The following is a 57671-nucleotide window of genomic DNA, read 5'->3' as shown; positions in this document are numbered from 1 at the left end:
CCGGTCGCCCTGGCAGGGGCCGGTGAAGGTGTACACGGACTCGTCGACCCGGTCGGCCTGGGGCTGCATGGCGCGCGGGACGAGGGCGAGACAGCGGTCCGGGCGGCCCATGAAGGTGTCGGGGTCGATGTCCATGCCGTTCTCGGCGATCCAGGCGGCGAACCTCTCGTAGTAGGCGATGCCGCGCGGCGTCTGCTTGACCGGGTCCATGACCGCCGCCCCGACCTCGTGCTCATACCCCTGCCAGGCGACGAAGCACGGCGAGAGCTGGACGACCGGCACCTGCCAGCGATGCCCGAGGACCCGCGCGGGGTAGGCGGTGATGTCGTACAGGACCAGATCCGGCTCGTCGCCCTCGTACGCCGCGATGAGCTGCGGCAACGCCTGGACGGCATCGGCGAGGAACGGCTCCATGTGGTCCATCACCTCGGTGCCCCAGGCGTCGGGGTCGCCGTCGGCCGGGAGGGTCGAGGTGTAGATCTTCGGCTCGGCGCCGGTGGCGGCGACGCGCTCCGCGAAGGACTCGGGGATGGCGTAGGTGACGCGGTGGCCACGGGCCACGAGTTCACGGATGACGTCCAGGCTGGGGTTCACGTGTCCGTGGGCCGCGATGCTGAACATGGCGATGTGGGCGGGGCGGGGAGTGGTCATGCCCGGGAGCCTAAACGAGACGATACGTCTCGTGCAAATGATTAATCGTCACCTCTCTGCCGTCCGGTCTGCTCCTCCGGCCCGCCCGGCTGCCCACCCGGTGCGCCCCGGCCCCGGCCGAAGGGGACAATCTCCGTGATCGGCCGGGCGGCGCCGACACGGCAGGTACGGAAGGTACGAGTGGTGGATCCCATGGCCTCGACGCATCCGGCGAACGTGCCCTTCACGGAACAACGCGCGCGCGAGCTCCTCCCGGCGGCCGTTCCGGCGGCCGACGCGAAACTCCTCGCGCTCGGGGAGAACGCGGTCTTCGCCGCCGGGGACCTCGTCGCCAAGGTGGGCCGCGACGCCTCGCTGGCGGACCGGGCCCGTCATGAACTGCGCGTCGCCGCCTGGCTCGCGGAGTGCGGCATCCCGGCCGTCCGGGCGGCCGCACCCGAGGTGCTGTCGGCCGACGGGCATCCGGTGACGCTCTGGCACCGGCTCCCCGCGGCGCCGCGCCCGGCCGGCCCCGCCGACCTCGCCGAACTGCTGCGGCTGATCCACGCACTGCCGGAACCGGGTTTCGCGCTGCCGCGTCGCGAGCTGCTCGGCGGCGTCGAGCGCTGGCTCCGGCTGGCCGGGGACGCGATCGACCCGGCCGACGCCGCGTATCTGCGGGAGCGGCGGGACGGTTTCGCGGCGGCGGCCGCCGCGCTGACCCCGCAGCTGCCGCCGGGGCCGATCCACGGCGACGCCTCGCCGCGCAACGTCCACATCGGACCGGACGGGCCGGTCCTGGTGGACCTGGAGACCTTCGCCGGGGACCTGCGGGAGCACGACCTGGTGGTGATGGCGCTCAGCCGGGACCGGTACGGGATGGACCCCGACGCCTACGACACCTTCGTGCGGACCTACGGCTGGGACGTACGGGAGTGGGCGGGCTGCGCGGTGCTGCGCGGGGCCCGGGAGACCGCGAGCTGCGCATGGGTGGCCCAGCACGCGCCCGGCAACCCGGCGGCGCGCGCCGAGTTCGGCCGCCGGGTCGCGTCCTTGCGGGACGGAGACCCGGCGGTGCGCTGGTACCCCTTCTGAGCGAGGCCACGGCAGCGAGGCCCCGGCCGGGGCCCGCCAGGCCGGGTTCCACAGGATCCAGACGGTGCCGGTGCCGGGGCGGTACGGGGTCGGATGGTCCTGCACGCCCGAGCCGCCGTAGTCGAAGGCGAAGGCCCGGTCGGCCGGCGACCGCAGGTCGTAGCCCCCGATGCCCCGGCCCGGATCGCCCTGCGCGTACACCGGCGTGAATTGGCCACCCCGATTCCGCGGAATCCAGAACGTACCCGTCCCCGGACGGCACAACGCCAGATGATCCGGCTTGCCCGAACTCTCGTCATCGAAGGCGAATGCCTGGTCCGCCGGAGACTTCAGGTCATATCCCCCGATACCCTTTCCCGGGTCCCCCTCGGAATGGACCGGGTCGAAGTGGCCGCCTCGATTACGCAGAATCCAGAAGGTGCCGGTGCCGGGCCGAAAGAGCGCGAGATGGTCGAGCCTGCCAGAACTCGGGTAATCGAAGGCGAAAACGCGATCCGCCGCCGACTTCAGGTCATATCCCCCGATGCCCATTCCGGGGTCGCCCTCGGAAAACACGGGGCGACCGTCCCGCCCCGGTTCCGCGGAATCCAGAGCGCGCCCGGGCGGTAGAGGACGAGAGGGGCACGCTGCGCCTCCTCGGATCGCCGTGGAACGCGGCCGTGGGGGGAGATGGCGGGCCCGGTACGGATTACGGTGGCCCCGCACCTCCGGGAGGGTGATGGGCATCACGCAAACCGTGACAAGTGCCATGAGTCATTCCGGATCCGGGTAAACCGGGTGATTTCAGAGGCGCGTGAGGCACCGGGCGGGCCCTCGGGAACGCCTTCTGAAGCCCCCCGACCTCCGGGACGTCAGCGCAGCGGCCAGCGCGGGTCGACGACCGCCTCCGGATCTCCCTGCCGGCGCAGCCACTTCTGATAGCCCGCCGCCCATTCGCCGTACCACCCGGCCTGCTCGCGGTGGAGTGCCCAGAGATCCGCCTCCGCCACCCGCGGATACCGCTCGGCGACCGCGCAGGCGACCCGGACCGCCGCGAGTGCGTCCGCCCCGGCCTCGTGCGCGCTGTCCAGCACCACGCCGTACTCGCCGCAGACCGCTTCGAGATTGCGCTTGCCCTTGCGGTAGCGGTCGACGGCCCGGTCGATGGTGAGCGGGTCGACGACCGGCCCCACTCCCCCGTCACCGTCGTCGCCCAGCCGCTCGCCGAGCGAGGGCAGGCCGTACCGCCGCAGCTCCGCGGCCAGCATGCTGAGGTCGAAGCAGGCGTTGTACGCGACGACGGGCACGCCCACCGACCAGTGGCCGACCAGCGCGTCCGCTATCTCGTCGACCACCTCGCGGGCGGGTCTGCCCAGCGCCGCCGCGCGCTCGCTCGTGATGCCGTGTATGGCCGCGGCCTCGGCCGGGATGGGAACTCCCGGATCCGCCAGCCACTCCCGGCGCCCCGTCGGCTCGCCGCCCTTGGCCTCGACGACGGCCGCCGTGACGATCCGCGACTCCCCCGGGTCGGTGCCCGTGGTCTCCAGGTCGAACCCGATCAACAGCTCCCGGTGCCACCCCATCGCGGCCCCCCTTCGTGGTGCTTCCCCCGACTGGTCCCCAGCGTCGCACGCACCACTGACAATCGGCCCGGGCACGATCCGGTACCCGGGGATCCGCATCGGGCCGCGGGCCCGTGGAGGTCACCGCGAACAGGTCACGAGGTCACGAGTCAGGCCGTCACAAGGTCACGAGGTCAGGACGTCACGAGGTCACGACACCGGGCGCGAGTCCGCCCACACGCCTTCGAACTCCTCGCGGTACGTCTCGAAGAGCCCGTGCTCCTGCTCCCGCCCGTCGCGCACCACGTTCCGGCCGCCACCGCGCAGCACCAGCACCGGCGCCTCCATGCCGCGCGCCTTGCGCAGATAGGACTGCACCACCGCGAGGCCGTCCGAGCCGTCGCCGTTGACGAGATAGGCCGTGAAGCGCGGCGTCTCGTCGAAGACCCGGATCTCGAAGGCGGCGGTGTCGCGCAGCCGGTCGCGCACCCGCCGCATGTGCATGATGTTCATCTCTACGGACCGGCTCATCTCGCCCTTTTTGATGCCCAGTTCACGCTCGCGCCGGCGGACCGCGCTGCTCGCCGGGTTGAGGAAGAGCAGCCGGGCCCGGCAGCCGGCCTCGGCCAGCCGGATGAGGCGGCGCCCCGAGTAGTTCTGGACGAGCAGGTTCAGCCCTATGCCCACCGCGTCGAGGCGGCGGGCGCTGCCGAAGAGGTCCTCCACGGGCAGCTGCCGCTGCAGCCGCACCCGGTCGGGGTGGACGCCGATGACGTCGGCGTAGCGGTCCCCCACCAGGTCTTCCACCGCGTCGATGGGCAGCCGGTCGGCGGACGGGGCCCCGCCGCTGCCGAGGATGTTCAGCAGCCGCGCGGAGGCCCGCTCGGCCTGCGCGAGAACCGTCTCGGACAGGGCCCGGTTGCGGGAGACGACGTTGCGCGCGACCTCCAGCTCGTCCAGTGCGAGTTCGAGGTCGCGCCGGTCGTCGAGATACGGCTCGAAGCACGGCCAGTGCTGTACGAGCAGCTCCCTCAGCTGCGGCAGGGTGAGGAAGCTGAGGACGTTGTCGTCGGCCGGGTCCAGCAGATAGCCCTTGCGGCGGCTCACCTCCCGGACCGCCGCGGCCCGCTGCACCCACTCCTGCCCGGCGGGCCCGGCGGCGGCGACGACCCACTCGTCCTCGCCGTGCACGGGTTCGTAGACAGGCCGCAGTACGGCGGCCACGACGGCGCGCAGCCGCTGCTCCACCAGATTCAGCCAGATGTAGGCCCGCCCCGCCCGACGTGCGCGGGTGCGCACCTCGCTCCAGGCGTCGGCGTTCCAGTCCAGCTCCGCCCCGATCTCCATCGGGCGGGCCAGGGAAACCGCGCCGGGTGGCGCGTCGGTCGAACCGTCTCCCCCGGGAACGCCGTCGCCAGGGGGCAGCTCCAGTCCGCCCGAGCTCACCAGTGCACCGCCTTCCGCCCCCGTCCAACGATCAAGGCAGACTACTGTGCGGGCGGGAGGCGGTGCACCCGCTCGTAGCCAGTCGTCGGTCAACTGTCCCACCGCATGAGGCGGTTGTTTCCGGCCGTGGTGGCCGAAGTGAGCGGATTCATAGCGCGACCCCCGGTCATCACCCGGTTGGACGAGCCGAACGGGGCGCAAGAAGGAGGTGCCGGTCTCCTTTTGGGGAAGATCTGCGGAAAGGCCCGCTCGGCCGCGTCGGTTGGGAAAGGATGCCGGGTCGGCCTCGTACAGGAGTCCTCATGGCGCCCCGGGGCGCCCGGGGACTCGTCTCGGAAGACCCTACGCAGGACCCCCGGAAGTACCCCGGAAGGCCCCCGGAAGAAGTGGAAGAGTCGACTCATGCAGGTGTGGCCGGGACAGGCGTACCCCCTCGGTGCCACGTACGACGGCGCCGGCACCAACTTCGCGGTCTTCTCGGAGGCCGCCGAGCGGATCGAGTTGTGCCTGCTGCACGACGACGGTTCGGAGACGGCGGTGGAGCTGCGCGAGAGCGACGCGTTCGTCCGGCACGCCTATCTGCCGGGCATCATGCCGGGGCAGCGGTACGGCTTCCGCGCGCACGGCCCGTACGAGCCCGAGCGCGGGCACCGCTGCAATTCCGCCAAGCTCCTGCTGGACCCGTACGCCCGCGCGGTGAGCGGTGCCGTCGACTGGGGGGAGGCGGTGTACGGCTACCGCTTCGGGCGGCCCGAGAAGCGCAACGACATGGACTCGGCGCCGCACATGATGACCTCGGTGGTCGTCAACCCGTACTTCGACTGGGGTGACGACCGGCCGCCGCGCACCGACTATCACCGTACGGTCATCTATGAGGCCCATGTGAAGGGCCTGACGATGCGCCACCCGGCGCTGCCGGAGGAGGTGCGCGGGACCTACGCGGCGCTGGCGCACCCGGCGGTCATCGAGCATCTGACGGAGCTGGGGGTGACCGCGATCGAGCTGATGCCGGTCCATCAGTTCGTGAACGACCACCGGCTGGTGGACGCGGGGCTGGCCAACTACTGGGGTTACAACACCATCGGTTTCTTCGCCCCGCACAACGCCTACGCCTCGTGGGGGGACCGGGGCCAGCAGGTGCTGGAGTTCAAGTCGGCGGTGCGGGCCCTGCACGCCGCGGGCATCGAGGTCATCCTGGACGTGGTCTACAACCACACCGCCGAGGGCAATCACCTCGGTCCCACCCTCTCCTTCCGGGGCCTGGACAACGCCTCGTACTACCGGCTGACGGACGACCCGCGCTACTACATGGACACCACGGGCACCGGCAATTCGCTGCTGATGCGCAGCCCGCACGTGCTCCAGCTCATCATGGACTCGCTGCGCTACTGGGTGACCGAGATGCGGGTGGACGGTTTCCGGTTCGATCTGGCGGCGACGCTGGCCCGGCAGTTCCACGAGGTGGACCGGCTCTCCTCGTTCTTCGACCTGGTGCAGCAGGATCCGGTGGTCAGCCGGGTGAAGCTGATCGCCGAGCCGTGGGACGTCGGGGAGGGCGGCTATCAGGTCGGGAATTTCCCTCCGCTGTGGGCCGAGTGGAACGGCAAGTTCCGCGACACCTCGCGGGACATGTGGCGCGGTGAGCCCGCCACGCTGGCGGAGTTCGGCTCCCGGCTGACCGGCTCCTCCGACCTCTATCAGGGGGACGGCAGGCGGCCGCTGGCCTCCGTCAACTTCGTCACCTGTCACGACGGCTTCACCCTGCACGACCTGGTCTCCTACAACCACAAGCACAACGAGGCCAACGGCGAGGACAACCGGGACGGCGAGAGCCACAACCGCTCGTGGAACTGCGGGGCCGAGGGCGAGAGCGACGACCCGGGGGTGCTGGCGCTGCGCGAGCGCCAGATGCGCAATTTCATCGCCACCCTGATGGTGTCGCAGGGGGTGCCGATGCTGAGCCACGGCGACGAGTTCGCGCGCACCCAGGAGGGCAACAACAACGCCTACTGCCAGGACTCCGAGCTGTCGTGGGTGCGCTGGCCGCACCCGGCGGACGAGGCCTCCGCCCGGGCCCGGCGGATGCTGGCCTTCACGCGCGCGATGATCTGGCTCCGCCGCGACCACCCGGTCTTCCGGCGCCGTCGCTTCTTCCACGGCCGCCCGGTGCAGGGCACGCACGACGAGCTGTCGGACATCGCCTGGTTCACCCACGAGGGTGAGGAGATGCGGGACGAGGACTGGCAGGCCGCCCACGCGAAGTCGCTGACCGTCTTCCTCAACGGGGGCGCGATCTCCGAGCCGGGGCCGCGCGGCGAGCCGATCGTCGACGACTCCTTCCTGCTGATGTTCAACGCCCACGGGGAGCCGCTGGACTTCGTCGTGCCCGTGGACCACGGCAAGCAGTGGCAGGTCGTGGTCGACACCGCCCGCGACCAGGGCGTCGAGCCCAACGGGCCGAAGGTCCAGGCCGGTGACCACCTGACGCTCACGGACCGCAGCCTGACCATCCTGCAACGTCCGGCGTAGGCCGCCTGCGCTCGACGGCCCGGCCCACCACCGCACGCGGCCTAGTCCCCTTGCGGCATCACCGCCCGTTGCGGGTACGTACGTTCCCATGACGCCCGACAGCACCGTGCCGCCACCGACCGCCACGTACCGGCTCCAGCTCCAGCCGGACTTCCCCTTCGCGGCGGCCCGAAGGGCCGTTCCCTACCTCGCCTCGCTCGGGGTCTCGCATCTGCACCTGTCGCCGGTGCTGGAGGCGGTGCCCGGCTCCGAGCACGGCTACGACGTGGTCGACCACGCGGCGGTCCGGGCGGAGCTGGGCGGCGAGGAGGGGCTGCGCGCCCTGGCCCGTACCGCCCGGGAGCACGGGCTCGGGCTGGTCCTCGACATCGTGCCGAACCATATGGCGGTGCCGGTGCCCGCACGGCTGAACGGGCCGCTGTGGGAGGTCCTGCGGGACGGCCCGGCGTCGCCGTACGCGCGCTGGTTCGACATCGACTGGGCCGAGCACGGCGGGAAGGTGCTGCTGCCGGTGCTGGGCGGCCGGCTGGGCGACGAGCTGGCCCATCTGCGCGTGGTGGACGGTGAGCTGCGCTGGCACGACCACGCCTTCCCGCTGCGGCCCGGCACCGAGCGGCTGCCGCTGCCGGAGCTGCTGGACGCCCAGTGGTACCGGCCCGCCTGGTGGCGGCTGGCCCGCACCGAGGTGAACTACCGGCGGTTCTTCACCATTTCCACGCTGATCGCGGTCCGTGTGGAGGACCCCGAGGTCTTCGCCGCCACCCACGCCACGGTCCTCCGGCTGCTGCGCGAGGGGGTGATCGAGGGCCTGCGGATCGACCACCCGGACGGGCTCGCGGACCCGGCCGGCTATCTCCGGCGGCTGGGGAAGGCGACGGGCGGCTGCTGGACGGTCGTGGAGAAGATCCTCAGCGGCGACGAACGGCTGCCCGCCGACTGGCCCGTGGCCGGGACGACCGGCTACGACGCCCTGCGCCACCTCGACGGCCTCTTCGTGGACCCGGAGGGCGCCACGGCGCTGACGGCCGCGTACCGCGCCTTCACCGGCGGGCCGCCCGACCGGGGCGGCGACTGGCCGGCGACGGTGCGGCGCGCGGCCTACAAGGTCGTCACCCATGAGCTGGCCGCGGAGGTCGAGCGGCTGGTCCGCACCCTCGACCGGGCCCGGGACACCTCGCCCCTGCTGCGCGACCACGCCCCTTGGGCCCTGCGCACCGCCCTGCGCGAGATCCTCGTCCGGCTGCCCGTCTACCGCCCGTACGCGGTGCCCGGGGAGCCGGTGGCCCCGGTGGACGCCGCGCTGCTGGACGAGGCGGCCCAGGGCGCCCGTACGGCCTTCTCCGTGCCCGAGGAGGCCGCGGCGGTGGAGGTGGTGCGGGACGCGGCCCTCGGCCGGCTCGGGGACGGGCCGGACCACCGGGACTTCTGCGCGCGGTTCGCGCAGACCGCGTCCGCGCTGCGGGCCAAGTCGGTGGAGGACACGGCCTTCTACCGCTACGCGCCCCTGCTGTCCGCCAACGAGGTCGGCGGCACCCCGCAGCGGCCCGCGGTCTCCCCGGGCGAGTTCCACGCCTACTGCGCCCGGCTGCAACGCGACTGGCCCGCCACCGGGACGGTGCTGTCCACCCACGACACCAAACGCAGTGCGGACGCGCGGGCGAGGATCGCGGCGCTCACGCAGTACCCAGGGCGGTGGGCCGATCTGATGGACCGGACGGCGGCCCTGACGGCGGCGCCCGACCCGCATGTGGCGTGGGTGGCCTGGCAGAGCGCGCTGGGGCTCGGCGCGGCGGACGGCTCCGGCGCCGCCGAGGCGGGGCGCCTCGTCCCCGCGGTCCTCAAGAGCGTGCGCGAGGCCGCGCTGCGCACGACGTGGACCGAGCCGGACGCGGCGTACGAACGGGCGGTGGAGGCGTTCGTCACGAACGGCCCGTGCGGGCCGCCCGGGGACGCGCTCGCGTCCCTGCTCCGCGAGATGGGCCCGGCGGTGCGGGCCCATGTCCTCGGTGCCGCGTTGCTGCACCTCACCATGCCGGGCGTGCCGGATCTCTACATGGGCACCGAGGGGGACCGCACCGCGCTCGTCGACCCGGACAACCGCCGGGTGCCCCGCTTCCCCGACGGTCCGCTCGCCGGTCCGGTCCCGATGGACGGCGGACTCTCGGCGGAGAAGCTGTGGCTCACCCGTACCGCGCTGCTGCTGCGGCGCGCCCACCCCGCCTGGTTCGGCGCCGAGGCCTCGTACGAGCCGCTGACCGCGCTCGGCCCGGCCGCCGGGCACTGCGTGGCGTTCACCCGTTCGGGGGAGGTCGTCACCGCCGTGACCCGGCTGCCCCGCCGGCTCGCGGACGCCGGCGGCTGGCGGGACACGACGCTGGACCTGCCCGGCGGCGGCCGGTGGCGCGAGCTGCTGACCGATCGGGGGTACGAGGGCGGGGCGGCGCTGGCGGAGCTGCTGGACCACTACCCCGTGGCGCTGCTGGTGCGGGACTGAACGGTGTCCGGGAAGGCCTGCTCCTGGCTGAGGCGCACGAAGGTGGCGGCGATCCCGGTGAGCTCCACCCGGGAGTAGGCGGTCTGTTCCCGGCTCCAGGGCGGGTCGACGGCGACGACCGCCGCGCCGGTGACGCCCCGGGCCAGGTGCAGGGGCGCGGCGACGAGGCCCACGCCGGCCGCCGCCATCCGGACGGCCGTGGAGGAGTGCTCGGTCCACACGCCCGTACGGGGTGCGAAGCCGCTCCGCTCGCAGACCCAGTCCAGCCAGCGCTGTCCCTGCACCACCGGTTCGAGGGCGCAGCGCACCCATACGCGGTCGGCCAGTTCCGTCAGCCGCACCGGCTGCGCGCGGGCCGCGAGCGGGTCGTCGGCGGAGGTGATCAGCATGATCTCCTCGTGGCCGAGCGGGACGACGGGGCCGTGCCAGTCGTCCGGCCGCGGGCCGATGGCGACGTCGGCGACGCCGCGCTCCATGTGATCGCGCAGTTCCTCCGTGGTGGCGTACTCGTGGAGGTTGAGCAGGACCTCGGGGTAGGCGCGCCGCCAGCGGGCGAAGACGGACGGCAGCACGCCGACGGCGAGCGCGTGCAACGTCGCGATGTGCAGCTCGCCGCCCGCCGCCCCGGCCGCGGCCTTCGCCGCGCGGCGCGCCTGCTCGGCGCTGCGGACCGCCAGTTCGGCGTGCGGCAGGAAGGCGCGGCCCATGGGCGTGAGCCCGATGCCGCGCGGGCGCCGCTCCAGCAGCGGGCCGCCGACTTCCCGCTCCAGTGCCTTGATCTGGTGCGAGAGCGCGGACTGGGTGACGTTGAGCGCCTCGGCGGCCCGGGTGAAGGACCCCTCCGCCACCACCGCGACCAGGTACTCCATCTGTCGCAGACTCAACCGGCTCCCCCTATGAACAGCTGTCATCGAATCGATCGAAACATTGCGTTGGACTCATGATCGCTCGCGGCGCAGGGTGAAGTCATGCAGGAAACAGATGTCTTCGTCATCGGTGGCGGCACCGGCGGTTACAGCACCGCGTTGCGCGCCGCCGCCCTCGGGCTCGATGTCGTCCTCGCGGAACGCGATCTGGTGGGCGGCACCTGTCTGCACCGCGGCTGCGTCCCGAGCAAGGCGATGCTGCACGCCGCGGAGCTGGTGGACGGGATCGCCGAGGCACGGGAGCGGTGGGGGGTGAAGGCGACGCTCGACTCCGTGGACTGGTCCGCGCTGACCGCCACCCGGGACGACATCGTCTCGCGCAACCACAAGGGCGTGGAGGGGCATCTGTCCCACGCGCGGGTGCGCGTGGTGCGCGGTTCGGCCTCGCTGACGGGCCCACGCGGGGTCCGGGTCGACTCGGGTGCCGAGGCGGGGTCCGAGTGGGCCGTGCGGCGTGGCATCGTGCTCGCCACGGGTTCGCGGCCGCGCACGCTGCCGGGGTTGGAGCCGGACGGCGAGCGGGTCGTCACCAGTGACGACGCGTTGTTCGCCCCGGGGCTGCCCGCCTCGGTACTGGTGCTGGGCGGCGGTGCGATCGGCGTCGAGTACGCCTCCCTGCACCGGTCGATGGGTGCCGAGGTGACGCTGGTGGAGGCGGCCGACCGGCTGCTGCCGTCGGAGGACGCCGACGTGAGCCGGCATCTGACCCGGGGCCTGAAGAAGCGCGGCATCGACGTCCAGGTGGGCGCGCGGCTGGAGGACGCGCGGACGTACGAGGGCGGGGTGCGGGCCACTGTCCGCACCGCGCGCGGGGAGTTCCGCGTCGTGGAGGCCGAGCGGCTGCTGGTGGCCGTGGGCCGGGTACCGGTCACCGACGGCCTGGGACTGGCGGCCGCCGGACTGGCCACGGACGCGCGGGGGTTCGTCGCACCGGCCGACTGGGCGCGCCTGGAGACCTCCGTGCCGGGCATCCACGTGGTCGGCGATCTGCTGCCGCCGCCGTCACCGGGGCTGGCGCACGCGTCCTTCGCCGAGGGGCTGGTGGTCGCGGAGGCCCTCGCGGGCGGTACGCCGCGGCCGGTCGACTACGCCGCCGTGCCACGGGTCACCTACTCCAGCCCGCAGACGGCGTCGGTGGGCCTGTCCGAGGACGGGGCGCGGGAGCGGGGCCACGAGGTGAAGGCCAACTCCATGCCGTTGACGGCGGTCGCCAAGGGCATGGTGCACGGGCAGGGCGGAGTGGTGAAGGTCGTCACGGAGGCGGAGGTGGGGGCGAAGGGCGGGGGCGGGGGCCGGGTGCTGGGCGTGCACCTCGTGGGCCCGCACGTCTCGGAAATGATCGCGGAGAGCCAGTTGATCGTCGGCTGGGACGCCGAGGCCGCCGACGTGGCCCAGCACATCCACCCGCACCCGACGCTCTCGGAGGCGGTCGGCGAGGTGTTCCTGTCCCTGGCGGGCCGGGGACTGCACCAGCGGTAAGTACGGCGCGCGGGAAAAGCGTTGGACGCCGGGGTGGGCGTCTCCTAGCGTTCCGGAGCCGTCCATTGGAAGAAGGACCTTCATGACCGAGCTGGTCATCCGCGCGCTCACCGAGAACGACACCGCTCTGTTCACGTCCCTGCCCGACCCCGGTCTCGTCGGCCGGGCCGCCTTCGGCCACCGCTACGCGCCCGTCCACGAGGGCGGCGAGTACCGGCCCGACTGGACCTGGGTCGCGCTGCGCGACGACAAGGTCGTGGCACGCGCCGCCTGGTGGGGCGGGCCCGGTGACGAGACGCCGAAGGCCCTCGACTGGTTCGACTTCGCCGAGGGCGAGGACGAGGCCGCGGTCCGGCTGCTGCGCACGGCGCCGCTGCGCACCGAGTACTCCCTGCTGGCCCCGCCCGGGTGGCGGGAGCGGCCGGAGACCCGGGCGGCCGGCGAGGCCCGGATCGCCGCGGCCGGGGCAGCCGGTCTGCGCCACCTCGTCGACCGCTTCCGCTACGAGTGGACGACCGCCTGCGGGCTGCCGGAGCGGCCCGGACGGCTCACGTTCCGGGCGGAGCCCGACGACGCGGTGATACGGGATGTGGTGCGCCGTACTCATCAGGGCACCCTCGACGCCCATGACCGGCGGAACATCGCCGAGCTCGGGCCGGACGCGGCCGTCGACGAGTTCATGGGCTTCCTCGACTGGCTGCCCTCGCCGCGCGCCTGGTGGAAGCTCGCCTACGCCCCCGGCGGCGAGCCGGTCGGCATCCAGGTGCCCGCCCACAACCCGGCCGGACCGTGCGTGGGGTACATCGGGGTCGTGCCCGAGCAGCGCGGCCACGGCTACGCGTACGACCTGCTCGTGGAGTGCACCCACGACCTGGTCGCCGAGGGTGCGACATGGATCGCGGCGGCGACCGACCAGGGCAACCACCCGATGGCGGCCACCTTCGCGAAGGCGGGCTACCCGGTCACCCAGGAACGCGTCGACCTCGTTCCCCCGCAGTCCGGCTGACCAGAGCTCAGCTGACTGGCCAACACCTTGCGCTTGCCCGGCCCGCATTCGGACGGCCCCTGCCGGGCACCATGAACAGCACCGTCGTCGAGAGGAGCCGGCTGTGCTGTTCGAGGTGTGGGCGCCGAACGCCGGACGGGTGGTGCTGCACGCGGCGGACCGCGAGCACCCCATGGCGCGCCATCCGGCCCGCGCGGGCTGGTGGCGGTGCACAGTCCCCGCGGCCCCCGGGGACCGCTACGGTTTCGCCCTGGACGGCGGGCCCGTGCTGCCCGACCCGCGCTCCCGGCGCCAGCCGGACGGCCCCGACGGGCTCAGCGCGGTCGTCGAACCGGCCGCCTTGAGCCGACGGCAGCCGTGGCCGGGCCGCCCGCTGCCCGGCGCGGTCCTCTACGAGCTGCACATCGGCACCTTCACCCCCGAGGGCACCTTCGACGCGGCCGCCGAACGGCTGCCCCACCTGGCCGACTTGGGCATCACCCACGTGGAACTCATGCCGGTGTGCCCGTTCCCGGGCACGCACGGCTGGGGGTACGAGGGGGTCTGTCTCTGGGCCGTCCACGAGCCCTACGGCGGCCCGGCGGGCCTGCGGCGCTTCGTGGACGCGGCACACGCGCTCGGCCTCGGCGTCGTGCTCGACGTCGTGCACAACCACCTGGGTCCGTCCGGCAACCACCTGCCCGCCTTCGGGCCGTACTTCACCGACACCCACCACACACCGTGGGGCGCGGCCGTCAACCTCGACGCCCCCGGCTCCGCCGAGGTCCGGGCGTTCCTGATCGGCAGCGCCCTGGCCTGGCTGCGCGACTACGGGCTCGACGGGCTGCGGCTGGACGCGGTGCACGCGCTGATCGACACCGGGCCGAAGCACTTCCTCGCCGAGCTGTCGGCCGCGGTCGACGCCCTGGCCGGGCGATTGGGGCGGCCGCTCTTCCTCATCGCCGAGTCCGACCTCAACGACCCGGCCACGACCACCGCTCGCGAAGCGGGCGGCATGGGGATCCACGCCCAGTGGAACGACGACTTCCACCACGCGCTGCACACGGCCCTGACGGGCGAGTCCCAGGGGTACTACGCGGACTTCGCCGCCGACCCCGCGCACGCCCTCGTCAAGACGCTGCGCGGCGGCTTCTTCCACGACGGCACGTACTCCGCCTTCCGCTCCCGCCCCCACGGCCGCCCCCTCGATCCGCGCACCACACCCGCGTACCGGCTCCTGGGCTACGCCCAGACGCACGACCAGGTGGGCAACCGGGCCCTGGGCGACCGGCTTTCGGCCCGGCTGTCCCCCGGGCTGCTGGCCTGCGCGGCCGCGCTCGTGCTGTGCGCGCCCTTCACCCCGATGCTGTTCATGGGCGAGGAGTGGGGGGCCCGTACGCCCTGGCAGTTCTTCACCGACCACACGGACCCGGCACTGGCCGAGGCCGTCCGCACAGGAAGGCGGCGGGAGTTCGCCGCCCACGGCTGGGCGGCGAAGGACATCCCCGACCCCCAGGACCCCGCCACCCGGGACCGCTCCTGTCTCGACTGGAGCGAGCCGGCCCGCGCGCCGCACACGGCGCTGCTCGACTGGTACCGCCGCCTGATCACCCTGCGCCGGACCGAGCCGGCCCTCGCTGACCCCCGGTGGGAGTACGACGCCCTCCGCGCCGAGGACCGCACGGTCCACTTCCGGCGCGGCCCCCTGCACCTCGCGGTCAATCTCGCCGACCGGCCCGTGGCGCTGGACCTGGGCCCCGACGCGGCGGGTGCCGAGGCCGTCCTGGCCTGGCGTCCCGTCGGGCCGCCGGACGCGGACGGCGTGCTGCGGCTGCCGCCCGAGACGGCCGTCGTGCTGCGCCCGGGGCGCGCTGTTGCGCGGCCCGGCGAGCGGGCAGACGCTGGAAGTGGCGCGACCGCGCCTTCGTGAGCGCTGCCGGAACGCCATGCGCGGGTGCGCCGCCGAAGGAGTGAAGGACCATGCGCACGCTACTGGAGGCCCGGCTGGACACCCGCGCGGGGAACGAGGCGATCAAGAACGGCAAGCTGCCGAAGGTACTGCAGGAGGTCATGGAGAAGATCCACCCCGAGGCCGCCTACTTCGCCCCGATGGACGGCGGGCGCTCCTGCTTGATGGTCTTCGACATGGAGGACTCCTCGCAGATGCCCCCGATCCTCGAGAACTTCTTCACGGAGCTGGAGGCGGAGGTCCACATCCAGCCGGTGATGAACTACGAGGATCTCCAGAAGGGCCTGAGCGCCATCGGCAGGAGCTGACCGCCGGGCAAGGCCCTCAGCCCTCGGCCGGCTCCAGCCGCAGTGAGATCGAGTTGATGCAGTACCGCTGGTCGGTCGGGGTGGGGTAGCCCTCGCCCTCGAAGACGTGGCCGAGGTGCGAGCCGCAGCGCGCGCAGCGCACCTCGGTGCGGGTCATGCCGTGCGAGCGGTCCTCGATCAGCTCGACGGCGGAGGAGTCCTTCGGGTCGTAGAAGCTCGGCCAGCCGCAGTGGCTCTCGAACTTCTCCGTGGAGCGGAACAGCTCCGCGCCACACGCCCGGCAGGAGTAGACCCCCGCCGTCTTCGTATCGGTGTACTCACCGCGGAAGGCGGGCTCGGTGCCGGCCTGGCGGAGCACCTGGTACTCCGCGGGGGTCAGCTCCGCGCGCCACTGCTCGTCCGGCTTCTCGACCTCGTACGACATCTCGCGCGCCTTTCGGTGAGGACGGGTCTTACGCGTCTTCGGGTCAGCTCTCCAGTCGGGCCAGGATCTTCGGACCGAGGTCCGTCACATCACCGGCGCCCATGGTCAGAACGAGATCACCGGGCTCGGCCATTCCCGCGATCACATCGGCGACGGCCGCCATGTCGTGCTCGGCGCGCACGTCCGCGCCCGCGGCCCGTGCGGCGTCGATGATCACGGCGCTGGTGACGCCGGGGATCGGCTCCTCGCGCGCCGGGTAGATGTCGAGGACCACGGACGCGTCCGCGAGGGCCAGCGCCTGGCCCATCTCGGTGCCCAGCTCCTGGGTGCGGCTGAAGAGGTGCGGCTGGAAGACCACGAGCAGGCGCGCGTCGGTGGCGGCGCCGCGGATGGCCTCCAGGTCCGCCGTCATCTCGGTCGGGTGGTGGGCGTAGGAGTCGATGACCTGCACGCCCTTCGCCTCGCCCTTGAGCTGGAGGCGGCGCTTGACGCCGGTGTACTTGCCGAGCGCGGAGGCGAGGTTGTGCAGCGGCAGACCGAGCGCGACGCCCGCGGCGAGGGCCGCGACGGCGTTGTGCGCGTAGTGGCGGCCGGGGACGGAGACGGTGAAGGTGAGCACCTTGCCGCCCATGACGACGGTGACCTCGCTGGTCAGGCCGCGCGGGTTGACCTTGAGGACCCGTACGTCCGCGTCCTCGGCCTCGCCGTAGGTGACGACCTGGATGTCCTCGCGGGCCGAGTTCCGGGCGAGCCGCTCGGTGAGCTCACGGGCACCCGCCTGGTCGGCGGCGATGACGAGGGTGCCGCCGGGGCGCAGCCGGCCGACGAAGGTCTCGAACGACTCGTAGATCTCGTCCATCGACGCGTAGTTCGCGTGGTGGTCCAGCTCCACGTTGAGGATGATGGCGACCTCGGGCGCGTACTTGTGGAAGCTGCGGTCGCTCTCGTCCGCCTCGGCGACGAAAATCTCGCCGGCGCCGTGCCGGGCGTTGGAGCCCGGGGCGTCGAGGTCGCCGCCGATGGCGTACGAGGGGTCGAGGCCGAGGGCGTCGAGGGAGACCGCGAGCATCGAGGTCGTGGTCGTCTTGCCGTGCGTACCGGCGACGGCGATCGGGCGCAGGCCCTCCATGAGCCCGGCGAGGGCGTCCGAGCGGTGCACGACGGGGATGCCGCGCTCGGCGGCGGCCGCCAGCTCGGGGTTGTCGGCGCGGATGGCGCTGGAGACGACGACGCAGGTGGCGTCCTCGGCCAGGTGCCCGGCGGCGTGCCCGATGTGCACGGTGGCCCCCAGGTCGCGGAGCGCCTCGGCGGTGGCGGAGTCCTTGGCGTCGCTGCCCGCGACGCGCGCGCCGCGCTGCGTGAGGATCTTCGCGATGCCCGACATGCCGGCGCCGCCGATGCCGATGAAGTGCGGTCGGTCCATCGTCGTGGGGACGGCCGGTGCCATGTGCGGTGCTCCCTGAGGGTCGGTTCCGGGTGTAGCTACGCCCGATTGTTGCACCCGGTGCCGACAGCCCCGCCCACGGCCACCCCCGCCGGTCGTACCGGGCGGATCACGCCTCCGGCCGGGCCCGCGGCGATCACGGCGGGGCGGGGTGGCTGCGGGGCGGGGGCAGCGTGGGGAGGTCGACGAGGAGCATCCGGAGGGCGCCGCCCCTGCGCTCACCCGCCGGGGTGACGCGCGCACCGCACGGCGACGGTCCCGGTCCCGCCCGGGACGGCCCCGGCCGTCAGCCCGTGCCCTCGTCCCGGCTCTCGTCCTTGCGCTCCGTCTCGTCCTCGTCGTTGTGGGCGTAGAGCTTGAGGACGGGGACACCCACCTTGTGGCGGGCGCGCGAGGCCCAGTCCCGGTGGAAGAACTCCTCGACCAGGTGGGGAGCGGTCAGCACGATCACCTCGTCGGCGTGCGTCTGCTCGACGACGGACCGCAGCAGGTCCAGCGGGTGGCCGTCGACGATCTGCCCCACGGCCTCGCTGCCCGCGTCGCGGAGCAGCCGGAGCGAGTGTTCGAGGGCGAGGGCGGCGGGCCGCACGGCCTGCTCGCCCTCGGGCTCGTCGGCCTCGTGGACGGCCTGTTCCAGCTCGCCGAGCGCCACGTCGTCGATGGCCCGCAGCAGCCGGTCCTCGGCGCCTCTGGGCTGCATCAGGACCACGAAGGACATCGCGTCGTCGTGGAGGGTGGTGACGAAGTCGACGTCGGTGACGGACAGCGGTTGCTCGATCATCAATACGCTCGTGAACACGGTGGGAGCCCTTCTGCTACGTGGGCCACCGGGCCCAACAGAAACCATCCTGCGCGTGCCCTCCATGGGCCCGCCTGTTGTGATCTCGTGCCCCTCGAGGACGCGTCTGACTCAATTCTGCCCACCCGAAGCGAACCGGAGCAGCAAATTCCGCCGATTGTCAGACTCGTCGGTAGCTATTGAACAGAAAACCGCCCTCCTCGATGACGGAAGCGAGAGCGAATCGTTCCGGCACGGCGAGCGGCGGACCGTTCATGATGCGCGGCGCGGTGCCGGAGGCCACCAGGGGAGCCAGCGACAGGCACATCTCGTCCAGCACCCGCGCCCCGGCGAACTGGCCCAGCAGCTGTGGCCCGCCCTCCGTGAGCAGCCGTGTCAGCCCCCGCCCGGCCAGCACCGCCGGCACCAGCGCGGGGTCCACCCGGCGCCCCCGGCCGGCCGTGACGACCTCCGCGCCCGCCGCACGGGCCGCGGCGACCCGCTCCGCCGGGGCGTCCTCACCGGTCAGCACGATCGTCGGCACCAGGGGCGAGGTGAACAGCGGGAGCGAGAAGTCCAGGTCGAGCGCGGCGCTGACGACCGCGATCACCGGCGCCACTGGCTGGCCGAGCGCCGCCCGCCGCGCCGCGAACGCCTCCCGGGCGCGCGCGGGGCGGTAGCCCTCCTGCCGTACGGTCTCGGCCCCGACCACGATCGCGTCGGCGAGGCCGCGCAGGGTGCCGAAGATCCGCATGTCGGCCTCGGAGGACAGCGGCTGCGAGCGCCCCTCGTGGTGGGCGGCGCCGTCGAGCGAGGAGACCATGTTGGCGCGCAGCCAGGGACGTCCGCCGCCGTCCGCCGCCTGGGGGTAGGCGTAGGCGTCCGCCAGTTCGTCCAGCCCCCATTCGCGGTCTTCGAGGTCGGACGGGGCCAGCGGTGAGGGGAACAGGCGTCGCATAGGCGGCAGTGTGGCATGCCCCGGCCGGCTCGTACCCCCGCCTCGAGCGAGGGTGTCGTACGCAGCGACTACCCTGGACGGTTGTGTCGTCCTCCACCGCTTCCCCCGCCTCCCCCGGCCCCGCCGACCCCGCCTCCGACGGGCCGCTCGCGCTGACCTCGCGCGCACCGCAGGTGCCCGCCGACCGCCTGGTCGCCGAGATGGTGCCGCCGCCGCGCTTCGACTCGGTGCGGTTCGACAACTACATCCCCGACGCGAACCAGCCCAGCCAGGCCGAGGCCGTGCGGGTGCTCGCCGGCTTCGCGGCCGGGCTCGGGGGCGGCGCGAGCGCGAGCGGCGCGGGGCGCAAGCGCTGGTTCCGGCGCGAGGCGAAGCCCACCGTGCCCGCCGGGCCGCGCGGTGTCTACCTCGACGGCGGCTACGGCGTCGGCAAGACGCACCTGCTGGCCTCCCTCTGGCACGCCACCCCGGCCGCCCCGGAGCACAAGGCCTTCGGCACCTTCGTGGAGCTGACCAACCTCGTCGGCGCGCTGGGCTTCCAGCAGACCGTGCGGACGCTGAGCGGCCACCGGCTGCTGTGCATCGACGAATTCGAGCTGGACGACCCGGGCGACACCGTGCTCGTCTCGACCCTGCTGGGCAAGCTGGTCGAGGCGGGGGTGGCGCTGGCCGCGACGTCCAACACGCTGCCGGGCAAGCTCGGCGAGGGCCGCTTCGCCTCCGCCGACTTCCTGCGCGAGATCCAGGGGCTGTCCGCGCACTTCCGTCCCTTGCGCATCGACGGCGAGGACTACCGGCACCGCGGCCTGCCCGAGGCCCCGGCGCCGTTCGACGACGACACCGTCAAGCGGGTGGCGCACGCGACGGAGGGCGCCTCGCTGGATGACTTCCCCGCCCTGCTCGACCACCTGTCCAAGGTGCACCCGAGCCGCTACGGCGCCATGTGCGACTCCCTGCGGGCCGTGTGCCTGACCGGCGTGGAGCCGGTCCCCGACCAGTCGACCGCGCTGCGGCTCGTGGTGCTCGCCGACCGGCTCTACGACCGCGAGATCCCGGTGCTGGCGTCGGGCCGGCCGTTCGACGAGCTGTTCAGCCCGGAGATGCTGAACGGCGGGTACAAGAAGAAGTACTTCCGGGCGATCTCCCGGCTCACGGCCCTCGCCCGCGACGCGAAGTCGCTGGTCAAGGAGTAGCGGTCGGCCCTGGGGCGCCACCTGGGGCACACATCTTCGGATGATGTGTCCGATACGGTTCCCCGGTGTCCCCCATGATCCATTCCCCGCGCGCCCGGCGGGTCCTCGCCCCGGCCGCCGCCGCGCTGCTGTGCGGCGCGCTGGCGGCCTGCGGCGCGGACGACTCGCCCGCCGCCGGGCCCGGCAAGCCCTCCGCCGCGTCGGCCCCCGCGCTGAAGCCCACCGCGCCCACCGCACCCGCGACGCCCGCCGCCGGGTCGCCCGCACCGACCCTCCCGCCCGGGCCCGGCGGGGCCGCCCCCGTCTTCTCGCACGGCAAGCGCGACGGCGGCAAGCGGGTCGCCCTCACCTTCGACGCCGACATGACGGCGGACCAGGACAAACGGGCGGCGCGCGGCGAGCGGTTCGACAATCCCCAGCTCATCGCGACCCTGCGGCGGCTGAAGGTGCCCGCCACGGTCTTCATGACCGGCAAATGGGCGGAGCAGTACCCGGCCCAGGCGCGGTCCATCGGCGGTGACCCGCTCTTCGAGGTCGCCAACCACTCGTACGCGCACCACGCGTTCTCCACCCCCTGCTACAAGCTGCCGACCGTCCCGCTCAAGGGCGCCCGCGCCGATGTGGAGCGCGCCTTCGACGCCTTCCGCCGCGCCGGGGTCAAGAACACGGTCCCGTACTTCCGCTTCCCCGGCGGCTGTCACAACGACGCCGTGCTGCGCGCCATCGGCCCGACGGAGGCGACCGCCGTGCAGTGGGACGTGGTCAGCGGCGACGCCTTCGCCAAGCAGGCCGGCCCGGTGGCCGAAACGGTGCTGTCGCAGGTGAAGCCCGGCTCGGTGGTCGTGATGCACTGCACGCGCAGCGCGGCACCGGTCACGGAGGAGGCGATCCGGCGGATCGTGCCGGGGCTGCGCGCCAGGGGTTACGAGTTCGTACGGGTCTCCGACCTGATCGCCGGTCGCTGACCGGCCCCGGGCGGCCGGGGCGGGGCGGCCGGCCGGGTGTCCGCCACCGGTGCGTACGAGCGCCTCACGGCCCGCCGCCCGGCTGCCGCGCACTGAGCGCGCAGGCCGCGGCCATGGCCACCGCCGCGAGCGCGGCGGCCACGGCGAGCGGCACCAGCGGCACCGTCACGGTCGCGGTCCGGGAGCCGCTGACCAGCCCGTTCACGGCGGCTCTCGCGGGCGAGCCGCCGACGAAGAGCACCGCGAACGCCCCGAGCACCGTCGTCGGCACCGCCCACGCGGTGCTGCGCAGCACCGGCCGGTTGCAGAGCGCCCCGACGGCCGCACCGAGCAGCACGCACGTCACGGCGGTCACCAGCCCCGCCCCGGCCGCGGACCAGATCGGCAGTTCCTCGTGGCGGGTGCCGCGCGGGTCGCTGACCGCCGTGACGACGGCGGTGCCCACGACGGCGAGACCCGTCGCGGCGAGCAGCGCGGTGAGCAGCGCCGCGAGATGGACGCGGGCCGGGCCGGCCGCGGCGGCGGCGCAGTCCCGGGCGGCGCCCGGCTCATTGGTCACGCACACCCGCACCAGCCACGCGGTCACCGGCAGCAGCACGGCCGCGGCGAAGCCGAGCGAGTCCAGGACCGGCTGGCCGGTCTGCACCCCGATGGCCATGAAGGCCAGATAGAGCAGCAGCGGGGGCAGCCACCGGTGCGAGCGGGCCAGCAGGGCGGCCTGGTAGCGGAGCAGTGCGGTCATCGGCCGGTCTCTCCTTCGACGGGGGCGGGCCGCGTCGTCGTCACGGCGCGGATGTGCCACGCGGGGCGGGCCGCCAGGAGGGCCCGGAGCAGGGCGTCCGAGTGCGCGGCGGCGACGGTCAGACGGTGCACGGCGGGGGTGCCGGGTGCCACGGGGCCGAGGATCTCGGACACGGGATCGCCGGGCAGGCCGTCGGGCAGCCGGGCACCGGACGGCCCTTCCGCCTCGACGCTCACCCGCGGACCGGCGGGGCGGCGCGCGGGCCGCTCCCCCGCGTCCGCGGGGCCTGCCGTGTTCGCCGCGGCCACCGCGGCCAGCCGTCCCGCCTCCACGCGGTAGACCGCGTCGGGCACGCCCGCCAGACGGCCCGGGTCGTGGTCGACGTAGACGACCGTGCCGCCGGCCGCCACGCGGTCCGTCACGGCGCGGTCGAGGACGGCCCGGGAGGCCTGGTCGAGGCCGGTCCAGGCCTCGTCGAGGACGAGCAGACGGGGGTCGGCGAGCAGGCCCTGGGCGACGGCGACCTTCTGGCTGCTGCCCTTGGAGAGTTCGGACAGACGGGTGCGGGCGTGCTCGGCGGCGTCGAAGCGCTCCAGCCACCGGTTGGCGGCGCTCACGGCGGCGGGCCGGCTCAGACCGTGGACGCGGCCGAGCATCGTCAGATAGCCGAGGGCGGTGAAGGGCAGCGCGGCGGGAAAACGCTCGGGGACGAACGCCGTGCGCGGCCGTCCGGTGATCCGTCCGGTGGTGGGGGCATCGATGCCGGCGAGCAGCCGCAGCAGCGTGGACTTGCCGCTGCCGTTGGCGCCCTCGACCCGCACCAGCGACCCCGGCCGGACCTCCAGGTCGACCCCCCGCAGTACCCACGGGCCGCCGATACCGTAGCGACGCCCGACCCCCGTCAGTCTCATGGACCACACCGTATCGGGCGGCCGCAGGCGTTCGAGCGGCTGGCAGACTGGGGGCGTGACCAGCTCTGACACCGCTTCCGAGACCGTTTCCGAGGCCGCTCCCCAGACCACTGCCCAGGCCGCCGCCCGGGCCGGGGGCGCCGACCCGCGCGACGAGTCCCCGCAGTTCGTCCTGCCGCTCGTGGTGCGGATCGAGAAGGCGGAGCCGCCGGCCCGTACGGACGCCCTTCAGACGGCGGCGCGCGCGGTGCTCGCCATGCTGTCCGACGAGCGGTCCCAGGGCGAGGGCGACGACGAGGGCGAGTGGGCGCGTGCCGTCCGGGACTGGCAGGACGCCCGGATCCGCAAGGTGGTGCGCCGGGCGCGCGGTGCGGAGTGGCGGCGGGCGGCGCAGCTGCCGGGGATCACCGTGACGGGCGCGGCGGCCGAGGTGCGGGTCTTCCCGCCCGTGCCGCTGGACGGCTGGCCCAAGGAGCTGGTCAAGCTCCAGGTGTCGGGCACGGACCTCGCCGACCCCGAGCCGCCGGCCGCACCGGACCCCGCACAGCCGGTGCTGTGGCTGAACCCGGACCTGGAGATGTCGGCGGGCAAGGCGATGGCACAGGCCGGACACGGCGCGCATCTGGCCTGGTGGGGGCTGGACGACGCGGCACGCGCGGCCTGGCGGGATGCCGGTTTCGCGCTGTCCGTGCGGACCGCCGACCCGGCGCGCTGGGCGGAGCTGACGACGAGCGGCCTGCCGGTCGTACGGGACGCGGGCTTCACCGAGATCGCGCCGGGGTCGTGCACGGTGGTCGCGGACCACCCGACACTTCGGGGTTGTCCGACCATCGGGTGATACTGGGCCGGAACATCTGTACTGGCGCCAGGGAGTACGAAGTTGACGAGGGTGAACGGGACGAAAGCGTCCAACCGGTCAAAGTGGTCCTCGTACGCCGGGCAGACCCTGGGCGCCTCGGCCCTCGTGCTCGCGATCGTCGCCGGGCTGGCGTTCGACGACGCCCCTGAGAAGGACGACCGGAAGGACACCGCGGCCTCCCCGACGGCGGACACCTCGGCGCGGAGCGGGTCCGACGGCACCCAGAAGAAGAAGCCGGAGGACAAGGAAGAGAAGTGGGACGGCAAGGTCAGGGTGCTCGGCGACGGGTCGACGTCCTACACCGGACCGCAGCCCAAGCAGCCGAAGGCCGAGAAGCTGAAGCCGGGCGAGAAGCCGCCGCAGTTCGTGGTCTTCTCCTGGGACGGCGCGCTGTCCGGCGACGACGAGCTGTTCGCGCACTTCCGTAAGGTCGCCAAGCAGAACGACGCGCAGATGACGTTCTTCCTCAGCTCGATGTATCTGCTGCCGAAGTCGAAGGCGTCGCTGTACAAGCCGCCGCAGCACAAGCCGGGCGACGCGGCGATCTCCTACGCCACCGACCAGCACATCAAGGACACCATTTCGCAGCTGCGTGGTGCGTGGCTGGACGGCAATGAGATAGGCACCCACTTCAACGGGCACTTCTGCGGCCCCAAGGGCGGCGGCGAATGGAGCCCGGCCGAGTGGAAGAGCGAGATCGAGCAGTCGTACTCCTTCGTGCAGAACTGGAAGACGAACACGGGCTACAAGGACCTGCCGCCACTGCCCTTCGACTTCAAGAAGGAGCTGGTGGGCGGCCGCGCCCCCTGTCTGGAGGGCCAGAAGTCGCTCCTGACGGCGGCGAAGTCCTTCGGCTGGCGCTACGACGCCAGCTCGCCCGGTGACTTCCAGCTCTGGCCGTCCCAGATCAACGGCATCTGGAATTTCCCGCTGCAACTGCTTCCGTACCCGAAGAGCGAGAAGCAGGTCCTGTCCATGGACTTCAATTTCCTCTACAACCAGTCCGGCGGCAAGACGAAGGGCGACCCGGCGAAATACGCGGAGTGGCGGAAGCTGACCCGGGACGGGTATCTCAACGGCTTCGAGCGGGTCTACAACGGCAGCCGGGCACCGATGTTCGTCGGCAACCACTTCGAGGACTGGAACGGCGGCATATACATGAAGGCCGTCGAGGACGTGGTGAAGTCGGTCTGCAAGCGCGACGGGGTGCGCTGCGTGTCCTTCAAGCAGCTCGCCGACTGGCTGGACGCGCAGGACCCGAAGGTGCTGGCGAAGCTGCGCGGCCTGGACCCGGCACAGGAGCCGAACTGGCAGACGTTCCTCAAATGACCCGCGCCCCCCGCGGGGGCGCGGCCGTCACTTCCCCAGTTCGGTCATGTACGCCGTCCAGATGCCGATCGGGTACGGGCTGCCGGTGGCGGACTTCGCCGCGCCGCCGAGGCCGGTCAGCGGCTGCAGCTCCTGGCTCTTGGGGTCGATGCGGGAGAGCGAGACGGCGGTCGAGAGGGTGCCGCGGTAGCCGACGAACCAGGCCGACTTGTTGTCCGGGCCGGTGCCCGTCTTGCCCGCCACATCGGCCCCGGCGGCCCGCGCCGCACCGGCGGTGCCGCGCCGCACCGTGTCGCGCAGCGCGTCGTCCACCGCGCCGGCCACGGACGCGGGCAGGGCCCGCTCGGCCGTCGGCTTGTCCACCGGGACGGCGTCGCCGTTGCGGGTGAGCCGGGTGACGGAGTACGGCTCGCTGTGCGCGCCCCGGGCGGCGAAGGTGGCGTAGGCCCCAGCCATCCGGATGGCGCTGGGCGTGGTGGTGCCGAGGGAGAAGGCGGGCACCCGGGGGCCGAGGCTGGAGGCGAGCAGCCCCGTCTGCACGGACGTACGACCCACCCGGTCCAGGCCGACGTCCATGCCCAGCTGCATGATCGGGGCGTTGATCCCCTTGACCACCGCCTCCCGCAGCGGCACCTTGCCCCAGGACTTGCCGCCCTCGTTGGCCGCCTTGACGATCTTCCCCGAGCGGTCCCAGTACGGGCCCTCGGGCGTCCGGATCGTCACCTTGTCGTTGCCGTCGTAGACGGTGGCCGGGGTCACGGGCACCCGTGGCTTGCCGCGCTCGCGCTGGACGCCGTCACGCAGGGCCGCCGCGTAGACGAAGGGGGCGTAGGCGGTGCCCGCCGGGACGACGGAGGAGTTGGCGTCGTTGAAGCCCTGCTTGAGGTAGTCCGGGCCACCGATGAGGGCGACGATGCGCCCGTCGGTGGTGACCGAGGCGGCGCCGATGCGGACGTTCCGGTCGGCCTCGCGCCGCTCGGGGTCGAGCCGGCCCCGGACGTCCGCCACGGCCTTCTTGAGCGCCTCGACCTTCGGCTTCTCGAAGGTGGTGCGGATCTGGTAGCCGCCGAGGTCGAAGTCGGCGTCGGAGACCTCGGTGCGGGCGCTCACATAGGCGCGGGCGGTCTCCACGAGATAGCCCGTCTGCCCGTTCAGCCCGGCCGGCTTGGGCGGGGCCTTGGGCTCGGGGAAGGTGGTGTACCCGGCCCGCTCCTTCGGGGAGAGCCTGCCGATGGTGACCATCCGGTCGAGGATCCAGTTCCAGCGCTCCACGGCCCGCTCGTGGTTGGCGCGGCTGATCGCCGGGTCGTAGAGGGCTGCCCCCTTGAGCAGCGAGGCGAGCACCGCGCCCTCGCTCGCGTTGAGCTGCGAGACGTCCTTGCCGTAGTAGGCGTGGGCGGCGCGCTGGATGCCGTAGGTGCCGCGCCCGTACCAGCTGGTGTTGAGGTAGCCCTCCAGGATCTCCGACTTGGTCATCTTGTTGTCCAGCTTGATGGCGATGAACATCTCGGTGATCTTGCGGGTGAAGGTCTGCTCCTGGTTGAGGTAGGCGTTCTTCACGTACTGCTGGGTGATGGTGGACCCGCCCTGGGTCTCCCCGCCCGTGATCATCCTGGTGAGGGCGCGGGTGATGCCGCTGACGGAGATCCCGCTGTCGGAGTAGAAGGTCTCGTTCTCGGCGGCCAGGGCCGCCCAGCGCACCTTCTCGGGGACCTTCTCCAGCGCGGTGTCCTGCCGGTTGACCTCGCCGGTACGGGCCATCTCGGTGCCGTCGGCCCAGTAGTAGACGTTGTCCTGCTGGGTGGCGAAGGCGTTGAGGTCGGTGGGTATCTCCGTGCGCGCGTAGAGGACGCCGACGAGGGCCGCGAACGCGCCGATGACGACGGCGGCCGCGCCGAGGCTCTGCCGCCACGACGGCACCCAGCGGCGGAAGCCGCGCCGCCCCGGGCGGGGGTAGGCGGGGCGCAGCCGCCCGAGGAGGCGGGAGGCGGGCCGACGGCGGCGGGCCGGGGCGGCATGGTTCCGGGCGTGCGCCCCATTTCGACGTTCGAACACCGCTCGACCCTACGACCCGGGTCAAATCCCCGGGATGCCGGTTCCGTCACAGTCCTCCCGCGGCCTCCCCCGGCCCCGTGGGGATCCGCCCCCGGAAGGGCCGAAAAGGGTGGCGGAAGCAGCCTCACCACGCCTTTACACTTCTGTAGACGAGGAACATCCCGGTCGTACCGGGCGGGAAGACGAGCAGAGAGAACGCCGCAGGCATGTCAGCAGGCACACCTACCACCGTGGTCCGTCAGGGCCGGCGCCGCGCGAACGGGGCGCTGGAGGGCGAGGTCCTCACGGCGCTGCAGCGGGCCGAGGGCTCGCTGACCCCCCGCGAGGTCCAGAGCCGGCTCGCGGGCGAGCTGACGTACAGCACGGTCGTGACGATCCTGTCCCGGCTGCACGCCAAGGAGGTGCTCACCCGCACCCCGCGCGGCCGGGCCTACGCCTACGCCCCCGTCACCGACGACTGCGGGCTGGCCGCCCGCCGGATGCACAAGGTCCTCGACGGCCGCCCGGACCGGGAGGCCGTGCTGACCCGCTTCGTCAGCGAGCTGACCGCCATGGACGAGGCGCTGCTGCGGCAGCTGCTGGCGGCGGGCGTCCGCCAGGGCCTGCCCGACGGCTTCTGACGGCTCGTCACGCCCACAGCCAGACGCGGCGGTTCCGGGCCACCGTGTGGATGCGGGCCACCCGGTCCGGATGCAGGACTCCGGCCGACGTGCCGAGCTCGGGGATCTCCCGCTCCCGCAGGACCCGTACGCCCTCCGGCGCGGTCGGCATTTCCACGCTCGTGGCTCCGACGACCACCAGCACCGGCCGTACCCGCACCGGGAAACCGCAGCCGCGGGAGAGCACCAGCGACGAGCGTGCCGCGTCCCGCCGCGCGTCGCGCAGGTGCGGGCGCGGCCGGCGCTCCCGGGCCACCCGGACCAGGGGGTCGTCGATCAGGACCCGCCGCTTGCGGGCGTGCCTCACCCCGACGCAGAAGACTCCGCCGGGGCCGATCAGCAGATGGGCGATGATCGCGTCGCCCGGCAGGACGATGGAGTGCACCACCTCCCAGCCGCCCGCCGTCAGCTCCTCCAGCGCCGTCCCGACGAGCTGCTCACCGGCCAGCGCCGTACGCCACTCGTCCTCCACGGGCCTGCGGCCCAGCAGCCGGGCGAGGGCGAGCCGGGTCCGGCCGGTGCCGGACGCGTCGAGCCGTGCGCGGAGTGTCTCCCCCGGGCGGTTCGGGGCGAGATCGTCGTCGGGCGGCAGGAACAGCCGCTCCGGATCGTAGTTCTTTCCGTCCCCGGTCCTCTTCGCGCCCGGCCGCTCGCGCACTCCTACCACCCCCATCCGCCATACTGCCGCAGAAGCGCGGGAACCAACCCAATTTCCCGCCCGTTGAACCGAGTGAGGCCCCGCGACGTCCCCCCGATCGCGGGGCCTCGCCAGTGCCCCCGGCCCCCGGGGGAGGGCCCTCGGCCTCGTCCGTGAGGCGCGCGGCGGCCCAGGCGCGCCGGCCCGACGGCCTCTGACGGGTGACTGGTCGGGCTTTCCCCTGAGCGCCGCGCCCTCGCCCCCTTACGGTGCGCCGCAGGATCATTCCCTTTCCCGAGAGCGGGATCATGCGACGTCGCCTCCTTCCGCCCCTTCATCGACCGGTGGGCAGCCTCCTGACCACCGCAGGCAGGCGTACACGTCGCCTCAGGCGGGCTGGAATCGCTTGCCTGTTCGCGCAGCCGACGGTGTGACAGCGGTTGCACTGATCGTGACGATTCTTACGAATGAGGGTGGGGCCACATGCCGCAGACGGTCCGAACGCTCCCGGGGCAGGTTCCGGTGGCCGGGCATGCCGCGCGATTGGCGTGGGACCCGCTGGGCTTCCTGGAGCGGCAGCGGGAGCGCGACCCGGTGGTCGGACTGCGGCTGGTGGGCCGTGACTGTTATCTGGTCACCGATGCGGAGGCGGCCCTGCGGGTGCTCGTCGTACAGCAGGAGTGTTTCGACAAGGGCGGCCCGTTCATGGACGCGGCCCGGCTCCTCGTCGGCAACGGCGTGATCACCTGCAATGCGGCGGATCACCGGATGCAGCGGCCGGTGATGAAGCCGGCGTTCCACCGGAGCCGGGTCGCCGGTTACGCGGACGTGATGCGGCAGTGTGTGCTGGAGGCGACCGCACCCTGGACAGCCGGACAGGTGTGCGATGTCAGCGCGGCGACCTACCGTATGGCCGCCCTGGTCGTCTCACGGACGCTGGTCGCCTCCCCTGCCGGGAAACAGGCTGCTGACGTGATGGCGGCGGCGCTCCCGCAGCTGCTGCGCGGCCTGCTGCCCCGCATGCTGATCCCTGTCGCATGGGTGCACCGCCTCCCCACCCGGGCGAACCGGCGTTTCGACCGGGCTCGGGCCCGCCTGGACGCCGCCATCACGGAGGTCATCGCCCAGTACCGGGCCGGAAGCGGGGACGAGCAGGATCTGCTGTCGCGGATCATGGCCGGGGACGAGGAGAGCGGCCACCGGCCGGATGACAGCGAAGTGCGCGACCAGATCATGTCGGTGCTCGCCGCCGGGGTGGAGACCACCGCCTCCCTGCTGGCGTGGACCTTCCACATCCTGGCCCGCAGCCCGGATGTGGAACAACGCCTGTGGGCCGAGCTCGACACCTCGTCGGGCGGCCGCCCGGTCACCTTCGACGATCTGACGGCTCTCCCCTACACCAAGCGCCTGCTGACCGAGGTGCTGCGCCTGTATCCGCCGACCTGGCTGCTCAGCCGCGTCGCCGTGAAGCGGACCGATGTGTGCGGGTTCGCGGTGCCCCAGGGAGCCGACATCATCATCAGCCCCTACGCCCTCCAGCGAAACCCCGACGTCTTCCCCGACCCCGCCGGCTTCGATCCCGACCGATGGCTGCCCGAACGCCTCACCTCCAGACAGCGCCAGTCCTTCCTCGCCTTCGGCGCCGGACGGCGGCGGTGCATGGGCGAGTTCTTCGGCATGACCCAAGCCACCCTGGCTCTGGCCACCGTCGCCGGCGACTGGCAGCTGCGCACTACCGGACCCGGCCCCCTCCGCCCGCTGCCCCGGTTCCTGCTCACGCCGGCCGGACAGCACCTTCAGCTGCACCCGCGCGTCCCTGGCGAGCAGGGATGACCGTACGGCCGGCCGGCCTGGAGCCGGAACCCCCCGGCCGGCCGCATGAGTACCCCAGCTTCGAGCTGCCGTCCTTTCCCAGGTTCCGCCCCGCCCTGTACCGCCCCGGCATCGAGACTCTCGAAGCCCGGTGCCGGGCCTGGCTCGCGCACTCCCTTCGCGACGCCCATGCCGACTGCCCCGAGGAGTTCGAGCAGTTCCTGGCCCAGCGCACCACCTTGTGGAATCTGCTGGTCTACGCCACCACGGACATCGAACGCGTCACGACGATCTGCCACTGGATCGACGTCCTGTTCAGCATCGACGATCTCTTTGCCCACGCCCCTGCCCAGCGTCTCGAACGCCTGGGTCTGGACCGGCTCCACACCGCCCTCGACGGCCGGCAAGCCCCGGGCCAGGCGCCCTACCCTCGCGTCCTGGCCATCCTGAGCCAGCAGCTCCGGCACGGCATGCCGCCCGCCTTGTGGGACCGCTTCTCCCACGAGATGAGCGGGTTCTTCGACGCCTGCCGCACCGAACGGCTCTGGCAGGACACCCGGACAGCCATCGACCTCACCGCTTACGAAGCGTCCCGCGGCAAAAGCATCGGCGAATGCTGCTTCCCGCTCCTGGAATACGGCCTGGGGACCGACCTCACCCGCACACTCACCCACCACCCCGAACTGGGCCGTCTGAACACCCTCGTGGCACGCCACTGGATCGGGGTCAACGACATCTTCTCCTATCGCAAGGAGCTCTACAGCGGCGACACCATGAACGAGATCACCCTCGCCCTCGCCGGCAACGGAGGCAACCTTCAAGCCGCGGTCGACCGCATCACACAGACCATCAGGCGAGCCGAGGACGAGTTCTGCGCCCTGAGCGAGTGCCTCCTGCGCTCCACCGCCAACCGGGATCCCGCCGTCGCCGGCTACGTGAAAGCCCTGCGGTGGATGATCGCCGGCAACCTCGAATGGTCCTGCATCACCACCCGTTACAACGGCTCCGACCACGTATGGAACGGCCACACGGACACCACCGTCATCCTCACACCGCACCGCACCCTCTACACCTCATCCCGGGAATCCGCCAAGGATCCGTCCGGTCTGTCATGTCCGTAGCCGAATCGACCGGGTGGATGCGTCGCCTCGCGTCCCGGCCATACGGCGTCCGCGGGGCACCCCTCTTCGGGCGCATTGCGACCGACACTGCTCCGTGGTGCTTTACAACATCAACTGCCGAACCAATTATCCCTTTTGTCGCATTGACGTGAAGGGATGACCAGTGAGAGCAGCAGCCCTGTACGGAATCCTCGGGTCCCTGGTTCTCACCGGGCTCACCACCCCAGCCGACGGCGTCGGCCACACCCTCCCGCCGGAGGGCCGGGCCGAGGCGCGCGGCGTGGCCCTCGCGGCCGAGCGGGCCGCCGCCAAGGGCATCGCGTTCGGCGCCTGCCCGGCCGTCGAACAGCTCTCGGAGTCGATCCGGTGCGGCACGGTCTCGGTACCGCTGGACTACGCCCGTCCCAACGGCAAGCACATCCGCCTCACGGTCAGCCGCTCGACCGCCACCGGCACCCCCGCCCAGCGTCAGGGCTCCCTGGTCTACAACCCCGGCGGGCCGGGCAGCTCCGGCATGTGGTTCCCGCTGCTCGCCGGTCTCGCGCAGTGGCACGCGACCGCCCGGGCCTACGACTTCGTCGGCTACGCGCCGCGCGGTGTCGCCCGCTCGGCGCCGCTGTCCTGCATGGACCCGAAGCGGTTCGCCAAGGCCCCCACCCTGGCACCCAAGCACCCCTCCGCCGCCTACAAGAGGAAGCGCGTCGCGCAGGCACGGGCGTACGCACGCTCGTGCGCCCGGAAGGCGGGCAGCGACCTCCAGCACTTCACGAGCCTCAACAACGCCCGTGACCTCGACGTGCTGCGCGCCGCGCTCGGCGAGAAGCGGCTCTCCTACATGGGGGCGTCGTACGGCACGTACTTCGGCGCGCTGTACGCCACGCTCTTCCCGGGGCACGTGCGCCGCATGGTCTTCGACAGCGTGGTCGACCCCCGCACCAGCCAGATCTGGTACCGCAACAACCTCGACCAGTCCGCCGCCTTCGAGACCCGCTGGGCGGACTGGCGGCGCTGGGCCGCCCGGCACGACGACGTCTACCACCTGGGCCGCACCTCCCGGCAGGTGCTGGCCTCGTACGACACCGCGCGGGCCCGGCTCGCCCGGCGCCCCGCGGGCGGGACGGTCGGGCCGGGGCAGTTGCAGTCGGCGTTCCTCAAGATGGGCTACGCCGACAGTTTCTGGGCGCGGGGGGCCAATGCCCTGTCCGCGTATCTGCGCGGCGACGACGAGCCGCTGCGCGTGCTCGCCGCGCCCGACCCCGAGGCAGCGCGGGCGGAGGAGAACAGCAACGCCGTCTACACCTCCGTCGAGTGCAACGACGCGCCCTGGCCGCGTTCCTGGGCGGTCTGGGACCGGGACAACACCCGGCTCGCCCGCCGCGCTCCCTTCGAGACCTGGGACAACGCCTGGCTGAACCTGCCGTGCGCGTTCTGGCGGGTGCACCAGCAGAAGCCGCTGCCGATCCGGGTGGCGAAGGGCGCGCTGCCGCCCACGCTGCTGCTGGCCGCGGAGCGGGACGCGGCCACGCCGTACCGGGGGGCGCTGGAACTCCAGCGCAGGCTGCCGGGCTCGGCGCTGGTCACCGAGCGCGGCGCGGGCACCCACGGCATCGCGGGCGGCCCGAACACGTGCGTGAACCGCCACACCGAGCGCTATCTGCTCACCGGCGCGGTACCCGGGCGCCGCGCGTACTGCGCGGCACGCCCGGAGCCCCGACCGACGAGCGGCACGACACGGACCTGACGGCCCGCAGCCGGGCTACGCCAGACCCGCGACCAGCTCCGAGACGGCCTTGCGGCGCCCCGTGTAGAAGGGCACCTCTTCACGGACGTGCATACGGGCCTCCGACGCACGCAGGTGACGCATGAGGTCGACGATGCGGTACAGCTCGTCGGCCTCGAAGGCGAGGATCCACTCGTAGTCGCCGAGCGAGAAGGAGGCGACGGTGTTGGCGCGCACGTCCGGGTAGCCGCGCGCCATCTTGCCGTGGTCCGCGAGCATGCGGCGGCGGTCCTCGTCGGGCAGCAGGTACCAGTCGTAGCTGCGCACGAAGGGGTAGACGCTGACGTAGTCGCGCGGCGTCTCGTCCGCGAGGAACGCCGGGATGTGCGACTTGTTGAACTCGGCGGGGCGGTGCAGCGCCATGTTCGACCACACCGGCTCCAGCGCGCGGCCGAGCTTCGTGCGGCGGAAGAGGTTGTACGCGTCCTGGAGGGCGTCCGAGGTCTCCGAGTGCCACCAGATCATCACATCGGCATCGGCCCGCAGACCCGACAGGTCGTACGTACCGCGCACGGTGACGTCCTTCTCGGCGAGCTGCGCGAACAGCTCCTCCACCTCGTCGGCGTAGCCCGCCCGGTCCTGGGGCAGGACGTCACGCAGCTTGAACACCGACCAGAGGGTGTAGCGGATGACCTCGTTGAGGTCCTTGGCCTTCTTGCCGGCGTTCGGGGTCTTCTGAGGGGCGTCAGTCATGTCCCTATTCTCCCCTGCGGCCTTCGGCGCCCGCCGCCAGGGTCCGCAGGACCTCGTCGGCGGCCCGGTGACCGCTGGAGACGCAGGCCGGGATGCCCACACCGTCGTAGGCGGCACCGCAGACCCGCAGGCCGGGCAGGCCCGCGACGTGCTCGCGGATACGGGCGACCCGGTCCAGATGTCCCACCGGGTACTGCGGCAGCCCGCCGTGCCAGCGGGTGACACGGCTGTCGACCGGAGTCGCCGCGAGGCCCACCGCGTCCCCGAGGTCCTTGAGCGACATCGATACCAGCTCGGAATCCTCGCGCTCCAGATCCTCCTCGTCGCCGAACCGCCCGATCGAGGTACGCAGGACGAAGAGATCCGGGTCGGCGTCCGCGTTCCACTGCCATTTGTTGCTGGAGAAGGTGGACGCCTTGATCTTGCGGCCGTCGACGGGCGGCACGAGGAAGCCACTGCCGTGCGCGATCCCTTCCACGGCCGGGCGGCGGAAGGCCAGGGTGACCAGGGCCATGGAGGCGTACTCGACGGCGGCCAGCTCGGCGGCGGCCGGCCGGCACACGGGCCCGAGCAGGCGGGCCGCGTCGTGCGTGGGGGTGGCGAGGACGACGGCGTCCGCCGTGAGCGTCCCCGCCTCCAGCTCGATCCGCCAGCCGTCGGCCCCGCGCGTCACCGCCACCACCGGCGTGTCGAGACGGATCTCCCCGCCCGCCGCGCGCACGGCGTCCGCGACGGCGAGGGGCAGCCGCCCGATGCCACCGGCGATGCCCATGAAGACCGGCCGGTCCGCGCCGGCCCCGGTCCGCGCGGGACCACCGTCGCCGACCTCCCGGCCCGCTCCGCCGTGTCCGGCCGCGTCGCCCTGCTCCCGGGCGGCCTGCGCCTGGACGGCCCGTACGCCTTCGGCCAGCGAACGATGGGTGCGCGCCGCCTCGAAGAGCTTCGGGACGGCCGCCCGCATCGAGATCCGGTAGGCGTCGCCCGCGTAGACGCCGCCCAGGAGCGGCTCGACCAGCCGGTCCACGACCTCGCGGCCCATCCGCTCCGCCACATAGGCACCGACGGCGACGTCCTCACCGGTCTCCGTGTGCGGCAGCTCCTCGTCCCGGGCGATCCGGGCGAGGCCCTCGTCGGAGAGCACCCCGGAGGCGGCCAGCGGGGCGAGCACGCCGGGCACGCCCATCAGATGCCCCTTGGGCATGGGCCGCAGACCGCCGCGCGTCCACAGCGCCGCCGTCGTGGCGGCCGGCGGCTGGAGCCGGTCGGCGAGGCCGACCGCGCGGGCCAGGTCGACGGCCTCCGGCCGCCGCGCCAGCATCGACTCGGCCCCGAGGTCCACCGGCACGCCCGCGATCTCGCCCGCCAGGAGCTTGCCGCCGAGCCGGCCCGACGCCTCCAGGACCGTGACCCTCGCGCCGCCCCGCGACAGCCGGTGGGCCGCCGCCAGCCCCGAGATCCCGCCACCGATGACGACCACATGCCTCGTACGCGTGTCCACTGCGCTCATGGGGCCCACTCTCTCAGACCCCGCCGCGCCTCCCCGGGGACCCCCGGGGCCCGCGCGCACCTCCATTGACAGGGCCCGGCGGCCCACCGAGACTCGTCACCGGCCGATCATGAACGGGCGTTCACCGGGCGAACACGTGCGGTGGCGCGCGTGGACACGACGTCGACCGCCGACCGCCCGACCGCTGATGGAGAAGCCATGAACGACCGCATCCGCGACGTCTACATCGTCGACGCCGTCCGCACCCCCGTCGGCAAGTACGGCGGCGCCCTGGCCGCCGTCCGCCCCGACGACCTCGCCGCGCACGTCGTACGGGCCCTGGTCCAGCGGACTCCCGACCTCGATCCGGCCAGGATCGACGACGTCGTCCTCGGCAACGCCAACGGCGCCGGGGAGGAGAACCGCAACGTCGCGCGGATGGCCGTGCTGCTCGCGGGGCTGCCGGTGACCGTGCCCGGCGCGACCGTCAACCGGCTGTGCGCCTCCGGTCTGGAGGCGGTCGTGCAGGCGTACCGCGCCATCGCCCTCGGCGACGCCTCCGTGGTCGTCGCGGGCGGCGTCGAGTCGATGAGCCGCGCCCCCTGGGTCATGCCCAAGCCCGAGCGGGCCTTCCCGGTCGGCGACCAGCGGATGTACTCGACGACCCTCGGCTGGCGGATGACCAATCCGGCCATGGAGCCGCGGTGGACGACCTCGCTCGGCGAGGGCGCCGAACTGATCGCGGACCGGCACGGCATCACCCGGGAGCAGCAGGACGCGTTCGCGTTCGCCAGCCACGAGAAGGCGGCGCGGGCGTGGAAGGAGGGCGCGTACGACGCCGAGGTCGTGCCGCTGCCCGGCGTCGAACTGCCGCGGGACGAGACCATCCGCGATGCCACCTCCCCCGAGGCGCTGGCGCGGCTGAAGCCGGTCTTCCGTACGGAGGGCGGGACGGTCACCGCGGGCAATTCCTCGCCGCTGAACGACGGTGCCGCCGCGCTGCTGCTCGTGGACGAGGAGGGGCTGCGGCTGACCGGCCGCGAGCCGCTGGCCCGGGTGCGTGCCTCGGCCGTCACCGGCATCGAGCCGGATCTGTTCGGCCTCGGCCCGGTCGAGGCGGTACGGCGGGCGCTGGCCAGGGCGGGCCGCGGCTTCGGCGACGTGACCCACTTCGAGCTCAATGAGGCCTTCGCCGCCCAGGCGTTGGGCTGTTTCGCGGAGTGGCCGGATCTCGACCCCGGCGTCGTCAACGCCCGGGGCGGGGCGATCGCGATCGGCCACCCGCTGGGCTGCTCCGGCGCCCGGCTGGCCGGGTCGGTCGCCCACCAGCTCGCGGCGGCGGGCTCCGGTACGGGGCTGGCGGCGCTGTGCATCGGGGTCGGGCAGGGACAGGCGCTGGTCCTCGAACGCTGACCGGAGGCGCGGCGCCGCCGAACTGGCCGGGAACCTCCGGGAGACGGGCGCGCGTGGATCACGGCCCGCGCGCCGGGGTAGGTCCTGGCCATGGCAGCCACCGAACCGTTAGCGCAGGACACCGGCCGTGATGTCGCGGACTTCGCCGAGGTCACGGCCGACGAGGGGGCGGCGGGCACCGTCCCGCCGTACCTCGGCCGTCCCGAGCGCCATCCCCTGCAGCGGCCCGTCCCGCTCGTCCTCGATCCCGACGCCGTCGAACTGCGCGCGCCCGTCTTCGGCACGGCCGATGTGAGTCCGCTCGACGCCGATCTGACGGTCGGCCACCGCGGGGAGCCGCTGGGTGAGCGGATCACCGTGGGCGGGCGGGTCCTGGACGGCCGGGGGCACCCGGTACGCGGGCAGTTGGTGGAGCTGTGGCAGGCCAACGCCGCCGGCCGCTATGTCCACCGGCTGGACCGGCACGCCGCGCCGCTGGATGCGAACTTCACGGGTGCGGGCCGGTGCCTCACCGACGACGACGGCCGCTACCGCTTCACCACCATCCGGCCCGGCGCCTACCCCGATGTCACCCGTCACAACGCCTGGCGCCCCTCCCATCTGCATTTCTCCCTCTTCGGTACCGCGTTCACCCAGCGCCTGGTGACCCAGATGTACTTCCCCGGGGACCCGCTGCTGCCCTACGACTCGATCTGGACCTCCGTCCGCGACACGACCACCCGCCGGCGCCTGGTCGCCGCCTACGACCCGGGGCTGAACGAACCCGGGCGGTCCCTGGGCTACCGGTGGGACATCGTCCTGGACGGTCCGGACGCCACCTGGGCCGAGGAGGGCCGCTGAATGTCCCTGCCCGCCACCCCCGCGCAGACCATCGGCCCCTTCCACGGCACCGCCCTGCCCTTACCCGGCGGCGGCGAGGCGGCCCCCGTCGGACACCCGGACACGATCACCGTGCACGGATACGTCCGCGACGGCGACGGGGCGCCCGTGCCCGAGGCGCTGCTGGAGTTCTGGCAGGCCGCCCCGGACGGTTCGCTCGTGGGCGCACCCGGCAGTCTGCGGCGCGACGGTGCCGTCTTCACGGGTTTCGCGCGTGTCGTCACCCGCGACGACGGCCACTACGCGCTGCGCACCCTGCCGCCCGGCGGGGCGCCCCATCTCGCGCTGTGTCTCCTCGCGCCGGGCCTGACGCGTCATCTGTTCACCCGGGTCTACCTGGCCTTCCCCGAGCACGACCCCCTGATCGACGCCCTGCCGCCCGCCCGGCGCGCCACCTTGCTGGCCACGCCGGAGGCGGGCGGCCACCGCACGTACCGCTTCGACATCCGGCTCCGGGGCGGCGCCGAAACGGTCTTCCTCGCCTTCCCCGGCCGGGGCGGACGGCCCGGTCCCCCGTAGCTTGGGGCGTGACGGACCGGACGGACGGCGAGAGGACGGAACGCGATGGCTGCGACGCGACTGGTGATCGTCGGAGGGGACGCGGCGGGCATGTCCGCGGCCTCGCAGGCGCGCAGGCTCAAGGGCCCGGACGAACTGGAGATCACGGCGTTCGAGCGGGGTCACTTCACCTCGTACTCGGCGTGCGGCATCCCGTACTGGGCGGGCGGCGTGGTCGACGGGCCGGACGCGCTCATCGCCCGCGCCCCCGAGGAGCACCGCCGGCGCGGCATCGATCTGCGGACGCGTACGGAGGTGACGGAGCTGGACGTGGCCGGGCAGCGGGTGCGGGCGCGCGATCTGGAGTCCGGCACGGAGCGCTGGCACGGTTTCGACCGGCTGGTGCTGGCCACGGGCGCCCGGCCGGTCCGCCCGCCGATCGAGGGCATCGACGCGCGCGGGGTGTACGGGGTGCAGACCCTGGACGACGGCCGGGCGCTGGTCGACGGGCTGGCGAAGCTCGACCCGGCGGGCCCGCGCCGCGCGGTCGTGATCGGCGCCGGGTACATCGGGGTGGAGATGGCGGAGGCGCTGAGCCTGCGCGGCTTCGAGGTGACGGTCGTCGAGCGTGCCGAGCAACCGATGGCCACCCTGGATCCGGACATGGGCGCCCTGGTCCGGGAGGCGATGTCCGGCATGGGCATCGAGGTGGTGACGGGGACCGAGGTCACCTCGATCGTCACCGGCCCGACGGGCCCCGACGACCCGGAAGGCACGGTCACGGCGGTGGCAGCCGGGGAGCGGCGGTTCCCGGCCGAGGTCGTGGTGCTGGGGCTGGGGGTGCGCCCCGAGACGTCGCTGGCCGAGGCGGCGGGGCTGCCGCTGGGCGAGTCGGGCGGTCTGCTGACGGATCAGGCGATGCGGGTGCGCGGCCAGGAGAACATCTGGGCGGGAGGTGACTGCGTGGAGGTCTGGGACCTGGTGGCCGGCCGCTCCCGGCACATCGCGCTGGGCACGCACGCCAACAAGCACGGTCAGGTGATCGGGGCGAACATCGGCGGCGGCTACGCCACGTTCCCGGGCGTGGTCGGCACGGCCGTGAGCAAGGTGTGCGACCTGGAGATCGCCCGTACGGGCCTGCTGGAGGCCCAGGCCACGGCGGCCGGGCTGCGGTTCGTGACCGTCACCGTGGAGTCGACGAGCCGCGCCGGGTACTACCCGGGCGCGCGCCCGATGACGGTGAAGATGCTCGCCGAGCACCGCACGGGCAGGCTGCTCGGCGTGCAGATCGTCGGCCGGGAGGGCGCGGCGAAACGGGTGGACGTCGCGGCGGTGGCGCTGACGGCCCGTATGACGGTGGAGCAGATGACGGCGCTGGACCTGGGCTACGCCCCGCCGTTCTCCCCGGTGTGGGACCCGGTGCTCGTCGCGGCACGCAAGGCCGCGGAGGCGGTGCGGAAGGCCGGCGCCTAGTCCGTGTCCGGCCGCTCTTGGACGGCGGCTCACCCGCCGTTTCGTCCTCGAACGCCGACCCGGGCTGGTTGTGGCTGAGCTCAGCCACAACCAGCCCGGGTCGGCCGTCGGCCGGACCGGCCGGCCAGGCCCTAGCGGGCCGTCTGCTCGTGGACGTACGCGACCAGGCGGGTCAGCGCGTCCGGGTCGGTGGTGGGCAGCACGCCGTGGCCGAGGTTGAAGACGTGGCCCTCCAGCTTCGCCGCCGCGTCCAGGACCTCGCGGGCCTTGGTCTCGACGGCCTCGTGGCCGGCGAAGAGGACGGCCGGGTCGAGGTTGCCCTGGAGCGCCTTGCCGGGGCCGACACGGCGCGCGGCCTCGTCCATGGGGATGCGCCAGTCGACGCCGACGACGTCCGCGCCGGCCTCGCCCATGAGGCCGAGGAGCTCGCCGGTGCCGACGCCGAAGTGGATGCGCGGCACGCCGTAGTCGGCGACGGCGTCGAAGACCTTGGCCGAGGCGGGCATGACGGAGCGGCGGTAGTCGGCCGGGGCCAGGGCGCCGACCCAGGAGTCGAAGAGCTGCACGGCCGAGGCGCCCGCCTCGATCTGCACCTTCAGGAAGGCGGCGGTGATGTCCGCCAGGCGGTCGAGGAGGTCGGCCCACAGCTCGGGGTCGCCGTACATGAGCGCCTTGGTGTGCTCGTGGTTGCGCGACGGGCCGCCCTCGACGAGGTAGCTGGCCAGCGTGAAGGGGGCCCCGGCGAAGCCGATGAGCGGGGTGGTGCCCAGCTCGGCGGTGAGCATGCCGATGGCCTCGGTCACGTACGGCACGTCGTCCGCGTCGAGCGGGCGCAGCCGCTCGAGGTCGGCGCGGCTGCGGATCGGCTGTGCCACGACCGGGCCGACGCCGGGCTTGATGTCGAGGTCGATGCCGATGGCCTTGAGCGGGACGACGATGTCGCTGAAGAAGATCGCGGCGTCGACGTTGTGGCGGCGCACGGGCTGGAGGGTGATCTCGGTGACGAGGTCGGGGCGCATGCAGGACTCCAGCATGGCGGTGCCCTCGCGGACCTTGCGGTACTCGGGAAGGGAGCGTCCCGCCTGCCGCATGAACCAGACCGGGGTATGCGGTACGGGTTCGCGTCGGCACGCCCGCAGGAACGCCGAGTCGTGCGCCGCGGTGCGGCCGGTCTGAAGCTGGCTGCGCTCACTCATGCCCCAAATCTTCGCACGGGCCGAACGAGTGACCCGCCCGTGTGGGTGTCCTACCCGGAAGAGCGGCCTCTTCCGCCTAGTCTTCCGGGCATGGCTGCGGCGCAGGGACACCTCTCGGACGGTCCGGACGACGCGGACGGGGAGGGCTCCCCGTCCGTCTTCCGGCAGGCGGTCGCCGGGCTGCAAGGAGTGCGCCTGCGGCCGGAGATCGAACTCGACGCCACCCCGCCGCCCCAGCGGCTGGCCCCCTTCTCGTACGCGCTGGAGGCCGCGGTCGTCGTGGACGACGAGGAGCTGGCGGACGGGCGGCTGATCCTGCTGCACGATCCGGCGGGGCACGACGCCTGGGGCGGTACGTTCCGCATGGTGACGCTCGTGCACGCCGATCTGGAGCCGGAGATGGCCGCGGACCCGCTGCTGCCGGAGGTCTGCTGGTCCTGGCTGACGGGCGCGCTGGAGGCCCGCCGGGTGCCGTACGGCGCGCCGAGCGGCACGGTGACCCGGGCCGGGTCGCACTACTTCGGCGGGCTCGCGGAGCGGGAGCCGTCGACGCGGATCGAGATCCGGGCGTCGTGGTCGCCGACGGACACCAGCGGGCCGGGGGGCGTGCCGCAGGCGCCGGACACCGCGGCACACCTCGCGGCCTGGTGCGATCTGCTCTGCCAGATCGCGGGACTGCCGCCGGGCGGGCCGCCGGACGCCGGGGTCGTGACGCTTCCGCAGCGGCGCGGTCCGCAGAGCCGTTGATCGGTCAGCCGTCCGAATTGCCCGAATTGTTACTCATCAATTCGTGATCATTCCCTAAAGGCGGGACGGTTGGGTGCCGAAGAGGCTTGTGACCCTTCCCATACGGATCGCCCCGGCTTAGCCCCAAGTCGGCACCGTCACCGCCACTCCCCCTGGAGGCCTGGTGTCCGTTCTCCTCGAGCAACCTGCGAGCCTCGCCTATCGACCGACCAAGCCGACGGCCATGGTCGTCGTCGCCGACCCCCGCGTCCGTTCCACCGTCACCCGTCATCTGTGGGCCCTGGGCGTGCGGGATGTGATCGAGGCCTCGTCCATCGCCGAAGCCCGCCCCCGCGTCGGCAGCCCGCGCGACATCTGCGTGGCCGACGTCCACCTCCCCGACGGGTCCGGCCTCACCCTGCTCTCAGAGACCCGCGCGGCGGGTTGGCCCAACGGCCTCGCCCTGTCCGCCGCGGACGACATCGGCGCCGTGCGCAACGCCCTCGCGGGCGGCGTCAAGGGCTACGTCGTCACCGGCACCCGCACCAATCTCGGCCTCCCCGGCCGTCCCGGCGCCGCCCCCATCGGCTCCGCCGCCGCGGCCCGGATGCACCGCCGCCCGCCCGGCGCGCCCGGCCACCCCGGCGGCTACCGCGAGCTGTCCGGCCGTGAGGTCGAGGTCCTGCGCCTGGTGGCGGAAGGCCAGTCCAACAAGGCGATCGGCGTCTCGATGGGCCTGTCCGCCCTCACCGTCAAGAGCCACCTCGCCCGCATCGCGCGCAAGCTCGGCACCGGCGACCGGGCCGGAATGGTGGCCGTGGCGCTGCGCACCGGCATCATCCACTGACCCCGCGAAAACGCATCACGCCCGTCGACGGAACGTTCCGTCGACGGGCGCTTGCCATACACAGATACCCTTGACCGGTGACCGACGCCCAAGAGACCGCAGAAGACACGACACTGCGAACCACCGGGGGCGCTCCCCCGGACGACGTCGATTCGGCGCCGATCCCCTTGCTGGAACCACGCGAAGGCATCCCGCCGGTCGTCGCTGACAACGATGCCCTGGCCGAGGTCGTCGCGGCGTTCGCAGCAGGCACGGGACCCGTCGCCGTCGACGCCGAGCGCGCCTCCGGCTACCGCTACGGCCAGCGCGCCTACCTCGTGCAGCTGCGCCGTGAGGGTGCCGGCTCCGCACTGATCGACCCGGTCGGCTGCCCCGACCTCTCCTCCCTCGGCGAGGCCGTCGCCGACGCCGAGTGGGTGCTGCACGCCGCCACCCAGGACCTGCCCTGTCTGCGCGAGATAGGGATGACGCCGTCGCGGCTCTTCGACACGGAGCTCGCGGGACGGCTCGCGGGGTTCGCACGCGTCGGACTCGGCGCGATGGTCGAGAACGTCCTCGGCTACGCCCTGGAGAAGGGCCACTCCGCCGTGGACTGGTCCACCCGCCCGCTGCCCGACCCGTGGCTGCGCTACGCGGCGCTCGACGTCGAGCTGCTGGTGGACCTGCGCGACGCGCTGGAGGAGGAGCTGGACCGGCAGGGCAAGCTGGAGTGGGCCCGCCAGGAGTTCGCGGCCATCGCCGCGGCCCCGCCCGCCCCGCCCCGCAAGGACCCCTGGCGCCGCACGTCCGGCATGCACAAGGTGCGCAGGCGCCGGCAGATGGCCGTGGTCCGCGAGCTGTGGACCGTGCGCGACCAGGTGGCCCAGCGCCGCGACGTCTCGCCGGGCAAGGTGCTCAGTGACGGCGCGATCATCGAGGCCGCCCTCAACGTGCCGGCGAACGCCCACGCGCTCGCGGCCCTGACCGGCTTCGGCCACCGGATGAGCCGCAAACAGCTCGAGCAGTGGCAGGCCGCCGTCGACCGCGCGAAGGCGATCCCGGACGCGGAACTGCCGCAGCCCGGCCAGCCCCTGACGGGCCCGCCGCCGCCGCGCGCGTGGGCGGACAAGGACCCGGTCGCCGCGGCGCGGCTGTCGACGGCTCGCGCGGCGGTCTCGGCCCTGGCCGAGCGGCTGACGATGCCGCAGGAGAACCTGATCACTCCGGACACGGTCCGCCGGCTGTGCTGGGAGCCCCCGAAGGAGGCGACGCCGGAGGCCGTGGCCGAGATCCTCACCGCCCACGGCGCCCGCCCCTGGCAGATCGAACAGGTGACCCCCGTCCTGGTGACGGCGCTGACCTCACCGGTGGCCTAGTCCGCCGCCCGAAGGGCCCCTGCCCTGCCGAAACGGCAGAGCGGGGGCCCTTTCGCACGGGCTCCCGCCCCCTTCGTCCGCCGCGGGTCGACGCCCACGGAATGTGACCTTCGACGCTCCCGCCCGGGGGACTGGGCAGCATGGTTACCCGCAAGTAGCATGACGGTGTCAGCCCGCACCGCGGCGGAGCCGTACCGGCGTGCCCGCGCGCAGCGATCCCGCATCTGGAGGAGAGCCAACGTGCCTCGTACCGCTAGGGACGTCGTTTTCGTCGACGGCGTCCGCACCCCGTTCGGCAAGGCGGGCCCGAAGGGCATCTACCACGAGACCCGCGCCGACGACATGGTCGTCAAGTGCATCCGGGAGCTGCTGCGCCGCAACCCCGGCCTGGACCCGGCCCGTATCGACGAGGTCGCCCTCGCCGCGACGACGCAGATCGGCGACCAGGGCCTGACCCTCGGCCGCACCGCCGGCATCCTCGCGGGCCTCCCGCAGTCCGTGCCCGGCTACTCCATCGACCGCATGTGCGCCGGTGCGATGACCGCCGTGACCGCCGTCGCCGGTGGGCTCTCCTTCGGTGCGTACGACATCGCCGTCGCGGGCGGTGTCGAGCACATGGGCCGTCACCCCATGGGCGAGGGCGTGGACCCGAACCCGCGCTTCGTGTCGGAGAAGCTGGTCGACGAGTCCGCCCTCTTCATGGGCATGACCGCCGAGAACCTGCACGACCGTCTGCCGCACATCACCAAGCAGCGCGCCGACGAGTACGCGGTCCGCAGCCAGGAGAAGGCCGCGAAGGCGTACGCCGACGGCAAGATCCAGGCCGATCTGGTGCCGATCTCCATCCGCCGCACCAACGCCGAGGCCGGCGAGACCGGTTGGGGCCTGGCCACGGTCGACGAGCCGATGCGCCCGGGCACCACGCTGGCGAACCTGGCGGGTCTCAAGACCCCCTTCCGCCCGCACGGCCGGGTCACCGCGGGCAACGCCGCCGGTCTCAACGACGGTGCCACCGCCTCGCTGATCGCCGCCGAGGACGTGGCGCGCGAGCTGGGCCTGCCGGTCAAGATGCGCCTGGTGAGCTACGCCTTCGCGGGCGTCGAGCCCGAGGTCATGGGCATCGGCCCGGTCCCGGCGACCCAGAAGGCCCTCGCCAAGGCGGGCCTGACGATCGACGACATCGGTCTCTTCGAGGTCAACGAGGCCTTCGCGGTGCAGGTGCTCTCGCTCCTGGACCACTACGGCATCGCGGACGACGACCCGCGCGTCAACCAGTACGGCGGCGCGATCGCCTTCGGCCACCCGCTGGCCTCGTCGGGCGTGCGCCTGATGACGCAGCTGGCGCGGCAGTTCGAGGAGCAGCCGCACGTCCGCTACGGCCTCACGACCATGTGTGTCGGCTTCGGCATGGGCGGAACGGTCATCTGGGAGAACCCGCACTTCGACGGAGGCAACAAGTGAGCACCACTGAACTCCTGAAGGGCGCGGCCAAGCTGTTCCCGGGCGAGGTCGTGACCCAGGCGCACGTGCGCCACCTCGACCTGCCCTTCGGCGCCGGGCGCTTCGCGCTCGTCACGCTGGACAACGGCCTGGACCACACCAAGCCGACCACCTTCGGTCCGCAGTCGCTCGCGAACCTGAACGCTGCGATCGACCAGCTCGAGGCCGAGGCCGCGGCCGGCGAGATCGTCGGTGCCGGTCTGACCGGCAAGCCGTTCATCTTCGCGGTCGGCGCCGACCTCAAGGGCGTCGAGCTGCTGAAGCGCCACGAGGACGCGCTGGCCATCGGCAAGGGCGGCCACGACGTCTTCAAGCGGCTGTCGCAGCTGGCCGTGCCGACCTTCGCGTACTACAACGGTGCCGCGATGGGCGGCGGCGTCGAGGTCGGTCTGCACTGCACGTACCGCACGGTCTCCAAGGCGATCCCCGCCTTCTCGCTGCCCGAGGTCTTCCTCGGTCTGGTCCCCGGCTGGGGCGGCTGCGCCCTGCTGCCGAACCTCATCGGCGCGGACCGCGCGGTCTCGGTGATCATCGAGAACTCGCTCAACCAGAACAAGCAGCTGCGCGGCAAGCAGGTCTTCGACCTCGGCATCGCGGACGCCCTGTTCGAGGGTGCGGACTTCCTCGAGCAGTCGCTGCTGTGGACCGCTTCGGTCCTCAAGGGTGACACCGAGGTCGTCCGGGCCGAGATCGACCGCGGTGAGGGCTGGGACCAGGCCGTCGCCCGTGGCAAGGCCATCGCCGACTCCAAGGTGCACGGCGCGGCCCCGGCCGCGTACCGCGCGCTGGAGATCATCGCCGCGGCGAAGAACGGCGACCTGCGCGCCGGCTTCGACGCCGAGGACCAGGCGCTGGCCGACCTGATCATGGGTGGCGAGCTGCGCGGCGGCATCTACGCCTTCAACCTGGTGCAGAAGCGCGCCAAGCGCCCGGCGGGTGCCCCGGACAAGTCGCTGGCCCGCCCGGTCACCAAGGTGGGCGTCGTCGGCGCCGGTCTGATGGCCTCTCAGCTCGCGCTGCTCTTCGCGCGCCGCCTCGAGGTGCCGGTCGTACTGACCGACATCGACCAGGAGCGTGTCGACAAGGGCGTGGGCTATGTCCACGGCGAGATCGACAAGCTGCTGCTCAAGGGCCGCGTCAACCAGGACAAGGCCAACCGTCTCAAGGGCCTGGTCTCCGGCTCGCTCGACAAGGCCGCCGCCTTCGGCGACGCGGACTTCGTCATCGAGGCCGTCTTCGAGGAGATGGGCGTCAAGCAGCAGGTGTTCGCCGAGGTCGAGGCGGTCGTTCCGGCCCACGCGATCCTGGCCACCAACACCTCCTCGCTGTCGGTCTCCGAGATGGCGTCGAAGCTCAAGAACCCCGAGCGGGTCGTGGGCTTCCACTTCTTCAACCCGGTCGCGATCCTCCCGCTGCTGGAGATCGTCCGCGGCGAGCAGACCGACGACGCGTCGCTGGCCACCGCCTTCGGCGTGGCCAAGAAGCTGAAGAAGACCGCGGTGCTGGTGAAGGACGCCCCGGCGTTCGTCGTCAACCGCATCCTCACCCGCTTCATGGGCGAGATCCAGAACGTCATCGACGAGGGCACCCCGGTGGCCACCGCCGAGAAGGCCGTCGAGCCGCTCGGTCTGCCGATGTCGCCGCTGGTGCTCCTGGAGCTGGTCGGCCCGGCCATCGGTCTGCACGTCTCCGAAACCCTCAACCGCGCCTTCCCGGACCGGTTCACCGTCTCGCCGAACCTGGCCGCCGTGGTCAAGGCCGGCAAGCGCGGCTTCTACGTCTACGACTCCGGCAAGCCGGAGCTGGACCCCGAGGTCGCGGCGCTGCTGAAGCAGGGCGATGTCGTCCTGACCGAGGAGCAGGTGCGCGACCGGGTGCTGGACGCGGTGGCGCAGGAGATCGGTCTGATGCTGGACGAGGGCGTCGTCGCCGAGGCGCAGGACATCGACCTGTGCCTGATCACCGGCGCGGGCTGGCCCTTCCACCTGGGCGGCATCACTCCGTACCTGGACCGTGAGGGCGTCTCCGAGCGGGCCGCCGGCCGGCGGTTCCTGCCGCAGGGTGTGGCGAGCGTCCCGGCGTAACGCGCCGGAACGGCGGTGAAGGGGCCCCCAGGGCCCCGGATCCGCCGAGGAAGTCCTCGAGTGCCGGACGGGCTGGTCAGCCCGTCCGGCTCTTCGTCGTTTCACCCGGATACGCCCGGCACGAGGACGATCCTCCGCCTTGCGACGCTCCCCCGGCCACCGCCGAAAGGTGCCCCGGCGCCGTCGCTGTTCCGCAAGGATCCGCCGGGACAGGCCCTGTCACCGGCGGCCGGTGCTCCAGCGCTTGGTGACCTCGGTCATGGCCCGGACCGCCTGGGCGAGGAGCCGGTCGTCGTCGCGTACCCGGCGGCTGTGCTCGACGTGCAGGAAGGGGACGTCGACCGCGTCCGCGTGGTCGCCCTCGACATTGGTGCGGCCCTCCAGCCGGCCGCAGTCGCGCTGCCACACCTCACACGTGTGCAGGCGCAGCTTGCGCAGCGCGTTGGACAGCCGGCGGGCGGCGGGCAGGCCCGCGTCGCCCTTGCCGGGCGAGACGACGACGTCGTTGCCGGGGGAGCTGCTGTCGGCGAAGCCGTGCACCTGGATGGCGGGCAGCCGGCGGTCGGCGAGGGTGTCGGAGACGGCGGCGAAGACCGAGTCCGAGCGGTGGGCGACGTCGGCCGCGTCCTCTTCCTCCCGCTCGTCGCCGTCCGCCCCGGCGTTGCGGTGCGCGCCGGCGACGACGAGCACGCCGCCGGGGGAACTGCGCAGCAGGCCGATGCCGAGCTGTTCGGTGCGCTGGTCGGCGGTCGGGTGCGGGACCTGCACCGACCAGCGGGCCGGGCCGCGCAGGTCCACATAGATCCGGCCCCAGCCGCGCCGGGCCTCGCCGTCCTTGGTGGCGTCGGCGATCTCCGCGACCTCCATGCCGCCGTCGCGGTCGACGAGGGTGCGCAGGGTGTAGCCGACGGCGGACAGGGAGCGCTCGGCCTCCGGCTGCTTCCCGTCGAGGACGAGGCGGACGCCGTCGGCTATCGCGTGGCGCTCGTTCGCGGTGGGGACGCGGTAGCCGCCGCTCTGGGTGATGCGGTCGGTGAAGCCCGTGATCCACTGCCTGAGGTCGACGGAGCCGCCGGGGTCGGCGGATTCGACGGGCCGGCCGCCCTGGTGCGGGCGGGGGTTCTTCGATGCGCTCGAGCAGCCGGTCAGCCCGATCAGCGCCACCGCGCCGAGCAGCGCGGATGCCGTCACGGCGCTGGTGATTTCCGGCTTGAGCCTCATGTTGGTAAAAATACCCCGGTGAAGCGCTCTCGCCGTATCGCCCTCGTCCTGGCCGCCACGGCCGTCGTCGGAGCCTCGACCGCAGGCTACCTCTACACCCGCGAGGACGCCGCACCGGCCGGTGATGCTTCCTTCACGCTGGCCGCGGGCGGTGACATTCTCATTCACCCGGAGATCACCGACCAGGCGAACAAGGACGCGAAGGACAAGGGCGGCCAGGGGCCCGACTTCAGTGCCGTCATGGCCGGGATCAAGCCGGTGGTGAGCCAGGCGGATCTCGCGGTCTGCCACATGGAGACCGTCATGGCGGACCCCAAGGGCCCGTTCCTCGGCTACCGGAAGTTCAGCGTGCCGCCGCAGATCGCGACCACCCTCAAGGACATCGGCTACGACACCTGCTCGACGGCGTCCAACCACACGCTCGACCACGGCCCGGAGGCCGTGAAGCGGACCCTGGACACGCTGGACAAGGCGGGGCTCAAGCACACCGGCTCGGCGCGCAACGCCAAGGAGGCGGCCACCCCCCTCATCCTGGACGTCAAGGGGGTGAAGGTCGCGCAGCTGTCCTACTCCTACGGCTTCAACGACACGACCGTGCCGAAGGACAAGCCGTGGCTGGTCAACACCGTGGACGTGAAGCGGATGGCCAAGGACGAGAAGGCGGCCCGCGCCGCGGGCGCGGAGGTCGTCTTCGCCAGCATCCACTGGGGTCGCGAGCAGCACAACGAGGCCAGCAAGAGCCAGCTGCGCCAGGCCGAGCTGATAGCCAGGAAGACGGGCATCGACCTCGTCGTCGGTCACCACGCGCACGTCGTGCAGCCCTTCGAGAAGGTGCGCCGCACCTGGGTCGCGTACGGCCTGGGCAATCAGGTGGCCCGGCACGCCAAGCCGCTCGGCATCACCGAGGAGGGCGTGATGGGCCGCTTCACCTTCACCCGGAACAACGGCAAGTGGTCGGTGACGGACGCCCGGTACGTGCCCACGCTGGTGGAGCTGGAGCCGAAGATCCGGGTGGTGGACGTGGCGGCGGCGCTGAAGGACGGCGGCAAGGGCCTCTCGGACGACCAGAAGGCGCGCTACCGGACGGCATACGAGCGCACGCGCGGGATCGTGCTGAACCGGGGCGGCGAGAAGGACGGGCTGCGGCCCCTCGCCGTCACGGAAAAGCCCTGACCAGAGCGGGTGCGCCGGAGCGTGAGCAAGATCCCATTGACGCGCTCAGGCATTGCGTCGACACTTACGGTTTTGGTAAAGCGTTCGAATCTTGCTTAGAATCCGAACGTTTCACCGTACATATACGCAGTGCGACGGACAGTGACAGGTATCTCGTGGTCCCGGCATGTCCCGTGCCGTGACGAGAGGAATCCCGTTGTCCGCTTCGCGCGGCTCACGTCGACGCAAGGCCCGCCGCCGTGCGGACATGCCGCTGTTGGGCGGCGCCCGTCCGCCGATAGCCGCCCTGCTGGCCCTGTTGCTGGCGGTGGCGGGGGCGACGGCACTGGTCCTCGGCGACCGTGACCGGGCGAGCCTCGACGCGGCGGTCCTGACCTCCCAGCAGCATGTGGCCGAGGACGGCGCCCTCTCGCTGCGCGCCTCGCTCGACGAGAGCGCGACCGACCTCCAGCGCGCCGCAGCCCTGTTCACCGGCCCCGAGCCGGTACCGGCCGACACGGTCCTGGACAAGCTCGGCAAGGTCTACAACAAGTGGCGCGGCACCGCGGTCATCGACCCCGTGGGCGGAACCCTGCTGGCCGCGCGCGGTGAGAACATCCCGCTCGCCACCGTCCTCAAGGGCGCACCCGAAGCCAAGGACGACGACAAGGACGGCAAGGCGGCGTTCGGTCTGGGGCCGCGGCTGGTGAAGCTGCGGTCCGGCGAGACCCGGATGCTCGTCGTGGCCGCCCTGCGCGGCGGCGACCGGCCGCGGCTGCTCGTCGCCTCCGGCACCCTGAACGTCCCCGGCATCTCCTCCGGCGAGGACCGCACCCTGCTCGTCGTCGACTCCGCCGGCACCGTCCTGGCCAGCGACGGCCCGTCGGTGGCCCGCAAGTCGTGGGCCGAGAAGGCCCGGAAGACCGCGGCCGCGGATTCGGCCAAGACCCCCGAGCCCGGTGGCCACCCCGGCGCCAGCGGCCACCTGATGGGCGGCGGCAAGCGCGGCGAGGAGCGTACGGCCGTGGGCTACGCGGCGGCCGGCCGCGCCCCCGGCGAGACCAGCGCCGCGGGCGCCCTCGGCCTGTCGGTGATCACCTCGGTCGAGGTGACCGAGGACATCTCGGCGGTGCGCACCCAGGCCTTCGGGCTCGCGGCGGCGGGCATCCTGCTCGCCCTGGCCCTCGTGGTGGGCTGGGTGCTGCTGCGGACCGTCCAACGACCGCTGCTCCAGCTGTACCTGGAGAGCCGCCGGCTCAGCCGGGGCGAGCTGGACCGCCCGGTGCGCCAGTTCCGGGGCCGGGAGCCCGCCCGCATCGGCGCCGCCCTGGAGAGCCTGCGCAAGCAGCGCCTCGGCGGCCGCCCCACCCGCACCGGCCGGGCCCGCGGCGGCTTCGGCACGCGCGGCACCGTCATCGTGTGCGCCGCCGTCCTGCTCGCCTGGTCGGCGCCGCTGCTGTTCCTGCTCAACCGGGCCGGCAGCACCGTGACCGTGCCCCAGCAGCTCGTCGAGGACCAGCGCCGCCGCACCGACACCGCCGCCGACCGGGTCCGCAAGGCGCTCAACGAGGGCTGGGCCGACGTGGCCTCGGTCGCGCAGATCGTCGGCGCGGGCGACGGCAAGGACGGTGCGGACAAGGCCGTCCTGGAGACGACCCTGCGCGAGCACAGCCGCTACCGCTCGGTCTACGTCCTCGACGGCGACGGCAAGGTCCTCTCCCGGGCCGGTGACTCCCCCCGGCACCCGGGCGGGAAGAAGCCGCACCCCGACTCCGTCGTCCAGCTCAACACCTCCGGCAAGGAGCCGGCCGTCGCGGCCTACGCCGCGGTGCCCGGCGGCAAGGGCCGCACGGTGGTCGGCGAGTACGACACCCAGTTCCTGATCTCCCTGGTCACCCGGCCCGGCCTCGGCCAGGTCTGGCTGGTCGACAAGAAGCACCGGATCATCGCGGCCGACCGGGCGCACGGCTACCGCGCCTTCGCCAAGCTGCCCGGCCGTCATCTCAACGACCTGGCCGTCTCGGCCCGCCGCGACGCCGACGGCACCGCCATCCTGCACCGCTCGCGGAACTCCTCCATCGCCGCCGCCGCGCCCTTCAGCGACAACGGCGCGGTCAAGGGACTGGACTGGCAGGTCATCAGCGCCCAGCCCGCCGCCTGGCTGGAGCTGCCCGAGTACACGGCCGAGCGGCACACCATGCTCGCCGGACTGCTCGGCGTGACCGCGGCCGTGGCCTGCCTGGGCTGGCTGCACATCATCGTCATCCGCCCCCTGCGCAACCTCGCCGACCAGGCCGAGGCGCTGGCCGGCGGTGACCGGAAGACCGTCCTGTTCCCCCAGCACCACGACGAGGTCGGCGCGGTCGTACGGAACCTGGAACTCATCCGCCAGCAGCTGCGCCCCGCCACCGGGGCGTCGGCCAAGCCGGCCGGAAGGAACTGACCGCCGTGCTCTTCCTCTACACGGTCCTCGTGATCTGCTGCGCCATCGTGCTGGTCGCCGGGGTGATCGAACAGCGCCGCCACTACACCAACCTGGACCTCATCCCCACCCGGGTGCTCATCAACGGCATCCGCGGCAAGAGCTCCATCACCCGGCTGTGCGCGGGCGCGCTGCGCGGCGGTGATCTGGTCACGGTCGCCAAGACCACCGGCACCGCCGCCCGCTTCATCCACCCGGACGCCACCGAGGAGCCGGTCTACCGCAAGTTCGGCATCGCCAACGTCGTCGAGCAGATCGGCATCGTGCGGCGCGCCGCCGCGTACCGCCCGCACGCCCTGGTGATCGAGTGCATGGCCGTCATGCCGGCGCTCCAGGAGGTCAACCAGACCAAGCTGATCCGCTCCACGATCGGCGTGCTGTGCAACGTCCGCGAGGACCACCTCGCCGAGATGGGCCCGACCCTGGACGACGTGGCCCGCTCGCTCAGCCGCTCCATGCCGCACAACGGCATCTGTGTGACGGCCGAGGTCGACCGGCTGCACATCCTCCAGGAGGAGGCCGACAAGCGGAACTGCCGGCTGATCGCGGTGGACCCGGAGACGGTCACCGACGCGGAGCTGCGCGGCTTCAGCTGGTTCACCTTCAAGGAGAACGTCGCCATCGCGCTGGCCGTCGCCGAGCTGCTCGGCGTGGAGCGCGCCACCGCCCTGCAGGGCATGTACGACGCGCCGCCGGACCCCGGTGTGCTGTCCGTGGAGCGCTACCTCACCCCCGAGGGCATGCCGTTCCGCTTCGCCAACATCTTCGCGGCCAACGACCCCGAGTCGACGCTGATGAACGTCGAGCAGCTGCTCAGCCTCGGCGCCATCGAGCGGCCGCTGCACGTCCTGATCAACTGCCGCCCCGACCGTGTGGAGCGCAACGGGCAGATGGGCGAGATCATCCCCCGGCTGGCCCCGGACTCGGTCTTCCTCATCGGCCACCCCACCAAGAGCGCCGCCGACGCGATTCCCGCCGAGTGGCGTGACCGTGTCGTCGACCTCGGCGGCGACCGCCGCGACCCCGGCGAGCTCACCTCCGAGATCCTCGGCCGGCTGGGCCCGGGCGCCTCGCTGATCGCCATCGGCAACATCCACGGCCAGGGCGAGCTGCTCCTGGAGCGGCTGGCCGAACTGCCCGCAGACGAACCGCAGACGCAGAGCACAGGAGAATTCCGTTGATCCCCGCCGTCCTCACTCCGGAGATCGCCGCCATCGGGATCGCCCTCGGGCTGCTGTTCTCGCTGGTCTGCTACCTCACGACCAATCTCTCCCCCGGTGGCATGATCACCCCGGGCTGGCTGGCACTCACCCTGGTCGAGGACCTCCAGCGCGCGGCCATGGTGGTCGGCATCACCGTCCTGACCTATCTGTCCACGCTGCTGCTCCAGCGCTATGTGATCCTCTACGGCAAGCGGCTGTTCGCGGCCGTCGTGCTGACCGGCGTGGTGCTCCAGGCAACCTTGTACGTCATCCTCCAGCAGCAGTTCCCGCTGATGTACGCCAACCAGACCCTCGGCTTCATCGTCCCCGGTCTGATCGCCTACCAGCTGGTCCGGCAGCCGCGCGGCGCGACGCTGCTGGCCACCGGAACCGTCTCGCTCGCCAACTACGTCGTCCTGACCGCCGGAATCCTGCTCGGCTTCATGCCCACGGCCTGACCGGCCCGGGGCGCCCCCGCCGGCGCCTCCCCCAGACTCTCCCGCCCCTCCCGACACGCAGCCCACGGAGCGTATCCATGTCCCGGAAGAAGGAACGTAAGACGAAGGGCCCGAGCGCCACGGGCGGGCCCGCGGGCCCGCGATCGAGGAACGTGGTCCACACGCTGGTCGTGCTCGGACTGCTCGGCACCAGCGCGTACCTGACCGTGGAGCTGCGCGAGAAGCAGCCCGAGACGGCCCCGCCCGTCGAGTCCATAGCCGGGGCGACCACGGCGGCCGGCGGTGCCAAGCCCGCCTCCGGCGAGCAGCGCTTCGAGCGGCTGGCCAACCCGGCGCGCACGGTCGTGCGCTCCGGCGACGGCAGCGTGCTGGCCACCTTCACGGACAACGCCCGCACCGCCGTCCTCACCGGTCCCAGCCGCACCTTCGCCGAGCCCAAGTTCACCTCGGCGAAGGTGACGACGGACAGCTGGATCCGCCTCCTGCCGCAGCCGTGGAAGGCGGGCTCGGAGAAGGCCGCCTGGTTCAAGGACTGGTTCGGCAAGATGGCGAGCAGCAAGGAGCCGGACATCTTCGCCATCTCCATGGAGTACCTGGACGGCGCCCCGCAGAAGAAGGACGCGCAGGGCGTGCCGTACACCGGCGACGCGCACTTCGGCCCGCTGAACCCGAAGGGCTCGGAAGGCGCGGACCTGCGCCTGGAGCAGTCGGACTTCAACGACTACCTGGGCATCACCTACACCTTCCGCGACGGCACGGTGGAGCGCCCGGAGCCCATGCGGTTCCGCTCGATCGACTGCTCGGGGTACATCCGCACGATCTTCGGGTACCGCGCGCGGTATCCGCTGATGAGCAAGGACGTCAAGGGCGACGGCCTGCCGCGCACCGCCAACGGCATGGCCCGGCTCTCCCCCGGTGTGCCGGTGATCGAGCTGGGTGACAAGCGCCCCGACAACATCGACCGTCTCCAGCCGGGCGACCTGGTGTTCTTCAAGGTCGACCGCCGTACCGGCGATCGGCTCGACCACGTCGGCATGTACATGGGCCTGGACACCGACGGCAAGCCCCGCTTCATCTCCAGCCGGGAAGAGGCCAACGGCCCGACGTTCGGCGACAAGGGCGGCACCGCCCGCCTGGACGGCAGCGGCTACTACGCGGCGGGACTGCGCAGCGCGAAGCGGCTCTGAGAGCCGGTTCGCCGGACGGGCTCATTTGAGCCCGTCCGGCGATTGAGGACACGGCACCGCATCCCGTCCGGCGGTTGAGGACGCGCCCGCAGGGCGCCCGCCGCGGCAAAGACCGGCCGGCCAGGCCGACGGCCTCACACCCGGTCCCAGGCCCCCAGGGCCAGCCCGGCTTCGTCCATCCGCTGACGGGCGACGCGCAGCCGGCCGTCGGTGCCGAGGGCGGCGAGCACCACCCGGCCGTGGGCGTCGAGGGCCAGCGCGGGCGCGCCCACGCACTCCTCACCGGTCTCGGACCAGAAGACGTCCGCCTGCTCGTCGTCGGCGGGGTACGCGGCGAGGGCGGGCAGCCCGGACGCGGCCCGCTGGGCCAGGACCGTGCAGCCGTGGCCGTCGACGGTGGCGCGCAGCGCCGCGACCGGGCCGGAGCCGGTGCCGCCGGAGACGGTGGGGCAGGGGGTGTCGACGCCCTCCTCGCCGCCGGTGCTCGCGGAGCCCTCGGAGCGGTGGGCGTGCAGCGCGGAGTCCGTGGCGTCCCGCCAGAAGTGGGTGATGCGGTCGTCGCCGGTGGGGGCCGAGCTGGACGTGCCGGCCATGGGCTTCGCGGGGAGGTTGAGGATCCGCCGCAGCGGGCCGCCGGCCTCCTCCTGCCGCCAGCGCACCACGAACTCGGCGGCGGGGGCGAGGAGTTCGATCCGCCCGGCGTCCGTCCTGGCCGCGGTGAGCTCGTCGAGGACATGGCTGCCCTTCATGTCCGTCCAGGCCTGCCAGATGCCCCGGCCGTCCTGGCGCCGTCCGCACACCCCGTCGCCGGCGTTGCGCACGAAGACGTGCAGGCCGACCGAGTCGACGACCGCGGTGGGGACACCGATCTGGTCCGCCCGCTGCGCGTCCTGGCCGTAGGGCGTACCGATCGAGCGCCAGGGCGTCAGCGCCCGGCCCGACTGGAACTGGGTCGCGTAGACGACATCGGTCTCGGTGCGGCCGTCGTCCAGCTCACGCCGTCGCAGACCGACGAGGTAGACGTAGCCGGCGGCGTTCTGGGTGAGGGAGAGGTACGGCTCCAGGCCCGGCACGGTCAGCAGCTGCGGGCCGGTCCACTCCGGGCCGCCGGGCCGGGTCTCGGTCCAGCGCGCGAGGCCGCCGGCGGTCGGCGCGTAGGCCGTCAGCCGCCCGTCCGCACCCCGCAGCAGCCAGCCGGTGGTCGGGGTGGCCGTCCGCACTGCCATGACTCGCTGCCAGCCTCTCTGGTCGTCATCCGGGGAGTCGGCGTCGGGGCCCTGGTTTCAGGAAGGCGGGCTCAATTCGGCACCGCATGGACCCCATTCGTCGACCCTCGACAATAACATTCCGGTTGTGCGCGAATATCGGGTGCGTTTTCCGTTTATGCGGCTCTCCCAGGTGTCGTCGGCGGGGGGCCGGGCCGGCGGGCATAGAGGACGGCGCCGTCGACGACGGCCACCCGCTCGTAGCGCCGGTCGAGGACCGCCCGCAGGGAGGGCATACGGGACGGCTTGTATGGTTTGCCCCGTGAGTCGTCGACGATGAGGGCGGGCGGACGCAGACTCAGCTCGCGCCGGAGGACGGGCCAGGTGCCCGGCACTCCGTACGCCTCGCCGACGCGCGAAGGGCCGCGACCGCCGCTGTAGTTGGTCAGCAGTCCGGCGGTCAGGCAGTGCCCGGCGGGTTGCCGGTCCGCGAACCAGTACTGCTCGGGGTGTATGCCCCAGAACAGCACCCGGTCGGTGGGCGCGGTCCGCTCCCGGGCGGCGCGGGCCACCTCCAGGGAGTGCGAAAGGCCGGGCGCGTACGAGGTGAGCCCCCAGGTCAGGAAGAAGGAGCAGGTCAGCACGGCTCCGGTGATGGCCGGCCGGGACGCCGGGCGGGGCAGTGCGCACAGCGCCGAGGTGCCCAGCAGGGTCAGCGGCGGCAGCAGCTGGAGGTAGTAGTGGCCGAAGAAGTGGAAGCCGGTGGTGACGGCCACGGCCGAGGCGGCCGTCCACAGCCACAGCTCGGGCGGCGCGACCCGGCGACGGGTCAGCAGCAGCACCACGACGGGGACGAGCAGTCCGGCGCAACCGGCGCAGAGGACCCCCGCGTTGAACGCGGCGCGGCTGAGCGCGAGCGTGAGGACCCCCTGCGCCGACGCGTACGAACCGGAGCCGGTCACCGTCCAGAACAGCAGCCGGGCGGGCCCGGTGAGCCAGGCGACCGCGGCGACGGGCAGGACGAGCCCGAGGGCCAGGGCGCCGGCACCGGCCGCGCGCCGGTGATGGGCGCACAGCAGCAGGAGGACGGGGGCGAGCACCGCGCCGCCGGTCTGCTTGGTGAGCACGGCGCCCGCGACGGCGAGCCCGGCGGCCGACCAACGGCCGCGGTCCGCGCACCACATGGCGGCCGCCGTCCACGGCACCATGAACACCTCGAAGGTGGCGGCCTGCGCGTCCTCGGGGTCGAGGCCGATGGACACCAGCAGATACAGCACGCCCGCCGTGCGGCCGGCCCGTTCCCCCCAGCGGCGGTGGGCGAGCGAGGCGAGCAGGACCGCCGTCAGCAGTTGCGCCGACACCGCCAGGATCTTGACGGGCAGCAGCGAGTCGTCGCCGAAGAGCCCGAAGCACAGCTGGTACAGCCAGGGAAGCAGGGGCGGTTTGCGGTCGACGACGGTGCTGTAGAGGACGGCCCCCCGGGCGAGCATCCGGGCCTCGGTGGCGAGGAAGCCCTCGTCGGGGTTCCACAGGGGGCGGGTGAAG

47 protein-coding genes (2 of these 47 running past the window's edge) are annotated in these 57671 nt (G+C 72.8%); 29 read left to right on the top strand and 18 right to left on the bottom strand.

Annotated features, from left to right (window positions below):
- Positions 1 to 651 carry the 5' portion of a macrolide-inactivating glycosyltransferase gene (gene mgt / locus AB8O64_RS27965; protein ID WP_370422043.1) on the bottom strand. Its footprint begins 546 nt before the window's first position, so the window shows 651 of its 1197 coding nt (coding positions 1-651); its start codon is at positions 649 to 651; the stop codon falls past the left edge of the window.
- 192 nt (positions 652 to 843) lie between these two features.
- Here mgt and AB8O64_RS27960 point away from each other — a divergent pair, with 192 nt between their 5' ends.
- Positions 844 to 1725, top strand: a complete 882-nt coding sequence (locus tag AB8O64_RS27960; protein ID WP_370422042.1) for a phosphotransferase enzyme family protein — start codon at positions 844 to 846, stop codon at positions 1723 to 1725.
- Positions 1726 to 2576: 851 nt separating this feature from the next.
- Here the strand turns inward: AB8O64_RS27960 and AB8O64_RS27955 are convergent.
- Entirely contained in the window at positions 2577 to 3287 is a 711-nt protein-coding gene (locus tag AB8O64_RS27955) for an exonuclease domain-containing protein (RefSeq protein WP_356456986.1), read from the bottom strand.
- A 189-nt stretch (positions 3288 to 3476) separates the two neighbouring features.
- Positions 3477 to 4712, bottom strand: a complete 1236-nt coding sequence (locus tag AB8O64_RS27950) for an SAV2148 family HEPN domain-containing protein (protein ID WP_130881676.1) — start codon at positions 4710 to 4712, stop codon at positions 3477 to 3479.
- 402 nt (positions 4713 to 5114) lie between these two features.
- Here AB8O64_RS27950 and glgX point away from each other — a divergent pair, with 402 nt between their 5' ends.
- Positions 5115 to 7241 carry a glycogen debranching protein GlgX gene (glgX, locus tag AB8O64_RS27945; RefSeq protein WP_370422041.1) on the top strand — a complete coding sequence of 709 codons (2127 nt, stop codon included), beginning with the start codon at positions 5115 to 5117 and terminating at the stop codon, positions 7239 to 7241.
- Between the two features lie 88 nt (positions 7242 to 7329).
- Complete coding sequence (gene treY / locus AB8O64_RS27940; protein ID WP_370422040.1) at positions 7330 to 9735, top strand: malto-oligosyltrehalose synthase; 2406 nt, start codon at positions 7330 to 7332, stop codon at positions 9733 to 9735.
- Here the strand turns inward: treY and AB8O64_RS27935 are convergent.
- Positions 9705 to 10619, bottom strand: a complete 915-nt coding sequence (locus tag AB8O64_RS27935) for a LysR family transcriptional regulator (RefSeq protein ID WP_370422038.1) — start codon at positions 10617 to 10619, stop codon at positions 9705 to 9707. The two genes, treY and AB8O64_RS27935, sit on opposite strands and share 31 nt — an antisense overlap.
- An 84-nt stretch (positions 10620 to 10703) precedes the next feature.
- Here AB8O64_RS27935 and lpdA point away from each other — a divergent pair, with 84 nt between their 5' ends.
- From lpdA to AB8O64_RS27915, 4 genes are all read left to right on the top strand, one after another.
- Positions 10704 to 12140, top strand: coding sequence for a dihydrolipoyl dehydrogenase (lpdA, locus tag AB8O64_RS27930; protein ID WP_370422037.1), 1437 nt, complete (start codon positions 10704 to 10706; stop codon positions 12138 to 12140).
- Between the two features lie 82 nt (positions 12141 to 12222).
- Positions 12223 to 13146, top strand: a complete 924-nt coding sequence (locus tag AB8O64_RS27925; RefSeq protein WP_370422036.1) for a GNAT family N-acetyltransferase — start codon at positions 12223 to 12225, stop codon at positions 13144 to 13146.
- A 103-nt stretch (positions 13147 to 13249) separates the two neighbouring features.
- Positions 13250 to 15055, top strand: a complete 1806-nt coding sequence (treZ, locus tag AB8O64_RS27920) for a malto-oligosyltrehalose trehalohydrolase (protein WP_370422035.1) — start codon at positions 13250 to 13252, stop codon at positions 15053 to 15055.
- Positions 15056 to 15105: 50 nt separating this feature from the next.
- The gene (locus AB8O64_RS27915; protein ID WP_370422034.1) at positions 15106 to 15402 is read left to right on the top strand and encodes a hypothetical protein; all 297 of its coding nucleotides are present in this window, start codon (positions 15106 to 15108) and stop codon (positions 15400 to 15402) included.
- Positions 15403 to 15418: 16 nt separating this feature from the next.
- Here AB8O64_RS27915 and msrB read toward each other — a convergent pair whose 3' ends face one another.
- From msrB to AB8O64_RS27895, 4 genes are all read right to left on the bottom strand, one after another.
- On the bottom strand, positions 15419 to 15826 hold the full coding sequence (gene msrB / locus AB8O64_RS27910) for a peptide-methionine (R)-S-oxide reductase MsrB (protein WP_184738839.1): 408 nt from the start codon (positions 15824 to 15826) through the stop codon (positions 15419 to 15421).
- Between the two features lie 43 nt (positions 15827 to 15869).
- Positions 15870 to 17273: a UDP-N-acetylmuramate--L-alanine ligase gene (murC, locus tag AB8O64_RS27905; protein ID WP_370422032.1), complete on the bottom strand. Its 1404-nt coding sequence runs from the start codon at positions 17271 to 17273 to the stop codon at positions 15870 to 15872.
- 283 nt (positions 17274 to 17556) lie between these two features.
- Complete coding sequence (locus tag AB8O64_RS27900) at positions 17557 to 18069, bottom strand: indole-3-glycerol phosphate synthase (protein ID WP_370422031.1); 513 nt, start codon at positions 18067 to 18069, stop codon at positions 17557 to 17559.
- Positions 18070 to 18229: 160 nt separating this feature from the next.
- Complete coding sequence (locus AB8O64_RS27895) at positions 18230 to 19006, bottom strand: pyrimidine reductase family protein (protein ID WP_370422029.1); 777 nt, start codon at positions 19004 to 19006, stop codon at positions 18230 to 18232.
- 83 nt (positions 19007 to 19089) lie between these two features.
- On the opposite strand from AB8O64_RS27895, the gene zapE reads away from it, so the two are divergent.
- Together zapE and AB8O64_RS27885 are read left to right on the top strand one after the other, a co-directional pair.
- A complete protein-coding gene (zapE, locus tag AB8O64_RS27890; RefSeq protein ID WP_370422027.1) occupies positions 19090 to 20199 on the top strand; it encodes a cell division protein ZapE in 1110 nt (369 codons plus the stop codon).
- A gap of 74 nt (positions 20200 to 20273) precedes the next feature.
- The gene (locus AB8O64_RS27885; protein ID WP_370423984.1) at positions 20274 to 21164 is read left to right on the top strand and encodes a polysaccharide deacetylase family protein; all 891 of its coding nucleotides are present in this window, start codon (positions 20274 to 20276) and stop codon (positions 21162 to 21164) included.
- Between the two features lie 64 nt (positions 21165 to 21228).
- Here the strand turns inward: AB8O64_RS27885 and AB8O64_RS27880 are convergent, their stop codons facing one another.
- Positions 21229 to 21906 (bottom strand): ABC transporter, encoded by a 678-nt coding sequence (locus AB8O64_RS27880; protein WP_370422026.1) that lies wholly within the window; start codon positions 21904 to 21906, stop codon positions 21229 to 21231.
- On the bottom strand, positions 21903 to 22817 hold the full coding sequence (locus AB8O64_RS27875) for an ATP-binding cassette domain-containing protein (protein WP_370422025.1): 915 nt from the start codon (positions 22815 to 22817) through the stop codon (positions 21903 to 21905). The genes AB8O64_RS27880 and AB8O64_RS27875 overlap by 4 nt, the downstream gene beginning before the upstream one ends.
- Positions 22818 to 22872: 55 nt before the next feature.
- On the opposite strand from AB8O64_RS27875, the gene AB8O64_RS27870 reads away from it, so the two are divergent.
- Both AB8O64_RS27870 and AB8O64_RS27865 read left to right on the top strand, forming a co-directional pair.
- On the top strand, positions 22873 to 23655 hold the full coding sequence (locus AB8O64_RS27870; protein WP_370422024.1) for a peptidyl-tRNA hydrolase: 783 nt from the start codon (positions 22873 to 22875) through the stop codon (positions 23653 to 23655).
- Between the two features lie 51 nt (positions 23656 to 23706).
- Complete coding sequence (locus AB8O64_RS27865) at positions 23707 to 25005, top strand: hypothetical protein (protein ID WP_370422022.1); 1299 nt, start codon at positions 23707 to 23709, stop codon at positions 25003 to 25005.
- A 27-nt stretch (positions 25006 to 25032) separates the two neighbouring features.
- Here AB8O64_RS27865 and AB8O64_RS27860 read toward each other — a convergent pair whose 3' ends face one another.
- On the bottom strand, positions 25033 to 27060 hold the full coding sequence (locus AB8O64_RS27860; protein ID WP_370422021.1) for a transglycosylase domain-containing protein: 2028 nt from the start codon (positions 27058 to 27060) through the stop codon (positions 25033 to 25035).
- A gap of 206 nt (positions 27061 to 27266) precedes the next feature.
- On the opposite strand from AB8O64_RS27860, the gene AB8O64_RS27855 reads away from it, so the two are divergent.
- The gene (locus AB8O64_RS27855; protein ID WP_370422019.1) at positions 27267 to 27680 is read left to right on the top strand and encodes a BlaI/MecI/CopY family transcriptional regulator; all 414 of its coding nucleotides are present in this window, start codon (positions 27267 to 27269) and stop codon (positions 27678 to 27680) included.
- 7 nt (positions 27681 to 27687) lie between these two features.
- Here the strand turns inward: AB8O64_RS27855 and AB8O64_RS27850 are convergent, their stop codons facing one another.
- Positions 27688 to 28377 carry a nuclease-related domain-containing protein gene (locus AB8O64_RS27850; protein ID WP_370422018.1) on the bottom strand — a complete coding sequence of 230 codons (690 nt, stop codon included), beginning with the start codon at positions 28375 to 28377 and terminating at the stop codon, positions 27688 to 27690.
- A 462-nt stretch (positions 28378 to 28839) separates the two neighbouring features.
- Between AB8O64_RS27850 and AB8O64_RS27845 the strand changes: the two genes are divergently transcribed.
- The 3 genes from AB8O64_RS27845 (at position 28840) to AB8O64_RS27835 (ending at position 33030) form a co-directional block, all read left to right on the top strand.
- Positions 28840 to 30189, top strand: coding sequence for a cytochrome P450 (locus AB8O64_RS27845; RefSeq protein WP_370422016.1), 1350 nt, complete (start codon positions 28840 to 28842; stop codon positions 30187 to 30189).
- The gene (locus AB8O64_RS27840) at positions 30186 to 31289 is read left to right on the top strand and encodes a hypothetical protein (RefSeq protein WP_370422014.1); all 1104 of its coding nucleotides are present in this window, start codon (positions 30186 to 30188) and stop codon (positions 31287 to 31289) included. The genes AB8O64_RS27845 and AB8O64_RS27840 overlap by 4 nt, the downstream gene beginning before the upstream one ends.
- A gap of 163 nt (positions 31290 to 31452) precedes the next feature.
- Positions 31453 to 33030 (top strand): alpha/beta hydrolase, encoded by a 1578-nt coding sequence (locus tag AB8O64_RS27835; protein ID WP_370422013.1) that lies wholly within the window; start codon positions 31453 to 31455, stop codon positions 33028 to 33030.
- Positions 33031 to 33045: 15 nt separating this feature from the next.
- Here the strand turns inward: AB8O64_RS27835 and hemQ are convergent, their stop codons facing one another.
- Positions 33046 to 33762, bottom strand: a complete 717-nt coding sequence (hemQ, locus tag AB8O64_RS27830) for a hydrogen peroxide-dependent heme synthase (RefSeq protein WP_356456949.1) — start codon at positions 33760 to 33762, stop codon at positions 33046 to 33048.
- A gap of 4 nt (positions 33763 to 33766) precedes the next feature.
- Complete coding sequence (hemG, locus tag AB8O64_RS27825; RefSeq protein WP_370422011.1) at positions 33767 to 35269, bottom strand: protoporphyrinogen oxidase; 1503 nt, start codon at positions 35267 to 35269, stop codon at positions 33767 to 33769.
- A gap of 198 nt (positions 35270 to 35467) precedes the next feature.
- Here hemG and AB8O64_RS27820 point away from each other — a divergent pair, with 198 nt between their 5' ends.
- From AB8O64_RS27820 to AB8O64_RS27805, 4 genes are all read left to right on the top strand, one after another.
- Positions 35468 to 36661, top strand: coding sequence for an acetyl-CoA C-acyltransferase (locus tag AB8O64_RS27820; RefSeq protein WP_370422010.1), 1194 nt, complete (start codon positions 35468 to 35470; stop codon positions 36659 to 36661).
- Positions 36662 to 36751: 90 nt separating this feature from the next.
- Positions 36752 to 37501, top strand: a complete 750-nt coding sequence (pcaH, locus tag AB8O64_RS27815; RefSeq protein WP_370422008.1) for a protocatechuate 3,4-dioxygenase subunit beta — start codon at positions 36752 to 36754, stop codon at positions 37499 to 37501.
- A complete protein-coding gene (pcaG, locus tag AB8O64_RS27810) occupies positions 37502 to 38059 on the top strand; it encodes a protocatechuate 3,4-dioxygenase subunit alpha (RefSeq protein ID WP_370422007.1) in 558 nt (185 codons plus the stop codon).
- 45 nt (positions 38060 to 38104) lie between these two features.
- A complete protein-coding gene (locus AB8O64_RS27805; RefSeq protein ID WP_370422005.1) occupies positions 38105 to 39511 on the top strand; it encodes an FAD-dependent oxidoreductase in 1407 nt (468 codons plus the stop codon).
- Positions 39512 to 39642: 131 nt separating this feature from the next.
- On the opposite strand, the gene hemE is transcribed toward AB8O64_RS27805, so the two are convergent.
- Positions 39643 to 40707 (bottom strand): uroporphyrinogen decarboxylase, encoded by a 1065-nt coding sequence (hemE, locus tag AB8O64_RS27800; RefSeq protein WP_365214355.1) that lies wholly within the window; start codon positions 40705 to 40707, stop codon positions 39643 to 39645.
- Between the two features lie 90 nt (positions 40708 to 40797).
- On the opposite strand from hemE, the gene AB8O64_RS27795 reads away from it, so the two are divergent.
- The 5 genes from AB8O64_RS27795 (at position 40798) to AB8O64_RS27775 (ending at position 47219) form a co-directional block, all read left to right on the top strand.
- Positions 40798 to 41454 carry a DUF3000 domain-containing protein gene (locus AB8O64_RS27795; RefSeq protein ID WP_338932326.1) on the top strand — a complete coding sequence of 219 codons (657 nt, stop codon included), beginning with the start codon at positions 40798 to 40800 and terminating at the stop codon, positions 41452 to 41454.
- 163 nt (positions 41455 to 41617) lie between these two features.
- Positions 41618 to 42280 carry a response regulator transcription factor gene (locus tag AB8O64_RS27790; protein ID WP_130881701.1) on the top strand — a complete coding sequence of 221 codons (663 nt, stop codon included), beginning with the start codon at positions 41618 to 41620 and terminating at the stop codon, positions 42278 to 42280.
- 77 nt (positions 42281 to 42357) lie between these two features.
- Positions 42358 to 43635: a ribonuclease D gene (locus AB8O64_RS27785; protein WP_356458900.1), complete on the top strand. Its 1278-nt coding sequence runs from the start codon at positions 42358 to 42360 to the stop codon at positions 43633 to 43635.
- Between the two features lie 240 nt (positions 43636 to 43875).
- The gene (locus tag AB8O64_RS27780; protein WP_370422003.1) at positions 43876 to 45096 is read left to right on the top strand and encodes an acetyl-CoA C-acyltransferase; all 1221 of its coding nucleotides are present in this window, start codon (positions 43876 to 43878) and stop codon (positions 45094 to 45096) included.
- Complete coding sequence (locus AB8O64_RS27775; RefSeq protein WP_370422001.1) at positions 45093 to 47219, top strand: 3-hydroxyacyl-CoA dehydrogenase NAD-binding domain-containing protein; 2127 nt, start codon at positions 45093 to 45095, stop codon at positions 47217 to 47219. The genes AB8O64_RS27780 and AB8O64_RS27775 overlap by 4 nt, the downstream gene beginning before the upstream one ends.
- Before the next feature lie 219 nt (positions 47220 to 47438).
- On the opposite strand, the gene AB8O64_RS27770 is transcribed toward AB8O64_RS27775, so the two are convergent.
- Entirely contained in the window at positions 47439 to 48440 is a 1002-nt protein-coding gene (locus AB8O64_RS27770) for a hypothetical protein (RefSeq protein WP_370422000.1), read from the bottom strand.
- An 18-nt stretch (positions 48441 to 48458) separates the two neighbouring features.
- Here AB8O64_RS27770 and AB8O64_RS27765 point away from each other — a divergent pair, with 18 nt between their 5' ends.
- The 5 genes from AB8O64_RS27765 to AB8O64_RS27745 all read left to right on the top strand — a co-directional run bounded on the left by AB8O64_RS27765 (position 48459) and on the right by AB8O64_RS27745 (position 54921).
- The gene (locus AB8O64_RS27765; protein ID WP_370421998.1) at positions 48459 to 49613 is read left to right on the top strand and encodes a CapA family protein; all 1155 of its coding nucleotides are present in this window, start codon (positions 48459 to 48461) and stop codon (positions 49611 to 49613) included.
- A 196-nt stretch (positions 49614 to 49809) separates the two neighbouring features.
- Positions 49810 to 52035, top strand: a complete 2226-nt coding sequence (locus AB8O64_RS27760) for a HAMP domain-containing protein (protein ID WP_370421997.1) — start codon at positions 49810 to 49812, stop codon at positions 52033 to 52035.
- A gap of 5 nt (positions 52036 to 52040) precedes the next feature.
- Complete coding sequence (pgsB, locus tag AB8O64_RS27755) at positions 52041 to 53255, top strand: poly-gamma-glutamate synthase PgsB (protein ID WP_370421996.1); 1215 nt, start codon at positions 52041 to 52043, stop codon at positions 53253 to 53255.
- Entirely contained in the window at positions 53252 to 53734 is a 483-nt protein-coding gene (locus AB8O64_RS27750; RefSeq protein WP_130881708.1) for a poly-gamma-glutamate biosynthesis protein PgsC/CapC, read from the top strand. Before pgsB ends, AB8O64_RS27750 begins: the two co-directional genes overlap by 4 nt.
- Positions 53735 to 53811: 77 nt before the next feature.
- Positions 53812 to 54921 carry an NlpC/P60 family protein gene (locus AB8O64_RS27745; protein ID WP_370421994.1) on the top strand — a complete coding sequence of 370 codons (1110 nt, stop codon included), beginning with the start codon at positions 53812 to 53814 and terminating at the stop codon, positions 54919 to 54921.
- 134 nt (positions 54922 to 55055) lie between these two features.
- Here AB8O64_RS27745 and AB8O64_RS27740 read toward each other — a convergent pair whose 3' ends face one another.
- Both AB8O64_RS27740 and AB8O64_RS27735 read right to left on the bottom strand, forming a co-directional pair.
- Positions 55056 to 56147 carry a hypothetical protein gene (locus AB8O64_RS27740; RefSeq protein WP_370421993.1) on the bottom strand — a complete coding sequence of 364 codons (1092 nt, stop codon included), beginning with the start codon at positions 56145 to 56147 and terminating at the stop codon, positions 55056 to 55058.
- Between the two features lie 155 nt (positions 56148 to 56302).
- Positions 56303 to 57671, bottom strand: the 3' portion of a protein-coding gene (locus AB8O64_RS27735) for a glycosyltransferase family 39 protein (protein ID WP_370421992.1). Its footprint extends 146 nt past the window's final position; only the last 1369 of its 1515 coding nucleotides appear in the window; its start codon lies off the right edge, out of view; its stop codon occupies positions 56303 to 56305.

This window comes from Streptomyces sp. QH1-20, assembly GCF_041283565.1.
GTDB classification, from domain to species: Bacteria; Actinomycetota; Actinomycetes; order Streptomycetales; family Streptomycetaceae; genus Streptomyces; species Streptomyces syringius.
Note: the sequence above shows the minus strand (reverse complement) of the source record. Positions and strands in the feature narration are given on the sequence as shown.

Excerpts from the sequence above, each read along its gene's own strand:
- AB8O64_RS27795 (WP_338932326.1), top strand. The coding sequence starts at position 40,798 with ATGGCTGCGGCGCAGGGACACCTCTCGGACGGTCCGGACGACGCGGAC.
- AB8O64_RS27880 (WP_370422026.1), bottom strand. The coding sequence starts at position 21,906 with ATGACCGCACTGCTCCGCTACCAGGCCGCCCTGCTGGCCCGCTCGCAC.
- AB8O64_RS27915 (WP_370422034.1), top strand. The coding sequence starts at position 15,106 with ATGCGCACGCTACTGGAGGCCCGGCTGGACACCCGCGCGGGGAACGAG.
- hemE (WP_365214355.1), bottom strand. The coding sequence starts at position 40,707 with ATGAGTGAGCGCAGCCAGCTTCAGACCGGCCGCACCGCGGCGCACGAC.
- glgX (WP_370422041.1), top strand. The coding sequence starts at position 5,115 with ATGCAGGTGTGGCCGGGACAGGCGTACCCCCTCGGTGCCACGTACGAC.
- AB8O64_RS27820 (WP_370422010.1), top strand. The coding sequence starts at position 35,468 with ATGAACGACCGCATCCGCGACGTCTACATCGTCGACGCCGTCCGCACC.
- hemG (WP_370422011.1), bottom strand. The coding sequence starts at position 35,269 with ATGAGCGCAGTGGACACGCGTACGAGGCATGTGGTCGTCATCGGTGGC.
- AB8O64_RS27805 (WP_370422005.1), top strand. The coding sequence starts at position 38,105 with ATGGCTGCGACGCGACTGGTGATCGTCGGAGGGGACGCGGCGGGCATG.
- AB8O64_RS27955 (WP_356456986.1), bottom strand. The coding sequence starts at position 3,287 with ATGGGGTGGCACCGGGAGCTGTTGATCGGGTTCGACCTGGAGACCACG.
- treY (WP_370422040.1), top strand. The coding sequence starts at position 7,330 with ATGACGCCCGACAGCACCGTGCCGCCACCGACCGCCACGTACCGGCTC.
- lpdA (WP_370422037.1), top strand. The coding sequence starts at position 10,704 with ATGCAGGAAACAGATGTCTTCGTCATCGGTGGCGGCACCGGCGGTTAC.
- AB8O64_RS27845 (WP_370422016.1), top strand. The coding sequence starts at position 28,840 with ATGCCGCAGACGGTCCGAACGCTCCCGGGGCAGGTTCCGGTGGCCGGG.
- AB8O64_RS27855 (WP_370422019.1), top strand. The coding sequence starts at position 27,267 with ATGTCAGCAGGCACACCTACCACCGTGGTCCGTCAGGGCCGGCGCCGC.
- AB8O64_RS27840 (WP_370422014.1), top strand. The coding sequence starts at position 30,186 with ATGACCGTACGGCCGGCCGGCCTGGAGCCGGAACCCCCCGGCCGGCCG.
- AB8O64_RS27875 (WP_370422025.1), bottom strand. The coding sequence starts at position 22,817 with ATGAGACTGACGGGGGTCGGGCGTCGCTACGGTATCGGCGGCCCGTGG.
- AB8O64_RS27770 (WP_370422000.1), bottom strand. The coding sequence starts at position 48,440 with ATGAGGCTCAAGCCGGAAATCACCAGCGCCGTGACGGCATCCGCGCTG.
- pcaG (WP_370422007.1), top strand. The coding sequence starts at position 37,502 with ATGTCCCTGCCCGCCACCCCCGCGCAGACCATCGGCCCCTTCCACGGC.
- AB8O64_RS27885 (WP_370423984.1), top strand. The coding sequence starts at position 20,274 with ATGATCCATTCCCCGCGCGCCCGGCGGGTCCTCGCCCCGGCCGCCGCC.
- AB8O64_RS27960 (WP_370422042.1), top strand. The coding sequence starts at position 844 with ATGGCCTCGACGCATCCGGCGAACGTGCCCTTCACGGAACAACGCGCG.
- pcaH (WP_370422008.1), top strand. The coding sequence starts at position 36,752 with ATGGCAGCCACCGAACCGTTAGCGCAGGACACCGGCCGTGATGTCGCG.
- murC (WP_370422032.1), bottom strand. The coding sequence starts at position 17,273 with ATGGCACCGGCCGTCCCCACGACGATGGACCGACCGCACTTCATCGGC.
- AB8O64_RS27745 (WP_370421994.1), top strand. The coding sequence starts at position 53,812 with ATGTCCCGGAAGAAGGAACGTAAGACGAAGGGCCCGAGCGCCACGGGC.
- msrB (WP_184738839.1), bottom strand. The coding sequence starts at position 15,826 with ATGTCGTACGAGGTCGAGAAGCCGGACGAGCAGTGGCGCGCGGAGCTG.
- hemQ (WP_356456949.1), bottom strand. The coding sequence starts at position 33,762 with ATGACTGACGCCCCTCAGAAGACCCCGAACGCCGGCAAGAAGGCCAAG.
- AB8O64_RS27740 (WP_370421993.1), bottom strand. The coding sequence starts at position 56,147 with ATGGCAGTGCGGACGGCCACCCCGACCACCGGCTGGCTGCTGCGGGGT.
- AB8O64_RS27925 (WP_370422036.1), top strand. The coding sequence starts at position 12,223 with ATGACCGAGCTGGTCATCCGCGCGCTCACCGAGAACGACACCGCTCTG.
- AB8O64_RS27895 (WP_370422029.1), bottom strand. The coding sequence starts at position 19,006 with ATGCGACGCCTGTTCCCCTCACCGCTGGCCCCGTCCGACCTCGAAGAC.